This is a genomic window from Cobetia sp. MM1IDA2H-1 (assembly GCF_002916775.2).
GTDB classification, from domain to species: domain Bacteria; phylum Pseudomonadota; class Gammaproteobacteria; order Pseudomonadales; family Halomonadaceae; genus Cobetia; species Cobetia marina.
The window spans coordinates 1-56879 of the sequence record NZ_CM133225.1; the positions used below are offsets into that span (position 1 = coordinate 1).

The 56879-nt window shown below is 63.0% G+C and carries 49 protein-coding genes, 1 other RNA gene and 1 pseudogene (1 of these 51 running past the window's edge); 33 read left to right on the plus strand and 18 right to left on the minus strand.

The genetic code is table 11. The annotated features are described in order from the left end of the window. From dnaA to gyrB, 4 genes are all read left to right on the plus strand, one after another. Positions 1-1488 (plus strand): chromosomal replication initiator protein DnaA, encoded by a 1488-nt coding sequence (dnaA, locus tag BOH68_RS00005; RefSeq protein ID WP_077379738.1) that lies wholly within the window; start codon positions 1-3, stop codon positions 1486-1488. A 147-nt stretch (positions 1489-1635) separates the two neighbouring features. Beyond that, positions 1636-2739, plus strand: a complete 1104-nt coding sequence (gene dnaN / locus BOH68_RS00010) for a DNA polymerase III subunit beta (protein WP_077379736.1) — start codon at positions 1636-1638, stop codon at positions 2737-2739. Between the two features lie 224 nt (positions 2740-2963). After that, positions 2964-4049, plus strand: coding sequence for a DNA replication/repair protein RecF (gene recF / locus BOH68_RS00015; protein ID WP_077379734.1), 1086 nt, complete (start codon positions 2964-2966; stop codon positions 4047-4049). A gap of 19 nt (positions 4050-4068) precedes the next feature. Continuing rightward, positions 4069-6486 carry a DNA topoisomerase (ATP-hydrolyzing) subunit B gene (gene gyrB / locus BOH68_RS00020; protein WP_077379732.1) on the plus strand — a complete coding sequence of 806 codons (2418 nt, stop codon included), beginning with the start codon at positions 4069-4071 and terminating at the stop codon, positions 6484-6486. Between the two features lie 150 nt (positions 6487-6636). Here the strand turns inward: gyrB and BOH68_RS00025 are convergent, their stop codons facing one another. From BOH68_RS00025 to glyQ, 5 genes are all read right to left on the minus strand, one after another. Next, the gene (locus tag BOH68_RS00025) at positions 6637-7566 is read right to left on the minus strand and encodes an alpha/beta hydrolase (RefSeq protein ID WP_170877495.1); all 930 of its coding nucleotides are present in this window, start codon (positions 7564-7566) and stop codon (positions 6637-6639) included. Between the two features lie 156 nt (positions 7567-7722). Continuing rightward, positions 7723-8235 (minus strand): S-ribosylhomocysteine lyase, encoded by a 513-nt coding sequence (gene luxS, locus BOH68_RS00030; RefSeq protein WP_077379728.1) that lies wholly within the window; start codon positions 8233-8235, stop codon positions 7723-7725. 138 nt (positions 8236-8373) lie between these two features. After that, positions 8374-9003 carry a D-glycero-beta-D-manno-heptose 1,7-bisphosphate 7-phosphatase gene (gene gmhB, locus BOH68_RS00035; RefSeq protein WP_077379725.1) on the minus strand — a complete coding sequence of 210 codons (630 nt, stop codon included), beginning with the start codon at positions 9001-9003 and terminating at the stop codon, positions 8374-8376. A 377-nt stretch (positions 9004-9380) separates the two neighbouring features. Beyond that, a complete protein-coding gene (glyS, locus tag BOH68_RS00040) occupies positions 9381-11450 on the minus strand; it encodes a glycine--tRNA ligase subunit beta (RefSeq protein ID WP_077379723.1) in 2070 nt (689 codons plus the stop codon). After that, on the minus strand, positions 11447-12409 hold the full coding sequence (gene glyQ / locus BOH68_RS00045) for a glycine--tRNA ligase subunit alpha (RefSeq protein WP_103751491.1): 963 nt from the start codon (positions 12407-12409) through the stop codon (positions 11447-11449). Before glyQ ends, glyS begins: the two co-directional genes overlap by 4 nt. 170 nt (positions 12410-12579) lie before the next feature. Here glyQ and rfaD point away from each other — a divergent pair, with 170 nt between their 5' ends. The 3 genes from rfaD (at position 12580) to BOH68_RS00060 (ending at position 15587) form a co-directional block, all read left to right on the plus strand. Continuing rightward, the gene (gene rfaD, locus BOH68_RS00050; protein WP_077379721.1) at positions 12580-13536 is read left to right on the plus strand and encodes an ADP-glyceromanno-heptose 6-epimerase; all 957 of its coding nucleotides are present in this window, start codon (positions 12580-12582) and stop codon (positions 13534-13536) included. A gap of 123 nt (positions 13537-13659) precedes the next feature. Next, positions 13660-14679, plus strand: coding sequence for a lipopolysaccharide heptosyltransferase II (gene waaF, locus BOH68_RS00055; protein ID WP_077379719.1), 1020 nt, complete (start codon positions 13660-13662; stop codon positions 14677-14679). A 2-nt stretch (positions 14680-14681) separates the two neighbouring features. After that, entirely contained in the window at positions 14682-15587 is a 906-nt protein-coding gene (locus tag BOH68_RS00060; RefSeq protein ID WP_139345498.1) for a hypothetical protein, read from the plus strand. Between the two features lie 149 nt (positions 15588-15736). Here BOH68_RS00060 and BOH68_RS00065 read toward each other — a convergent pair whose 3' ends face one another. From BOH68_RS00065 to BOH68_RS00075, 3 genes are all read right to left on the minus strand, one after another. Next, on the minus strand, positions 15737-16870 hold the full coding sequence (locus tag BOH68_RS00065; protein ID WP_103751497.1) for a glycosyltransferase family 4 protein: 1134 nt from the start codon (positions 16868-16870) through the stop codon (positions 15737-15739). Between the two features lie 2 nt (positions 16871-16872). Continuing rightward, a complete protein-coding gene (locus tag BOH68_RS00070; RefSeq protein ID WP_077379712.1) occupies positions 16873-17730 on the minus strand; it encodes a glycosyltransferase family 2 protein in 858 nt (285 codons plus the stop codon). 156 nt (positions 17731-17886) lie between these two features. Beyond that, complete coding sequence (locus BOH68_RS00075) at positions 17887-18675, minus strand: 3-deoxy-D-manno-octulosonic acid kinase (protein WP_077379710.1); 789 nt, start codon at positions 18673-18675, stop codon at positions 17887-17889. On the opposite strand from BOH68_RS00075, the gene BOH68_RS00080 reads away from it, so the two are divergent. The 3 genes from BOH68_RS00080 to waaA are packed head-to-tail and all read left to right on the plus strand — an operon-like array spanning position 18674 to position 22592. After that, positions 18674-19837, plus strand: a complete 1164-nt coding sequence (locus BOH68_RS00080) for a glycosyltransferase family 9 protein (RefSeq protein WP_077379708.1) — start codon at positions 18674-18676, stop codon at positions 19835-19837. The genes BOH68_RS00075 and BOH68_RS00080 overlap by 2 nt on opposite strands. Next, positions 19837-21267 (plus strand): bifunctional D-glycero-beta-D-manno-heptose-7-phosphate kinase/D-glycero-beta-D-manno-heptose 1-phosphate adenylyltransferase HldE, encoded by a 1431-nt coding sequence (hldE, locus tag BOH68_RS00085; RefSeq protein ID WP_077379706.1) that lies wholly within the window; start codon positions 19837-19839, stop codon positions 21265-21267. Before BOH68_RS00080 ends, hldE begins: the two co-directional genes overlap by 1 nt. A 2-nt stretch (positions 21268-21269) precedes the next feature. Beyond that, positions 21270-22592: a lipid IV(A) 3-deoxy-D-manno-octulosonic acid transferase gene (gene waaA, locus BOH68_RS00090; RefSeq protein ID WP_077379704.1), complete on the plus strand. Its 1323-nt coding sequence runs from the start codon at positions 21270-21272 to the stop codon at positions 22590-22592. Positions 22593-22769: 177 nt separating this feature from the next. Here waaA and BOH68_RS00095 read toward each other — a convergent pair whose 3' ends face one another. Beyond that, positions 22770-23546, minus strand: coding sequence for a DeoR/GlpR family DNA-binding transcription regulator (locus BOH68_RS00095; protein ID WP_077379702.1), 777 nt, complete (start codon positions 23544-23546; stop codon positions 22770-22772). Positions 23547-23853: 307 nt separating this feature from the next. Here BOH68_RS00095 and BOH68_RS00100 point away from each other — a divergent pair, with 307 nt between their 5' ends. Together BOH68_RS00100 and BOH68_RS00105 are read left to right on the plus strand one after the other, a co-directional pair. Next, positions 23854-25122 carry a NupC/NupG family nucleoside CNT transporter gene (locus BOH68_RS00100; RefSeq protein ID WP_077379699.1) on the plus strand — a complete coding sequence of 423 codons (1269 nt, stop codon included), beginning with the start codon at positions 23854-23856 and terminating at the stop codon, positions 25120-25122. Between the two features lie 279 nt (positions 25123-25401). Beyond that, positions 25402-26256, plus strand: coding sequence for an outer membrane protein OmpK (locus tag BOH68_RS00105; protein WP_077379697.1), 855 nt, complete (start codon positions 25402-25404; stop codon positions 26254-26256). 119 nt (positions 26257-26375) lie between these two features. Here the strand turns inward: BOH68_RS00105 and BOH68_RS00110 are convergent, their stop codons facing one another. Together BOH68_RS00110 and rpiA are read right to left on the minus strand one after the other, a co-directional pair. Further along, positions 26376-27083, minus strand: coding sequence for a DUF3157 family protein (locus BOH68_RS00110; protein WP_170877494.1), 708 nt, complete (start codon positions 27081-27083; stop codon positions 26376-26378). 13 nt (positions 27084-27096) lie between these two features. Next, a complete protein-coding gene (rpiA, locus tag BOH68_RS00115) occupies positions 27097-27768 on the minus strand; it encodes a ribose-5-phosphate isomerase RpiA (RefSeq protein ID WP_077379692.1) in 672 nt (223 codons plus the stop codon). A gap of 256 nt (positions 27769-28024) precedes the next feature. Between rpiA and ilvA the strand changes: the two are divergent. Next, positions 28025-29560: pseudogene (ilvA, locus tag BOH68_RS00120) on the plus strand (threonine ammonia-lyase, biosynthetic); the annotation flags it as partial. 673 nt (positions 29561-30233) lie between these two features. On the opposite strand, the gene BOH68_RS00125 reads toward ilvA, so the two are convergent. The 3 genes from BOH68_RS00125 to BOH68_RS00135 all read right to left on the minus strand — a co-directional run bounded on the left by BOH68_RS00125 (position 30234) and on the right by BOH68_RS00135 (position 31618). After that, positions 30234-30962, minus strand: a complete 729-nt coding sequence (locus BOH68_RS00125; RefSeq protein ID WP_077379688.1) for a 5-formyltetrahydrofolate cyclo-ligase — start codon at positions 30960-30962, stop codon at positions 30234-30236. A gap of 22 nt (positions 30963-30984) precedes the next feature. Next, positions 30985-31167: non-coding RNA, 6S RNA (gene ssrS / locus BOH68_RS00130), on the minus strand. 88 nt (positions 31168-31255) lie between these two features. Then, positions 31256-31618, minus strand: a complete 363-nt coding sequence (locus BOH68_RS00135) for a cell division protein ZapA (RefSeq protein ID WP_077379686.1) — start codon at positions 31616-31618, stop codon at positions 31256-31258. 259 nt (positions 31619-31877) lie between these two features. Here BOH68_RS00135 and BOH68_RS00140 point away from each other — a divergent pair, with 259 nt between their 5' ends. From BOH68_RS00140 to BOH68_RS00155, 4 genes are all read left to right on the plus strand, one after another. Continuing rightward, positions 31878-32519, plus strand: a complete 642-nt coding sequence (locus BOH68_RS00140) for a UPF0149 family protein (RefSeq protein ID WP_077379685.1) — start codon at positions 31878-31880, stop codon at positions 32517-32519. A 152-nt stretch (positions 32520-32671) separates the two neighbouring features. Next, on the plus strand, positions 32672-34015 hold the full coding sequence (pepP, locus tag BOH68_RS00145; RefSeq protein WP_374700437.1) for a Xaa-Pro aminopeptidase: 1344 nt from the start codon (positions 32672-32674) through the stop codon (positions 34013-34015). A 4-nt stretch (positions 34016-34019) separates the two neighbouring features. After that, the gene (gene ubiH / locus BOH68_RS00150; protein ID WP_077379683.1) at positions 34020-35267 is read left to right on the plus strand and encodes a 2-octaprenyl-6-methoxyphenyl hydroxylase; all 1248 of its coding nucleotides are present in this window, start codon (positions 34020-34022) and stop codon (positions 35265-35267) included. A gap of 157 nt (positions 35268-35424) precedes the next feature. Then, on the plus strand, positions 35425-36753 hold the full coding sequence (locus BOH68_RS00155; RefSeq protein ID WP_077379681.1) for a UbiH/UbiF/VisC/COQ6 family ubiquinone biosynthesis hydroxylase: 1329 nt from the start codon (positions 35425-35427) through the stop codon (positions 36751-36753). Positions 36754-36892: 139 nt separating this feature from the next. On the opposite strand, the gene BOH68_RS00160 is transcribed toward BOH68_RS00155, so the two are convergent. The 3 genes from BOH68_RS00160 to gpmI form a co-directional block, all read right to left on the minus strand. After that, entirely contained in the window at positions 36893-38290 is a 1398-nt protein-coding gene (locus BOH68_RS00160) for a S41 family peptidase (RefSeq protein WP_077379679.1), read from the minus strand. Positions 38291-38459: 169 nt separating this feature from the next. Continuing rightward, positions 38460-39749 (minus strand): murein hydrolase activator EnvC family protein, encoded by a 1290-nt coding sequence (locus tag BOH68_RS00165; protein ID WP_170877493.1) that lies wholly within the window; start codon positions 39747-39749, stop codon positions 38460-38462. Beyond that, complete coding sequence (gpmI, locus tag BOH68_RS00170) at positions 39742-41304, minus strand: 2,3-bisphosphoglycerate-independent phosphoglycerate mutase (protein ID WP_077379675.1); 1563 nt, start codon at positions 41302-41304, stop codon at positions 39742-39744. Before gpmI ends, BOH68_RS00165 begins: the two co-directional genes overlap by 8 nt. A 456-nt stretch (positions 41305-41760) precedes the next feature. On the opposite strand from gpmI, the gene BOH68_RS00175 reads away from it, so the two are divergent. The 11 genes from BOH68_RS00175 to BOH68_RS00225 all read left to right on the plus strand — a co-directional run bounded on the left by BOH68_RS00175 (position 41761) and on the right by BOH68_RS00225 (position 50327). Then, the gene (locus BOH68_RS00175; RefSeq protein WP_077379673.1) at positions 41761-42180 is read left to right on the plus strand and encodes a rhodanese-like domain-containing protein; all 420 of its coding nucleotides are present in this window, start codon (positions 41761-41763) and stop codon (positions 42178-42180) included. Between the two features lie 64 nt (positions 42181-42244). Then, positions 42245-42748, plus strand: coding sequence for a protein-export chaperone SecB (gene secB / locus BOH68_RS00180; RefSeq protein WP_077379671.1), 504 nt, complete (start codon positions 42245-42247; stop codon positions 42746-42748). 194 nt (positions 42749-42942) lie between these two features. After that, positions 42943-43689 carry a 16S rRNA (uracil(1498)-N(3))-methyltransferase gene (locus BOH68_RS00185; RefSeq protein ID WP_077379668.1) on the plus strand — a complete coding sequence of 249 codons (747 nt, stop codon included), beginning with the start codon at positions 42943-42945 and terminating at the stop codon, positions 43687-43689. Positions 43690-43892: 203 nt separating this feature from the next. Continuing rightward, positions 43893-44864, plus strand: a complete 972-nt coding sequence (gshB, locus tag BOH68_RS00190) for a glutathione synthase (protein ID WP_077379666.1) — start codon at positions 43893-43895, stop codon at positions 44862-44864. 111 nt (positions 44865-44975) lie between these two features. Further along, positions 44976-45881: a TonB family protein gene (locus BOH68_RS00195; RefSeq protein ID WP_077379664.1), complete on the plus strand. Its 906-nt coding sequence runs from the start codon at positions 44976-44978 to the stop codon at positions 45879-45881. Between the two features lie 15 nt (positions 45882-45896). Beyond that, positions 45897-46454, plus strand: a complete 558-nt coding sequence (locus BOH68_RS00200) for a YqgE/AlgH family protein (RefSeq protein ID WP_077379662.1) — start codon at positions 45897-45899, stop codon at positions 46452-46454. Then, positions 46447-46902, plus strand: a complete 456-nt coding sequence (gene ruvX / locus BOH68_RS00205; protein WP_077379660.1) for a Holliday junction resolvase RuvX — start codon at positions 46447-46449, stop codon at positions 46900-46902. Before BOH68_RS00200 ends, ruvX begins: the two co-directional genes overlap by 8 nt. Before the next feature lie 82 nt (positions 46903-46984). After that, complete coding sequence (gene pyrR / locus BOH68_RS00210; protein WP_170877492.1) at positions 46985-47533, plus strand: bifunctional pyr operon transcriptional regulator/uracil phosphoribosyltransferase PyrR; 549 nt, start codon at positions 46985-46987, stop codon at positions 47531-47533. Beyond that, positions 47530-48582 (plus strand): aspartate carbamoyltransferase catalytic subunit, encoded by a 1053-nt coding sequence (locus BOH68_RS00215; protein ID WP_077379658.1) that lies wholly within the window; start codon positions 47530-47532, stop codon positions 48580-48582. The genes pyrR and BOH68_RS00215 overlap by 4 nt, the downstream gene beginning before the upstream one ends. Next, a complete protein-coding gene (locus BOH68_RS00220; RefSeq protein WP_077379656.1) occupies positions 48579-49844 on the plus strand; it encodes a dihydroorotase in 1266 nt (421 codons plus the stop codon). The genes BOH68_RS00215 and BOH68_RS00220 overlap by 4 nt, the downstream gene beginning before the upstream one ends. Before the next feature lie 303 nt (positions 49845-50147). Then, complete coding sequence (locus BOH68_RS00225) at positions 50148-50327, plus strand: tautomerase family protein (protein WP_258038371.1); 180 nt, start codon at positions 50148-50150, stop codon at positions 50325-50327. A 236-nt stretch (positions 50328-50563) separates the two neighbouring features. Here the strand turns inward: BOH68_RS00225 and serA are convergent, their stop codons facing one another. Then, positions 50564-51814 carry a phosphoglycerate dehydrogenase gene (gene serA, locus BOH68_RS00230; protein ID WP_077379652.1) on the minus strand — a complete coding sequence of 417 codons (1251 nt, stop codon included), beginning with the start codon at positions 51812-51814 and terminating at the stop codon, positions 50564-50566. 312 nt (positions 51815-52126) lie between these two features. On the opposite strand from serA, the gene xseB reads away from it, so the two are divergent. The 5 genes from xseB to BOH68_RS00255 form a co-directional block, all read left to right on the plus strand. Beyond that, positions 52127-52411, plus strand: coding sequence for an exodeoxyribonuclease VII small subunit (gene xseB, locus BOH68_RS00235; protein WP_077379650.1), 285 nt, complete (start codon positions 52127-52129; stop codon positions 52409-52411). Between the two features lie 26 nt (positions 52412-52437). Further along, positions 52438-53337 (plus strand): polyprenyl synthetase family protein, encoded by a 900-nt coding sequence (locus BOH68_RS00240; RefSeq protein WP_077380002.1) that lies wholly within the window; start codon positions 52438-52440, stop codon positions 53335-53337. Between the two features lie 12 nt (positions 53338-53349). After that, positions 53350-55272, plus strand: a complete 1923-nt coding sequence (dxs, locus tag BOH68_RS00245) for a 1-deoxy-D-xylulose-5-phosphate synthase (protein ID WP_077379648.1) — start codon at positions 53350-53352, stop codon at positions 55270-55272. 188 nt (positions 55273-55460) lie between these two features. Further along, positions 55461-56084: a glutathione S-transferase family protein gene (locus BOH68_RS00250; protein WP_077379646.1), complete on the plus strand. Its 624-nt coding sequence runs from the start codon at positions 55461-55463 to the stop codon at positions 56082-56084. 608 nt (positions 56085-56692) lie between these two features. Beyond that, positions 56693-56879, plus strand: partial view of a Fic family protein gene (locus tag BOH68_RS00255; RefSeq protein WP_077379644.1) — the beginning only. 1118 nt of this gene lie beyond the right edge of the window; 187 of the gene's 1305 nt are visible here — the first part of the coding sequence; the start codon lies at positions 56693-56695; the stop codon falls past the right edge of the window.

Genomic DNA, 56879 nt, shown 5'->3' on the forward strand with positions numbered 1-56879 from the left:
GTGTCGCTCGCACTTTGGCAACAATGTCTTGACGCCCTGCAAGACGAGCTGAATTCACAGCAGTTCAACACCTGGGTTCGTCCCTTGCAGGCTGAGGAAGGTGACGGCGGAGAGCTGTGCCTGCTCGCCCCCAATCGCTTCGTACGCGACTGGGTCAATGACAAGTACCTCAAGCGGATTCATGAGCTTCTGCGTGAGCTTGCTCCGGGCAAACCGCCCAAGGTCGAGCTCAGCGTGGGAAGCCGCCGCACGGTCTCCAATCCGCGGCCAGAGGGGGCATCGACTTCATCGGTGTCCGCTCAGGCCCCTGCGCCCGGCCAGATGCCGAGCCCGCGTGCGCCGTCAGTGCATACGCCCCCGCGTGGCAATTACGCAGAAGAGCGTGAGATGGCGGGTGACGGTGCGCAGGAGGCGGCACCGCGTCGCAATGCGCGGCAGGTGCAGGTAGAAGGCAGCCTCAAGCATTCCAGTGGCTTGAATCCGAATTTCACCTTCGAAACCTTCGTCGAAGGCAAGTCCAACCAGCTGGCACGTGCCGCCTCCCGTCAGGTCTCCGAGAACCCGGGTGGCGCCTACAACCCGCTGTTCCTCTATGGTGGCGTCGGTCTGGGCAAGACCCACCTGATGCATGCGGTGGGCAACCATCTGGCCAAGCAGGGGGGCGAGAATGCCAAGGTGGTCTATCTGCACTCCGAGCGCTTCGTGGCTGACATGGTCAAGGCGCTGCAGCTCAATGCCATCAATGACTTCAAGCGTTTCTACCGCTCGGTGGATGCGCTGTTGATCGATGACATCCAGTTCTTTGCCGGCAAGGAGCGTTCTCAGGAAGAGTTCTTCCATACCTTCAATGCCTTGCTGGAAGGGGGACAGCAGATGATCCTGACCTCGGATCGCTATCCGAAGGAGATCAATGGTGTCGAAGAGCGCCTGAAGTCCCGCTTCGGTTGGGGGCTGACAGTGGCCATCGAGCCGCCGGAGCTTGAGACTCGTGTCGCGATCCTGATGAAGAAGGCGGACCAGGCGAAGGTCGACCTGCCTCATGATGCCGCCTTCTTCATTGCCCAGAAGATCCGTTCCAACGTGCGTGAGCTCGAGGGTGCCCTGAAAAAGGTCATCGCGGACTCCCATTTCATGGGGCGTGCGATCAACCAGGACTTCATCCGTGAATCCCTGAAGGATCTGCTGGCATTGCAGGACAAGCAGGTGGGTGTGGACAATATCCAGCGCACCGTGGCCGAGTATTACAAGATCAAGATTTCCGATCTGCATTCCAAGCGTCGCTCGCGCTCGGTGGCACGTCCGCGTCAGGTAGCCATGGCACTTGCCAAGGAGCTGACCAATCACAGCTTGCCGGAAATCGGCGATGCCTTCGGTGGACGCGACCACACGACAGTGCTGCATGCCTGCCGCAAGGTGGCCTCACTGCGCGAAGAGAACGCCGACATTCGCGAAGACTACAAGAATCTGCTGCGTCTTCTGACCAGCTGATTCGTTGCCACGCAGCGCCGAGAGGGTGAGGTCAACCTGTCCGGCGCTTAGTGCACCGGGCCTTGTCGTGCGACGGCCCGGAATATTTGATGAGTGTGTGCTGGTCACCGGCAAGCACTTCTCCCGTTTCCAGAGAGTGGAGTCTCCATGAAATTTGCCATTTCGCGTGAAGCCCTGCTGCGCCCGCTGTCCCTGGTGGCGGGTGTGGTCGAGCGTCGTCAAACCCTGCCGGTGCTGTCCAACGTGTTGCTGGAGGTGTCTGATCAGCAACTGTCATTGACGGGGACCGACCTGGAGGTCGAGCTGATCGGGCGTGTCGAGCCCAGCCGTGTCGATGAGCCGGGTTCCGCGACGGTACCAGCGCGCAAGTTGATGGATATCTGCAAGTCGCTGCCGGAAGGCAGCGAGATCATCCTGGCGCTCGAGGAAGGCCGTGCCATCCTGCGCAGTGGTCGTTCGCGCTTCACGCTCTCGACGCTGCCGGTCGCGGAATTCCCCAACATCGATGATGGTCAGGGTGATATCACCATCAGCCTGCCGCGCGGCACGCTCAAGCATCTGATCGATGCCACTTCCTTTGCCATGGCGCAGCAGGATGTCCGTTATTATCTCAACGGCATGCTGCTGGAACTGACCAGCAATCTGGTGCGCACCGTGGCCACTGATGGACACCGCCTGGCGGTATGTGAGCAGGCCGCTGACATCAGTGTTGCCGAGTCCCAGAAGCTGATCATTCCCCGCAAGGGCATTCTGGAACTGACGCGTCTGCTGGACGGCAGCAATGAGCCGCTGACGCTCACCGTCAGCGGGACTCACGTCCGGGCGCAGACCGGCGACTTCACCTTCACTTCCAAGCTGGTGGACGGCAAGTTCCCGGATTACGAGCGTGTCGTGCCGCGTGGCGGTGACAAGGTCATCGTGGCGGAGCGTGCCGAGCTGCGACAGGTGCTGTCACGTACCGCGATTCTTTCCAACGAGAAGTATCGTGGTGTACGCCTGTACCTGGAGGCCGGCAATCTGCGCGTGCTGGCCAACAACCCGGAGCAGGAAGAAGCCGAAGAGAACATCGCACTGGATTATCAAGGCGGTGGTCTGGAGATCGGCTTCAATGTCGGCTACCTGATCGACGTTCTGGGCGTGCTGGATTCGGATCGTGTCCAGTTGACGCTTTCCGATGCCAACAGCTCTGCACTGCTGGAAGAGCCGGGCGGCGGTGATGCGCGTTACGTAGTCATGCCGATGCGTCTGTAATAGTGTAAAATCGTTAAAAATCATGTGCTTGATTCGTAATTATCGCAAAGTCTTCGCGAGTTTCTTCAACACATGACCGACGACACCCGCCATCCTCTCCCGTGAGGTGGCGGGTGTCGTCACATTCAGGGCCAAGAGATGATGGCACGGCAAACATCGTGTCGATCACAGGCTGAACGTGCATATCGTCTTCGTTTTCTTCATTTGTCCTGACTGAGGTCGCCATGGCGCTTGAACGTCTGCAATTCCAGAACCTGCGTAACCTTGCGCCTGTCGATATCGCGCCGGGTCCGAGGGTCAACCTGGTGAGCGGCGCCAACGGCAGCGGGAAATCGAGCCTGCTGGAAGGTGTGCATGTGCTGGGACTGGCACGTTCCTTCCGCACCCACAAGCTGAAGCATGCCATCGCGCACGATACGCCCGGCATGACGCTGTTCGGTCGGTTGGCAGGGGATCCCCCTCGCCCGCTGGGAGTGCGCCGTGAGCAGGCTGCAGATGGCCTCGAGATGCGACTGGATGGAGAGAAGGTCGAGCGTGTGGCGCAGCTGGCGCAGGCGCTTCCCTTGCAGCTGATCAATCCGGATGCATTCCGGCTGCTGGAAGGCTCGCCATCGGCACGCCGCGAGTTTCTCGATTGGGGCGTGTTTCACGTGAAACATGATTTCTTCGATGTCTGGCAGCGGGTTCGCCGTGCGCTCAAACATCGGAACGCGTTACTCAGACATGGTAAGATGGACGTTCAGGCATTGAACGTCTGGGATCGTGAGTTTGCTCATTGGAGTGAGCGTCTCGATGCCCTGCGCATGGAATATATGCAAGCGTTGGCCCCCCTGTTTCAGGCAACTCTCGCTGAGCTGATCGAGCTGCCGGATCTCAGTCTGCGTTATCAACGTGGCTGGGATGCGAAGCGCTCTCTAGGAGAGGTGCTGGCAGCAGGGCGTGACAGCGATAGCCACATGGGGTTTACCCAGACCGGACCGCAGCGCGCTGATCTACGCATTCGTCTCGGGCGCCGCCCTGCGGTAGAGGTGCTGTCCCGTGGCCAGCAGAAATTGGTCGTCAGCGCACTCAAGCTGGCCCAGGGGCGGTTGCTTGAGGAAATGAACGGACGTACCTGTGTTTATCTGATCGACGACCTGCCGGCAGAACTGGATGGCGAACATCGCCGACTCTTCTGCCAGTTGCTGGCCAGCCTCGAGTGTCAGGTCTTCGTGACCTGTGTCGAACCCGAAGCATTGGATCGGGTCTGGCTGCCGGGCACGGATGTCAGAATGTTTCACGTGGAACACGGGCGACTGCACACGGAATGACTTCACGACGGAGAAGCCAATGAGCGAACAGGCTTACGACTCATCGAGCATCAAGGTCCTCAAGGGCCTGGATGCCGTACGCAAGCGCCCCGGGATGTACATCGGCGATACCGATGATGGCACGGGGCTGCATCACATGGTGTTCGAGCTGGTGGATAATTCCATCGACGAGGCGCTGGCAGGGCACTGTAGCGAAGTCCGCGTGGTCATCCACGCCGATGAGTCGGTCTCCGTCAGCGACAACGGCCGTGGCGTGCCGACCGAGATTCATGAGGAAGAGGGCGTCAGCGCAGCTGAGGTCATCATGACGGTGCTGCATGCTGGTGGTAAGTTCGATGACAACTCCTACAAGGTCTCCGGCGGCCTGCATGGCGTTGGCGTATCCGTCGTCAACGCGCTGTCCGAAGAGCTGAAGCTGACCATCTGGCGTCAGGGCAAGGTCCATGAGCAGATCTATCGTCACGGCGTGCCAGAGGCCCCGTTGGCAGTGGTCGGCAACACCGAGAAGTCCGGCACCCTGGTGCGCTTCAAGCCCTCACCGCTGACGTTCGGCAACATCGCGTTTCACTACGAGTTTCTGGCCAAGCGTCTGCGGGAACTCTCCTTCCTGAATTCAGGTGTGGCGATTCGTCTGATCGACGAGCGTAGCGGCAAGGAAGAGCTCTTCCACTATGAGGGGGGGCTCAAGGCGTTCGTGGATCACCTCAACACCAACAAGGCAGCCTTGAATCCGGTGTTCCATTTTGAAATGGAGCGCGAGGACGGTATCGGTGTCGAGGTGGCGATGCAGTGGAATGATGCTTTCTCCGAGAACATCTTCTGCTACACCAACAATATCCCTCAGCGGGATGGCGGAACTCACCTGGCGGGCTTCCGTGCAGCCTTGACCCGTACCCTCAACAGCTACATCGAGGCGGAAGGGCTGCTCAAGAAGTCCAAGGTAGGCACCACCGGGGATGATGCCCGTGAAGGCCTGACCGCGATCATCTCGGTCAAGGTGCCGGATCCGAAGTTCTCCTCGCAGACCAAGGACAAGCTGGTGTCCTCCGAGGTCAAGACAGCGGTCGAGCAGGAAATGGGCCGTCTGTTCTCCGAGTACCTGATCGAGAAGCCCAACGAAGCCAAGGCCATCGTCAACAAGATGCTGGATGCGGCACGTGCGCGTGAAGCGGCGCGCAAGGCGCGTGACATGACGCGTCGCAAGGGTGCACTGGATATCGCGGGGCTGCCGGGCAAGCTGGCTGATTGCCAGGAGAAGGACCCGAGTCTTTCCGAACTGTATCTGGTCGAGGGTGATTCTGCCGGCGGTTCCGCCAAGCAGGGGCGTGATCGTCGTACCCAGGCGATCCTGCCGCTGAAGGGCAAGATCCTCAACGTCGAGAAGGCGCGCTTCGACAAGATGCTGTCATCTGCAGAAGTCGGCACGCTGATCACGGCGCTGGGCTGCGGTATTGGTCGGGAGGAGTTCAATCCTGACAAGCTGCGTTACCACTCCGTGATCATCATGACGGATGCTGACGTCGATGGTTCGCACATTCGTACGCTGCTGTTGACCTTCTTCTTCCGTCAGATGCCGGAGCTGATCGAGCGTGGTCATATCTTCATCGCGCAGCCACCGCTCTACAAGATCAAGCGTGGCAAGCACGAGCAGTATCTGAAGGATGAGCAGGCGCTTCAGGATTACCTGACAGCCACGGCGCTGGACGGCGGCAAGCTGCACGTCAATGCCGATGCGCCGGGTATCGCTGGCGCTCAGCTCGAAGCACTGGTCAATCAGTATCGCGGCGTGATGAAGCGTATCGATCGTCTGGCGCGCGTCTATCCGTCTGCCGTGCTGCGCAAGATCGTGCATGCCCCGCATCTGGATGAGTCGGCACTGAAGGATGAAGCCATGGTGCAGGGCTGGATCGATGGTCTCCAGAAGGAAATGGATGACCTGATCGCCTATGAGGGCGGCCCGCACTACAGCTTCAGCCTCAGCCATGACAGTGAGCGCAACCTCTATCTGCCGGCAGTCACACTGACGGCGCACGGTGTCAGCAGTGACTATCTGTGGGACGTCGATTTCTTCAAGTCCGCGGACTACCGTGAGATCAGCGAGCTGGGCTCCATGCTGGAAGGCTTGCTGGAGGCGGGCAGCTATGTCTCACGCGGTGAGCGCAAGAAGGAGGTCGTCACCTTCTACGAGGCACTTGACTGGCTGATGAAGGAAGCGGCGCGTGGCTTCAGCATCCAGCGCTACAAGGGGCTGGGAGAAATGAATCCGGATCAGTTGTGGGAAACCACCATGGATCCGGAATCACGCCGCATGCTGCGTGTGACGGTCGAAGACGCGATCGGTGCCGATCAGATGTTCAACACCCTGATGGGAGATGAGGTCGAGCCGCGTCGTGACTTCATCGAGCGCTTCGCCCTGGTGGCCAATCTCGACGTCTGATGTCGTGATCGTCGTCAGCTGAAAAAAAGCCCTGATCCTTGATCAGGGCTTTTTTATGCCTTGCTGCCAGAGCTGGAGCGTGCAGAAGGCGGCACAAAGGAGAAATGAGAAAGGGAAGAGGGGGATGACAGAATGAGGCACGGGGCCATCTCAAGCTGCCGGACCGCTTGTCAGCCATTCAGCGATACGCTCTGCCGTGACGGTTGCCGTCGCCAACCCCAGATGATCCACGTCCTCGAGTATCGTGACGTGCGCAGCGGGATGTTGCGGCTGCAGGCATTCCTCGAGTCGGTCGGCGCGAAACGCCTCATCCTGATCACCGATCAATGCCAGCAAGGGCACGTGATGCCGTGACAGAGTCTCGAGGTCTCGTTGGTAATGGCGAGGATTGAGGCCTGTCATCAAGCGCCAGGAGTAAGCGCTCGTGGTGTTGGCATCGCGATATTCAGCGGGAATGTTGAAGGTGAGTACCTCGAGATGATCCAGGCGATGGATGGACAGCTTGTTCAAGAGCATGCATGTCAGCATGCGTGCTATCCGCGGTTGTGCCCAGCGGGAATCGCGACGCATGTTGGGGGCGAGGTGATCCAGATAGGGAGCCAGCAGAATGAGGCCAGCCAGCGGGATGCCGGCAAGCCCGTTTTCCAGAGCGGATGCCGCGAACCGCAGTGCCAGGCCGCCTCCCGCAGAGTGCCCGGCGATCCACAAGCTGACGTCAGCGGGGAGGTCCAGTGAGCGGATCAGATCTTCAAGATCCTCCTCGAGCTGCAGCGGGTGATCGATATCGCCGCGCCGGGCAGGCGTCGGGCCATGGCCACGCAAGTCAGGCGTGTGGACGTGATACCCCTCAGTGGCCAGATGCGTTGCCAGTGAGGCGAGGTAGCGACTGTCAGCACTGGAACCATGCAGCAGGATGAGGTGTGTCGTGATCGGTGGAATGCGCGTCGGGTGGTAGTGACGACAGCCCAGGCTGCTGCCATCGCGACAGCGGTAGGGGACGAGTTCATTCGGTGCTGACCACGCTTCCTTGTCTGCCAGGAAAGTCGTGAAATCAAAGGCATGGCTGTTGGAATCGGGCATTCGCGTCACTCGCTCGGGATGTTGTGGCATGAAAAAAGCCCGCTATCTGATCAGGTCAGATAGCGGGCTTTTTCGTTCAAGGACCCGGCGCACTCGACAGGCTGATCAAGTCCGGTGCCTCAAGGCTTGGTATCTCAAGACTTGGTGTCTCAAGACTCAATGCGCCTGATTGAGGAAGCCTTCGTCCAGCTTCAGCTCATCATTGCGATTGATGCCGATATCGCGTGACAGGATGTTGCTGGCGATCTGCTTGGCTTCTTCCAGAGAATGCATCTGTGCAGTACCGCACTGATAGACGTTGAGCTCCGGAATCTCTTCCTGGCGTGCGACGTTCAACACGTCCTGCATGGCGGCAGACCAGGCAGCGGCAACCCGGGCTTCGTCCGGCTCGCCGATCAGGCTCATGTAGAAGCCGGTACGGCAACCCATCGGCGAGATGTCGATGATCTCGACGCCATCACCATTGAGGTGCTCGCGCATGAAGCCAGCGAACAGATGTTCCAGCGTGTGAATGCCCTTCTCGGAGAGAATCTCTTCATTCGGCACGCAGAAACGCAGATCAAAGACGGTGATGTTGTCGCCCTTGGGGGTTCCCATCTTCTTGGCCACGCGCACGGCAGGGGCTTTCATGATGGTGTGGTCGACTGTGAAGCTATCCAGCAGTGGCATACGAGGCCTCCAGCATGAGGGAGTGAGATGGGCAGGCCGTTGCCTGCCCGGATTCATGTCTGAAGGGTAGCATATCGCCGCTATTGAATAGAGGGGCAAGCACATGCCGGCGCAGGGAGTGCGCGCGGCATGTGTGTCTCACAGATAGCTCTCGGCAGCGGCTTCACAGCTCACGCAGCGGCGCTGGGACTTTCCCGGCTCACCATCCGACATGGCATGGTTGAGCTCGCCATCCAGCAGGCGGTTGGTGAAGTCGGCCAGGTTGGCGACCACCAGCACGTCCTTGAGGCCCTCGCCATCGGCCAGTGTCTTCTGGCCCTTGCCGGTCATCACCAGCGCGGCGCGACAGCCGGCCTTCTGGCCAGCGACCAGATCGCGCAGACTGTCGCCCAGCATCCAGGCGCCTTCGAAGTCCGGAATCTGCAGGGCGTCCTGAATCTGGTGCAGCAGGCCGGGTTCCGGTTTGCGGCAATCACAGCCATCATCCGGGCCATGCGGGCAGTAGGCGATGTGGGCGATATCGCCACCGGCTTCCTTCACCAGCTGCATCATCTTGGCGTGCATCTGGTCGAGTTCCCGGTGACCGAAGTGGCCGCGAGCGATGCCGGACTGATTGGTCGCGACGGCTACGGTATAGCCCGCTCGCGTCAGGCGAGCGATGGCCTGAATGGAGGTGGGGTATTCGATCCACTCCTCGGCATTCTTGACGAAGGCATCGGAGTCTTCATTGATGACACCATCACGGTCGAGCACGATCAGTTTTTGCATGGTCAACTCTTCACCTCAGGGCAGTCAGGGGCGTCAGCCGGGCTGCTTGTCAGGGGGTCGCCGCTTTGCCTGGGAAATTGTGAGCCAAGTCACAAGATGACGCTCGCACGGGGATTGGGCAAATGGCGCCGAGTGACCGAATAGCGTGGGTGCGACAGGCTGTCACGCTTTTCGAACACTGTTTCTATACTGGATTCTAGTGCGACCTAGGTAGGGGATCAAGGCAGAATTTGTGACATCGCGGCCACATTGCGTGTAATCCTGTCACGCAATACGTCATTTCGAGGAGGCTGGATGCAAAAGAACCCCGCCGTGGCGGGGTTCTTTTGCAGAGACTGCCATTTACCGATGTCGGGGACACCGTGGGCCGGCAGCCCTTATTGGGTCAGCAGGCTGATGTCGGCCACACCCATGAACAGGCCTTGCAGACTGGCCAGCATCGCCAGGCGATTGGCGCGCACGGCGGCATCGTCGGCGTTGACCATGACCTGATCGAAGAAGGCATCGACCGGCTCGCGCAGGCTGGCCAGCGTATCGAGGGCTTCCTGGTAGCGTGCCGCCGCGAACAGCGGTGCCACTTCCGCGCCACGTGCCTTGAGGGCTTCTGCCAGTGCCTGCTCGGCCGGCTCACTCAACAGGCTCGTGTCCACCTCGGTGCGGCCATCGTGCTCGGCCTTGGCGAGGATGTTGGAGACGCGCTTGTTGGCGGCTGCCAGAGCGGCGGCTTCCGGGCGTTCGCCGAAGGCGTGCACGGCACGCAGACGACGCGCGAAGTCCAGCGGGTTGCTGATCTTCAGGGTACGCACGGCCAGGTACAGTTCGGCACCCATGCCCTCGTCATTGGCCCAGGCGCGGAAGCGATCGAGCATGTACTCGAGCACGTCCTCGACCAGTCCTTCGGCCTTGGGCAGGTCACGATGCTGCTCGGCGCTGACGGTCAGCAGCTCGCGCAGGTCGAGGTCCAGTTCGCCCTTGATCAGGATGTTGAGCACCCCGATGGTGGCACGACGCAGCGCGAACGGGTCCTTGGCGCCGGTCGGACGCTGACCGATGCCGAAGATGCCGGTCAGGGTGTCGAGACGGTCTGCCAGGGCGATCGCCATGCCGGCCTTGGTCGCGGGAATCGCATCGCCGGCGAAGCGCGGCAGATACTGTTCTTCCAGCGCACGCGCGACGGTGGCATCTTCGCCATCGTGACGGGCGTAGTAGTGGCCCATGATGCCCTGCAGTTCCGGGAACTCCAGCACCATCTCGGTGACCAGGTCGGTCTTGGCCAGCTGTGCGGCGCGTGCGGCGTGCTCGACATCGGCACCGATGCGTTCCGCGATGTGGCGGGCCACGGCTTCGCTGCGACGGGCCTTGTCGGCCATGCTGCCCAGCTTCTGCTGGAAGACGACGCTCTCGAGCTTCTCGCGACGCGATTCCAGCGTGCTGCGCAGGTCGGTCTCGTAGAAGAAGGCGGCATCGCCCAGACGCGGACGAATCACCTTCTCGTTACCGGAGATGACCTGTTGCGGGTCCTTGCTCTCGATATTGGAGATGGTGATGAAGGCCGGCTTGAGCTTGCCGTCGTTGTCCAGCAGGTGGAAGTACTTCTGGTTGGCCTTCATGGAGGAGATCAGACACTCCGCCGGCACTTCCAGGAAGCGCTCATCGAAGGTGCCCGTCAGTGCGACCGGCCATTCCACGAGACCGTTGACCTCGTTGAGGAGGGCTTCCTCGATGACGGCATTGGCGCCATAGACTTCCGCCTCGGCCTGGACCTGTTCGCGGATGCGCTCACGGCGTACTTCACGGTTGGCCAGCACGCGGGCATCTTCCAGCGCGTCGAGGTAGTCCTCGGCGTGCGCCAGCGTGATGGCCTGCGGGGCATGGAAGCGATGACCGAAGGTGGTGCGGCCTGCCTCGAGGCCCAGCACGCTGGCCTCGATCACTTCGCTGCCGTAGAGCGCGACCAGCCAATGCACCGGACGAGAGAATTCGATGCGTGAGGCACCCCAGCGCATGTTCTTCGGCACCGGCAGGCGGGCGACGACCTGTTCCAGCATGGCCGGCAGCAGGGCGGAAAGATGCTCACCCGGCTGGGTATGACGATAGCCGAGCCAGGTGCCCTTGTCGGTTTCCAGCTCGATCAGATCACTGACCTCGACACCGCAGGAGCGAGCGAAGCCCTGCACGGCGCGGGTCGGCTCACCATCCTTGAAGGCCGCAGCCTTGGCCGGGCCACGCTTCTCGATCTCGCGGTCCGGTTGACGCTCGGCCAGCGACTCGATCATCACCGCCAGGCGACGTGGTGTGGCGTAGGCGCGGACCTGACCGAAGGCGACTTCGGCCTCACGCAGGCCATCGGCCAGGCCATTGGCCAGGCCGTCGGCGAGGGCATCGATGGCACCCGGCGGCAGTTCTTCGCAGCCCAGTTCGATCAGCAGGGTATTCACGGAGGTCATGCTGACGCGTCTCCCTCGGTAGTGGTGTCATCGGCGGCGAGCAGCTCGTCACGCAGTGCCTGTGGTGCCAGCGGGAAGCCAGCGGCCTTGCGCGAGTCGTAATAGGCGTGGGCCACGTCGCGGGCGAGGGTGCGCACGCGCAGGATGTAACGCTGACGCTCGGTGACGGAGATGGCGTGACGCGCATCCAGCAGGTTGAAGGTGTGGGAGGCCTTCAGCACCTGCTCATAGGCCGGCAGCGGCAGGTTGGCCGCCAGCAGCTTCTGACATTCGCTCTCGCAGTGATCGAAGGCAGCGAACAGCTCCGGCACGGCAGCGTGCTCGAAGTTGTAGGCGGACTGCTCCTTCTCGTTCTGCAGGAAGACATCGCCGTAGGTGACCACGGAGCCGTCCGGTGCGGTGGTCCAGATCAGGTCGTAGACGCTGTCCACGTCCTGCAGGTACATCGCGATGCGCTCGAGACCGTAGGTCAGCTCGCCGGTGACCGGGAAGCACTCGATGCCGCCTGCCTGCTGGAAGTAGGTGAACTGGGTCACTTCCATGCCGTTGAGCCACATTTCCCAGCCAAGTCCCCAGGCGCCCAGCGTCGGGGATTCCCAGTTGTCCTCGACGAAGCGGATGTCGTGGACCAGCGGGTCAATGCCCAGACGCTCCAGCGAGCCCAGATAGAGCTCCTGCAGGTTGGCCGGTGACGGCTTCATCACCACCTGGAACTGGTAGTAGTGCTGCAGGCGATTGGGATTTTCGCCGTAGCGGCCGTCGGTGGGACGGCGGGAAGGCTGCACATAGGCAGCGTTCCAGGTTTCAGGACCGATGGAGCGCAGGAAGGTCGCCGGGTGGAAAGTCCCCGCGCCAACCTCCATATCCAATGGCTGCAGGATGATGCAACCCTGTTCGGCCCAGTATTGCTGCAGGGCCAGAATCAGGCCCTGGAAGGTTTTCACGTCTGGCTGTGTCATTGGTGAAGCCCGTTGGCCCATGAATTCGAGAACTGCCAAGTATACAATCCCCGCTTATCGGGTTATAGGCCGCAGACGTAACCGAGTGCGTGCCATTTCCAAATTCTGATGCGTCGCGTCCCTGCACGCGCGTATTGCCTACAAGCCTCTGAGAGGCTCTGGGAGCTCAAATGATCGTCGTTACCGGAGGCGCCGGCTTCATCGGTGCCAATATCGTCAAGGCACTCAATGATCGCGGCCGTACCGATATCCTGGTGGTGGATGACCTGAGTGACGGCACCAAGTTCGTCAATCTGGCGGATCTGACCATTGCCGACTATCTCGACAAGGACGATTTCCTGATTCGCGTCCAATCGAGCCTGATGGGTGAGTATGCCGAGCTGCCGAAGATCGAGGCGATCTTCCACGAGGGCGCCTGCTCCGATACCACCGAGTGGGACGGCCAGTTCATGCTCGAGAACAACTTCGAGTACTCCAAGGTGCTGCTCAACTTCTGTGAGGCGAATCAGATTCCCTTCCTCTACGCGAGCTCCGCGGCGACCTATGGCGACAGCCAGGTCTTCAAGGAAACACCGGAGTTCGAAGGGCCGCTCAACGTCTACGGCTACTCCAAGCTGCTGTTTGATCAGCACGTGCGCCAGCGTTGGGACAGCCTGACCACCCAGGTGGTCGGCTTCCGCTATTTCAATGTCTATGGCCCGCGTGAGCAGCACAAGGGCAAGATGGCCAGCGTCGCCTACCACCATCACACCCAGGTGAAGGCGGGCGAGAACCCGAAGCTGTTCGGCGCCTACGATGGCTATGAAGCCGGCATGCAGAGCCGTGACTTCGTCTACGTCGGTGATGTGGTCGACGTCAATCTGTGGTTCCTCGATCACCCGGAAGCCTCCGGCATCTTCAACCTGGGCACCGGCCGTGCCGAGCCGTTCAAGGCGATCGCCGAGACCGTCATCGAGTACTACGAGAAGGGCGAGATCGAGTACATCGACTTCCCGGAAAACCTCAAGGGCCGCTACCAGAGCTTCACGCGTGCCGACATCGGCAAGCTGCGCAAGGCCGGCTGCAACGTCGAGTTCAAGACCGTTGCCCAGGGCACTCGCGCCTATCTCGAATGGCTGAATCGCTGAGTCTGAGCACGTGTGGACTGAGGGTGAGCGCGTGTGGAATGAGCATGGGCGCCTGCATCGCAAGTGCGATGGGGCAGGGCAAGCGCATCCGCAAAGAGGGTTGGCCGTGAAGAGGAGCAAGGCATGAGTGAGCGCATTCTGGTGGTCGGGCCCAGCTGGGTCGGCGACATGGTGATGGCGCAGAGCCTGTTCATGACGTTGAAGCAGCGCTCGCCCGGCTGCCGGATCAGTGTGCTGGCGCCCGCCTGGTCGCAACCGATCATCGAGCGCATGCCCGAGGTCGAGGAAGCGCTGGCACTGCCGGCGGGGCATGGCGACTTCGCCCTCAAGGCGCGCTGGCGACTGGGGCGCTCGCTGCGCGGGCGTTTCGATCGCGCCATCGTGCTGCCGCGCTCCTGGAAGTCGGCGCTGGTGCCATTCTTCGCGCGTATTCCAGTGCGGGTCGGCTTCACCGGTGAGCAGCGCCACGGCCTGCTCACCGAGTGCCGCAAGCTCGACAAGTCGATCCTCGATCAGACCGTCAAGCGCTTCACCTCACTGGGCCTGCCGCTGGACGAGGCCAACCCGCCGCAGCGCATCCCCGAACCCTGTCTCGTCACCGACAGCGCCAATCAGCTGCGCTTGCGCGAGGAGCTGGGCCTGAGTGCGCCACCGGCCCCCATCATCGGCATGATGCCGGGCGCGGAATACGGGCCGGCCAAGCAGTGGCCACTGGCGCACTTTCGCGAGCTTGCCGAGTCACTGACGCAGGCCGGGGCGGAGGTGCGTATCTTTGGCGGTCCCAAGGATGTGGCGGCCGGTGAGGAGATTGCCCAGGGGCTGGCCGGCGTCCACAACCTGTGTGGCAAGACGCGACTGGCGGATGCGGTGGATCTGATCGCCGAGTGTCGGGAAGTGGTCAGCAATGATTCCGGCCTGATGCATGTGGCGGCTGCGGTAGGGGCCCGTATCCAGGGCATCTACGGCTCCTCGTCACCACATTACACGCCACCGCTGACGGCCAATCGCGAGATTCACTGGCTGGCGCTGGAGTGCTCACCGTGTTTCAAGCGCGTCTGTCCGTTGGGGCATACCAACTGCCTGAATCACATCGCGCCTGAGCGATTGCTGACGGCGATCGCGCTGGATGAGGATGAGCGGTGAGCTTGCCGAAGAATCGTACGACGGATGATCTGATCCATCCGCGGATGCGTGGGGCGATGACGCGTGCACAGCGTATCGAGGCGTGGCGTGCCTGGTGTGAGCAGCACCTGGTACTGCCGTTCAGCCGGGCATGGCTGGTGCGCTGGTGCCGGCATCGCTCGCGCCATCAGGGGCTTGAGCAGCGTGGCTTGCCGCGACATGCCGTGGAAGACGTGATGGGACCAGAGGCGCTGACACTGTGGATCAATCCGCGTGAACTGGTGCGCGACGTCAACTTCGGGCGTGACAAGCGCAAGCGGCCTTCCTCGAATGCCTTCATCTGGGAGGGTGACTGGGACCTGCGGCGTGGCGCCTTCCGCTTCGGCTCTCGCTCGCGCCTGATGCGTGACCTGATCGAGCATGGTGATGATCTGACGGTGACCGAGCGTTATCAGCAGCTCAAGGCCTTGCTGGAGGCGGGCAAGCCCTGGGCATCGCCGCGTGATGGCCTGCTGATGGACAGTGAGGAACAGATTCTCGGTTACCTGCGCTGTTATCGCGGTTATCTGCAGGACATGGCCGCCAATGGCTTCCGCCAGGGCATCACCAAGGATGAGATGGGCGTCGCGGTGACGCGTGATGGCCGTCTGCTCAAGATCAATCGTGGCCTGCATCGCCTGGCGATGGCGCAGCAGGTGGGAGTGCCCCGCGTGCCTGTCGTCATCAAGGCGGTACATCGTGAGTTCTGGGACAAGGTGACCGCCGGTGCCGAAGGTGATGAGGCTCTGCGGCGTCTGCAGGCTGCGCTGCAAGAGTGTCGTCCCGAAAGCGAACCCGGCCCGCTGGACTCCAAGACCTATCCCGTGCTGGGAGTGGATGAGGGGTGGCCGGATCTGCGTGGACTCGAGGATGCAAATTCCGGCAGTTGAGCCGATAACCTGTTGTTTATAAAAACGAAAAAGCCCTGTTTCATCGTGATGTTTCACATGAAACAGGGCTTTTTCGTTCTCTCTGTTCGAGCGACAGCAGGTACTTGGGCGACAGGCGCCAGGGATAGATGCCTGAGGCGAAAGGCGGTCTAGCGTGCCAGCCGCTGATAAAGCCCCAGATAGGCCTCGCCCATGGCGCTGGGGGTGAAGCGTGCCAGATGCGCCCGCGCGCCCGCGACCAGCCGCTCTCGACGTGGTGCGTCATCGCCGAGTGCCACGATGGCGCTGGCCAGCGCCTGTGCATTGCCGGTGGGCACCAGCACGCCGGTGGCATCGTCATGCACGATATCGGGGATGCCATCCACCTCGCTTGCGATGATCGGGACGCCGTGGTCCATCACGTCGAGCAGGATCGAGCCAAGTCCTTCATTGCGTGACGGGAAGGCAAACAGATCGAAGGCCTCCAGGTAGTCGCCGACATTGGTGTGGAAACCCTCCCAGACAAGATTGTCCAGATCGGCGCTCTCCGCCTTGAAGGCGGCTTCATCCTCTCCCGCGCCCAGGCAGACGAACAGCAGCTGCGGGTGACTGTCGCGCAGCTGACGGGCCGCCTCGATCAGCACTCGCTGGCCCTTGTGGCGGTCCACCAGCGCGCCGACATGCCCGACGACGAAGCGACCCCCGGCGGGCGTATTGCCGAAGCGCTCCCGCAGTCTGCCCACGGCTGTCTCATCGCTGGGCAGGTGGGCGAGGGTGCTGGGAATCAGCGCCGTCTCCCCCCACTGGCGCTCACGCAGGTGTGACTCGATCACCGAGGAAATCGCCACCCGGCAGGCGGCGGCGCGATAGGTCAGACGATTGAACCACTTGTCCTTCACCGGCTGAGGCACCCGGCGGGTCAGCAGATAAGGCGTGCCGGTGAGGCGCTGATGCAGCCACGCCCAGTGCACGGCCTTGGCTTCGTGAGCATGCACGATATCGGCGCGAGGCTGACCGAGATGGCCCCTGAAGCGCCCGTGGATCTCGATCACGTCCACCGTGACGGGCAACTTGAGCGCCACCAGTTCGGTGATCAATGGCGAGCCTTGCAGGCACACCAGCGACTGACGGATCGGCGTACCAGGCTCGCCGTTCTCTCCCGGGCTGGCGCGTCGCGCCAGGTCCGCGATCAGGTTGAGCGTCTGGCGTTCACCACCGCGAAAGCCGCGGGCCAGATTGACGTGGCGCACGTGCAGCGGCCGAGACGGAGCTTGCGACGCCGCCTGCTCACAAGCAGAGGTCATGGTCACCATACCTTGTTGAAGTCTTCCGCCTCACGCACCTTGGCGTCGCGCTGGAATTCCAGCAGCTTGGCGTATTTCAGGTAGGCATTGACGCTGGCGGACAGCGCCACCGAGAAGCCATCGACGCCATCGCGGAAGCCGGCCTGGAAGACGAACTTGCGCATGAAGGCATTGCTGGCATGCAGGAAGGGCGTGAAGGCGTTGGCGCGTTTTCCCTTCTGATACATGATCTTGGCGGCGCGATTCGAGAAGCGGCCACTGGCCTTGACGAACAGCTCACCCAGATTGGCGAAGCTGTAATGCTCGAGGTCCGCATCCAGCTCGCAGGGGTGGCTGGCCTGGACGGAGCTGTGCTGGCGCGAATCGCGGAAGGCGAGCTTCTCGCGGTCATACAGGCGCAGGCAGTAGTCGGGATACCAGCCGGCATGGCGCACCCAGCGCGAGCCGATGAAGTTGCGACGCCGCAGGGCGAAGCCATCATGTGGCGTGCTGTCGAGTGCCAGTTCACGGATGGCGCTGACGGCCCCGTCGGTCAGGCGTTCATCGGCGTCCAGTGACAGCACCCAGCGGTGGCTGGCATGGCTCGGTCCGACATTCTTCTGCGGCCCGTCGCCCAGGTAGGGCTGGTCGATCACCACGGCGCCCATGGCGCGCGCCAGCTCGCAGGTGGCATCCGTGGAGCCGGAATCGACCACGATCAGCTCATCGCAGACCTGGGCCAGCGAGCGCAGGCAGTCCTCGATGTTGTGGGCTTCATTGAGAGTGATGACGCAGCCGGTGATGGGCACGGCGGTGCGCAGCTTGCCATCGGAAGGAGGGGCGGTCGGGGTGACGGCCGGGACCTCGTCGCTCGGATTCATGACGGTCTCTGTCTTGAGAGCGCCTGGCTCACGTGTGTGACAGGCGCCGATGGGACGCAGTGGCAGGCGGGAATCGGATGATGCGCCTGCCGACGATTCATGTCGCTATCGTACACTGCATGGGCACCGATGCCTGCAGGGCGATACGCTGAAGCGTCAGGCGTGATAGGCGCTGCGAATGGCGGCCAGGCACGCCGCATGATGTGTCGGCGTGAAGCGCGCCAGCGAGCGCCCCAGGCGTGAGAGGTTGTTCTCGCGCCAGCGTGCGTCGGCGGGAGCCTCGTCATGCAGCTGGCAGCGATCGAGATCGATCACGTAGACGCGTCCGCCTTCATTGACCAGCAGGTTGCGTGCGTTGAGATCGACATGCTCGAGCCCGGCGTCATGTACGGCGCGAATGGCGCGGCCTGTCGTCTCCAGCACTGTCAGCAGGGAATCGGGCAGGTCGGCCCCGGCAGGAAGACGCTGTGCTTCGAGGGCGATCAGATCATCGGCGAAGGCGCGCGCGCCGGGAATCAGTACCGTGATCAGGGCGGCCTCGTAGCTCAGGCCATGCCGCCATACGCAGGCGCCGACCGGCTCTGGCACCGGCAGCCCCTGGCGATGTAGCATTTCCGTCAGGCGCAGCTCGGCGAAGGCGCGGGTGCGCTCAAGGCCGGTGTAGAGGTAGCGCTGACGAGCGATCTTCGCGATCAGCCCCCCGCGTCGATAGGGGCGCAGCGCCCAGCGTTGAGCCGGGGCGCCAGTGGCATGGACGGGGTGCAGCTCAGCGGGCAAACGACAGACATCGAGGAACAGACTCGCCCCGCGCCCCGGTGCTTCGCCGGTCACGGCGCCGTGTTCGCGCCAGAACGATGGCATGAACCAGTCCGGCGTCATTTGTGGCGCTGTTTCGCCATCATATAGAATGTGGGCATTCTCATTTCGGAAAACTGCCATCCGCATGAAGCATCCTCTCCCTGCCCAGCCCGCACATATCTGCGTGCTCCGGCTCTCCGCTCTCGGCGATGTCTGCAATCTTGTGCCAACGGTACGCGCCTTGCAGCGTCAGTGGCCTGAGGCCCGCATTACCTGGATCGTCGGCAAGGGGGAGCACAGTCTACTGTCCGGCCTGACCGGGGTCGAGTTCGTGGTCTACGACAAGTCCACCGGCCTTGCGGGCATGCGCGCCATCTGGCGTCAGCTCAAGGACACGCACTTCGATGTGCTGTTGCACATGCAGCAGGCGCTGCGGGCCAGCGCTCTGTCGTTGGGCCTCAAGGCCCGAGTGCGCATCGGTTACGACCGTGCGCGCGCCAAGGACTGGCAGTACCTCTTTACCTCCCATCAGCTGGCCCCGCGCGAGCGCGCTCACGTGCTGGAGTCGTTCATGGACTTCGCACGTGCCCTGGGTGTCGAGGACTGCCGGCTCGACTGGCGTCTCGATGTGCCGCCCGAGGCCTATGGTGAGGCGGCGCGCGTGACCGGTGAAGCGCCCTATCTGGTCATCAGTCCGTGTGCCAATCCGCGCCTGCGCAACTTCCGCAACTGGTCGGCCGAGGGCTATGCGGCGGTCGTCGATCATGCCTGGCAGCAATACGGCATCCGCAGCGTGATGACCGGCGGCGGCAGCCCGCAGGAACGCGAGATGGGCGCGCGCATCAAGGCGCTGGTCAGTGAAGGCGCGGTCATCGATGCCATCGGTGGTACCTCGCTCAAGGGCCTGCTGGCGCTGATCGATCGCGCCGTCGCGGTGATCGCGCCGGACTCCGGCCCCGTGCATATGGGCAATGCGCTCAATACACCGGTGATCGGCCTGTACGCCACCACCAACCCCGAGCGTGCGGCGCCCTATTGCTGGCAGCATCTGGTGGTCAATCGCTATCCGGATGCGGTGGAAACCTATCTGCACAAGCAGATGGACGAGATCCACTGGGGCCAGCGCGTACGCCATCAGGACGCCATGAGCCTGATCCGCGCCGAGGATGTCATCGCGCGCCTCGCTGAGCTGCTGGCGGACACCGATGGCGTCATTCGCGGCCAGAGTTGCGAACGTCTGCCGGTCGCGGCTGTCTCGTCTACTGACACCTCTTCTTCTGAATTTCCCTCTGCACGCGGAGACGCCTGATGAAGCTTGATCTGACTGCGCTTGAACAGGCTCGCCTGCTGGTCGTGGGTGATGTGATGCTCGACCGCTACTGGCACGGTGGCACCTCACGCATCTCGCCGGAAGCCCCGGTGCCGGTGGTGCGCGTCGGCGAGAGTGAAGACCGCCCGGGCGGTGCCGCCAACGTCGCGCTCAACATCGCGTCGCTCGGTGCGCATGCCACTCTCGCCGGTGTGGTCGGTCAGGATGACAACGCCGCCATCCTGACCCGCGCACTGGAAAACGCCAATGTCATCACGCGCTTCCAGGCCAGTGACAGCGTGCCGACCATCACCAAGCTGCGCGTGATGAGCCGCAATCAGCAGCTGCTGCGCCTTGATTTCGAGGAGCCGCTGCACGAGGTGGATACCAGCGCGCTGGTGCGCCATGTCGAGGCCGAGCTGGGGGCCAGCGGCGTGATGATTCTCTCCGACTACGGCAAGGGCTCGCTGAATCAGGTCGAGGTGCTGATCGCCGCGGCGCGCGCGGCGGGCAAGCGCGTGCTGGTCGACCCCAAGGGCAGTGATTTCTCGCGCTATCGTGGCGCCAGCATCATCACGCCCAATCTGACCGAATTCGAGACCATCGTCGGGCCATGCCGCAGCGATGAGGAACTGGCCGAGAAGGGTGAGGCGCTGCGTGCCGAGCTCGAGCTGGAAGCTCTGCTGGTGACGCGTAGCGAGAAGGGCATGACCCTGATCCGCGAGGGCCATCAGCCGCTGCATCTGCCGACGCATGCGCGTGAGGTCTATGACGTCACCGGTGCCGGTGACACCGTGATCGGCGTGCTGGGTCTGGCGCTGGCGGCTGGCCATGCCTTCCCGGAGGCCGTGATGCTGGCCAATCTGGCCGCAGGCCTCGTCGTCGCCAAGCCGGGCACCGCGACCCTGTCGGTCGCGGAGCTCTACACCGCACTGCATGGTGACAAGCTGGCGGAATTCGGCGTGATCCAGGAGTCCGCGCTCATCCCGGCAGTGAAGGCCGCTCAGGCACGCGGCGAGCGCGTGGTGATGACCAATGGCTGCTTCGACATCCTGCATGCCGGTCATGTGGCCTACCTGCAGGAGGCGGCACGTCAGGGCGACCGTCTGATCGTGGCGGTCAATGACGATGCCTCGGTGGCACGCCTCAAGGGGCCGACGCGTCCGATCAACCCGGTACTGCGTCGCATGCAGGTGCTGGCGGGCCTCGGCGCGGTCGCCTGGGTCGTGCCCTTCAGCGAAGACACCCCGGCACGCCTGATTGAGGCCGTGCTGCCGGATGTGCTGGTCAAGGGCGGTGACTATCGTCCCGAAGAGATCGCCGGGGGCGAGGCGGTGATCGCCAACGGTGGCGAGGTGCGTGTGCTCGGTTTCGAGGATGGCGTCTCCACCACGGCGATGATCGCCACCATTCTTGATCGCGAGGACTAGGCGTGAGCCTTGCCCGTGGCCTCTACAGCACCGCACTGACCCTGCTGTCTCCCCTCATCTGGCAGCGGGTCTGGCGCGAGCACGATGATCGGCACTCGCGCCTGGAGCGGCTGGGCATCCTCCCTGCCACGCCTGCCGCCGTGCCGGACCGCGAGCGTCCCATCTGGCTGCATGCGGCCTCGTTGGGCGAGATGGTCATGATGGCCAGCGCCATCGAGGCGCTGCGGCGCCGCTATCCCCTCCGCCCGCTGATCGTGACCACCATGACCGCGACGGGGGCTGCCCAGGCGGCGCGTCTGCTGCATACCCCGGAAGGCTCGTCAGAACTTGCCCCTGCGCGGCATCATTATCTGCCACTGGACTTTCCCTGCAGCGCACGTCGCTTCGTGTCTCGCCTGCGGCCGGCCCTGGTCGTGCTGGTGGAAACCGAGCTGTGGCCGAATCTGATCGCAAGCTGTGCGCGCCAGAGGATACCCGTGAGCGTGGTCAATGCGCGGCTGTCACCGCGCGCCTTCACACGCTACCGCAAGGTCGGGGCCTTGATGCGCGAGACGTTGTCGCAGGTGAGCGCGCTGACGGCCAAGGCGCCGGAAGATCTCGAGCGTTTCATCGCGCTTGGGCTTCCTGCGGCTCGGGGGAAGACGGTCGGTTCACTCAAGTTCGAGCTCGAGATATCGCCACAGGCCGTCGCGGCAGGCAAGGGACTGCGCGAGCAGTTCCAGGGGCGGCGGGTGTGGATCGCCGCCTCGACACACGAGGGGGAAGATGCCCTGATGCTGGACGCCCACGCAGCCGTGCGTGCTCGGCATCCTGATGCCTTGCTGCTGCTGGTGCCGCGCCATCCGCAACGCTTCGAGACGGTCGCCGCACAGAGTGCGAGCTGGTGTGAGTCACGCGGGGAAACCTGCCTGCGTCGCAGCCACATGCATGCGGAAAGCCGCCTCGAGCAGAGCCGTCTGTCGGTGCTGGTCGGCGATAGCCTGGGCGAGCTGCTCGCCCTGTATGCGGCGAGCGATGTCGCCTTCATCGGCGGCAGCCTGGTGCCCATCGGCGGGCATAATCTGCTCGAACCGGCCGCGCTTGGGCTGCCACTGTTGAGTGGCCCATCGCTTGAGAACTTCAGTGAGATCGCCGAGGTGATGACGGCGGAAGGAGCTCTGCAGGTCGTCGATGATGCCGAGGCGCTGGCCGAGGCCGTCAACACCCTGCTGGAAGATGAATCGCAGCGCCAACGGGCAGGGCAGGCGGCGCGTGAACGGGTAGCCCGCAATCGCGGGGCGCTGGCAGGGACACTGCAGCAGCTGGAAGACCTGTTGCCGAGCTGAGCCGACGAGAGACGGAGGTGATCTCGCCATGCCGATTTCGGTCGTGGGGGATGCACGCCACTGGGGCATCAATGGGAAGATCATGCGCAGAAACGCCGCACCATCGTGCGGCGTTTCTGCGTATGGACCTCGCGTGGGGCGAGGTCAGTGCTCACTCACCGAAGCGCAGGCCCTGTCTCAGCACTCGATGAGTTGCGCCGTCACGCCCATGTCGGCATCCAGACCCTCCAGGCAATCGCGCGCTGCGGCGCTGGCATTGCTGATTACCACATCGAAGCTTTCCAGTGGCGCGATGAAGGCCGGGCGTACCATCTCGAACTTGCGGGCATCGATGATCAGGAAGCGCTGCATGGCGCTTTCCAGCGCGGCCTGCTTGGCCGCCACCTCATGGAAGTGGAAGCAGCTGACGCCGCGCTCGGCGTGCACGCCACCGGCCGAGAGAAATGCCTTGTTGATGCCCAGACGGCGAATGGCTTCCGGCATGTCGGTGGCGGTAAAGGACTGGGTGGCCGGATGAAACAGTCCGCCCAGCATGACCAGTCGCACGCCGGGCAGGTGGCCGACGGCATTGGCGACATTCAGGGCGCAGGTCACCAGGGTCAGTGTCATCTGACGATCCAGTGCCGCGGCCAGGTGGACCAGGGTCGTCCCGCAATCCACGTACAGGGTATCGCCGTCCTCGATGTGACTGGCCAGTCGCTGGCACAACGCTTGCTTGATAGGAGCGCTGGCATCGATCTCGCGGTCGAGGCGATAGACGCTGCTGGCGGAAGATTCCGCCAGCAGCAGGCGTCCCCCCAGTATCTCCAACAGCCCGTTGCTGTGAGTGACATCACGGCGAATCGTCATCTCGGACACGCCGCAGAGCTGCGCGGCGTCGCTGAGCTGCAGTGGGCTGCCCTCGCGCAGGATGGCCTGCAAGCGGTCAAGGCGTGCAGCGCTTTGGTTGTTCATGCGGCAGGGTCCTTTTTTGCCGATGGCGGTGAGAAAGCGTTGGAGAAGCCAACATGCCCTCGGGTCATGGTGTGATGATAACTCACTGACTGGCAGGGATAACTTTTCTCGCGCGAGAGATCCGCGCGGGCGTTGCAGGAAAGCAAGGCCCGAATCGCTCAAGCGTTTGCATTGACTCCTTGGTCAGTTTGTGACTCTTTTAACATGCTGAGAAAAAATCATAACACCGTGTCCCGTTGAGAATCGCGGTGACATCGCGCACAAGCGCATTCCATAACAAGCACAAGAACACATCAGGACCTTCCCAATGAATCCCCTCATGAGTCTGGTCGGGATGGCATCGCTCATCCTCATCGCCGTGGCGTTGTCATCGAATCGACGCGCCATCCGCCTGCGCACCGTCGGGGGCGCCTTTGCCATCCAGTTGGCCATCGGTGCCTTCGTGCTCTACACCTCCTTCGGCCAGGGTGTGCTGGCCGGTGTCTCAGGCGCCGTCAGTCAGGTCGTCAATTATGCCGATCAAGGCATCAGCTTCCTGTTCGGCAGTCTGGCCAATCCGGGCAGCGGTGTCGGCTTCATCTTCGCCATCAAGGTGCTGCCGATCATCATCTTCTTCTCGTCGCTGATCGCGGTGCTCTACTACCTCGGCATCATGCAGTGGGTGATTCGCCTGCTGGGGGGCGGCCTGCAGCGCGTGCTGGGAACGTCGCGCACGGAATCCCTCTCCGCGACCGCCAACATCTTCGTCGGACAGACGGAGGCACCGCTGGTGGTCAAGCCCTATCTGGCGAGCATGACGCGTTCCGAGCTGTTCGCCGTGATGTGTGGTGGTCTGGCATCCGTCGCCGGCTCCGTACTGGGTGGCTACGCGGCGCTGGGCATCCCGATGGAGTATCTGGTGGCGGCGTCCTTCATGGCAGCGCCCGGCGGCTTGCTGTTTGCCAAGCTTCTGTTCCCGGAGACTGACAAGCCGGATGACTCGATCGCCGTGGCGGATGCCTCGCTCAAGGATGACGACGCACCGTCCAACGTACTGGACGCTGCGGCATCCGGTGCGTCTTCCGGCCTGAAACTGGCCGCCAATGTCGGCGCGATGCTGCTGGCCTTCATCGCCTTGATCGGGCTGATCAACGGCATTCTCGGTGGCGTCGGCGGCTGGTTCGGCATGGACACCCTGAGTCTCGACATGATTCTCGGCTGGCTCTTCGCGCCGTTGGCCTTCCTGCTGGGCGTGCCATGGAGCGAGGCGACGCTGGCGGGGTCCTTCATCGGTCAGAAGCTGGTGGTGAACGAGTTCGTCGCCTACATCAATCTGGCGCCCTACCTGAGTGGCGACAGTCTCGTGGCTGCCACGGGTGCGGTGATGACGCCCTACACCATGGCCGTGCTGTCCTTCGCGCTGTGCGGCTTCGCCAACCTGTCGTCCATCGCCATCCTGCTCGGCGGGTTGGGCAGCCTGGCCCCGACGCGCCGGCATGAGATCGCCAGCCTGGGTCTCAAGGCGGTACTGGCCGGTACGCTTTCCAATCTGATGTCGGCAGCGATCGCCGGCTTCTTCCTGGCGCTGGCGGCCTGATCGGGATGTCGCCCATCTCACAGTGGATGGGCGATTCGAAGAGGTGTCGCCTTCGGTGTGTAAATGTTCACAAACCGGCCGTTGGTGACAGGGAAATCCGCCAAACGTCGCCCTATCGTTTTTGCGAGGAAGTGCTAACATCGCGCCCTTTGCAAATCCGGCGCAGCCCGACGACGAAGCGGGCGGCATGGGGCGACGCTGATGGCAGACGTCGTTCATGACGGGCAATAACCACAACAATTCAGAACAGTTGATTACTCAAGACAGGATCATTTCGCGATGACTATGCTCAAGACCGTCGCGGCCAGTGCACTGGCCGCCACTACCCTCCTGACGGCTGCCGCGCCAGCCCAGGCCACCGATTTCAATGGCGACATCCACGCCAATGACTACAAGTGGCTGACCTTCAATCTGATGCGCAGCGAGGACAACCGTCTGCCGTTCCGCAACAGTGAAGATACCTATCTGGAAATGGAATTCGGTGGCCGTTCGGGCATCGTCGATCTCTACGGCTATGTCGATTTCTTCGACATCTTCGATGACAGCTCGGATGACCTCAATGGCGGCGACAACTTCTTCGCCAAGCTGGCCCCGCGCTTCTCGCTGGACGCCATGACCGGTCACGACCTGTCCTTCGGCCCGGTGGACGAGCTTTACATCGCCACCGTCACCAACATCGGTGACAACGGCGCATTCGGCGGTCTGTGGGAGCACTATGTCGGTCTGGGCAGCGATGTGCAGGTGCCATGGTTCGGCAAGATGGGCTTCAACCTCTACGCCCGCTACGTGCGTGAGAACTACGGCGGTGAAGACGAGAGCAAGTGGGACGGCTACATGGCGTCCACCAACTGGTTCAAGCCGTTCGTCAACTTCGAGGACGGTAGCTTCATCGCCTATCAGGGCTATCTGGACTACAAGTTCGATGCCGATGAAGTGGGCAGCCAGGACGGTCGCAGCATCAACAGCATGGAGTGGTTCAACGGCATCTACTACCACACCCAGCGTTTCGCGGTGGGTTACGGCCTGAAGTACTACAACAACATGGCGTTCTTCACCGATGGCTCCACCGCCACCGGCGTGCGTCAGGACACCACCGGCTTCGGCAACTACTTCAGCATCAACTACAAGTTCTGATCACCGCTTCGCTCTCGATGAGCGACCGGCGCGCAAACAGAAACGGGAAGCCCCTCAGGGCTTCCCGTTTTTCGTCTGGCTGCTCTGGCATCTGACACCTGGAAGCTGACACCTGGTGATCAGCGGAACTCGACCTCGCTGACTTCTACGCGCACCAGCTGGCGGGACCAGCTGCCGTCCGGCAGGGCGATGCGCACGCTGCGTCCCTCACGGGTCTGGCCGGGGCGCAGGTAGGTCTCGGGCAGCCGATACTCGCCGACCCACAGCGGCGCCTCGCGCGTCGCCAGCAGACGGCCATCGTCGCCATATAGACGCAGTCTTGCCCGGGTGGCGATGACGTTCTGCCCGGCGGTGTTCTGGATCTCGAAGCGCAGCACGGCGTCGCCATCGTCGATGTCCACGGCGGTCAGTCGTGCGACGACCCCATCACGATGTCCCTCGCTCAGCAGCGTCGGATTGGCCAGTGCGCTGGCATTGAGGCGTGCCTGGGCCGGAGCCGGAGCCGGGGCAGAGACGTTGGCGCGGGCCGGCACTGGTTGCCCTGCATCGCCAGCGGCAGGCGTATTCGCGGGTACCACCGGCAGGGCGGACGAGGTGGGTATCGTCGCGCTGCCGAGCGTCGAGCGTGGGCTCTGCTCGTCGGAGACTTCCAGCAGATACTCCCAGCTGTGGTCCGGCTTGAGCAGCACCTTGACGCCATTATCCAGCGTGATGGTCGTCGGAGAGCTGATCGGCAGGCTGTCTGCCATCAGCACCGGGCTGAGCAGTGCAGCGGCCAGAAGCGACAGGCCTCGGGTGCCAAGGTGGCGCGTGATTTTCCATGTCATCAGGCGAGCCTCCTCAGGCAGTGATGCGCTCGACACCTGTCTCGCGACCGACCAGCAGCACATCGGCGCCACGGGCGGCGAACAGACCATTGGTGACGACGCCGACGATGGCATTGATGCGGGCTTCCATGGTGATCGGGTCTTCGATCAGGAAGTTGTAGCAATCGAGGATGCGGTTGCCGTTGTCCGTCAGAACGCCTTCACGATAGACCGGGTCCGCGCCCAGCTTGACCAGTTCGCGCGCGACGTAGGAACGTGCCATCGGAATGACTTCCACCGGCAGCGGGAAGCCACCGAGGATGTCGACCTGCTTCGAGCCATCGGCGATGCACACGAAACGCTCAGCGCAGGCCGCGACGATCTTCTCGCGGGTCAGCGCCGCACCACCGCCCTTGATCATCGCCAGACGCGGGTCGATCTCGTCGGCACCATCCACGTACACCGGCACGGTGCCCACATGGTTGAGCTCGTAGACGTCGATGCCGTGGCCCTTGAGGCGCTGGGCAGTGGCTTCGGAGCTGGCGACGGCGCCGGCAAAGTCGTGGCGAACCTCCGCCAGAGCATCGATGAACAGGTTGGCGGTGGAGCCGGTGCCGACGCCGATGATGGTGTCGCGGTTCAGCAGCGGGCGGATCTCATCAAGGGCAGCGCGGGCCACGGCTTGCTTCAGCTCATCCTGGGTCATGTCATACCTCGGGTCGGTGGGGCAGGGGTGGAGAGTGGCGGTCATCGCGTCGGCAAGGGTGCCTGGCGCGTATCCCGATGTGTCTGTGCCTCATGCTGCTGCACGGCAACCAGAAGCGCAGACAGGAAGCGAGTCGGGCGACGCAACGCGAGAAAACGCCACATTATAACGGCAAACGTCGCGATGGCGCTGGACGCTCTCGCCGGCGGTCTGATAACAATGGGGGTTCGGTCGCACCCATGCGGCCCGCGCTGCGACACATCAGGACATTCCTATAATGCTCGAACACTACGTCAAGAAAATCCTGTCGGCTCGTGTCTATGAAGCCGCCCATGAAACCCCGCTCTCGTCAGCCCCGATGCTGTCACGTCGTTTCAGCAACCAGATCTTCATCAAGCGGGAAGACCTGCAGCCCGTCTACTCCTTCAAGATTCGCGGCGCCTACAACAAGATGGCGCAGCTGAGCGATGAGCAGAAGGCCTGTGGCGTGATTGCCGCCTCGGCGGGCAACCATGCCCAGGGGCTGGCGATGGCAGCCAAGCTGATGGGCGTGAAGGCCGTCATCGTCATGCCGCGCATCACGCCGGAGATCAAGGTGCAGGCGGTGCGTGAACGCGGCGCACGCGTGGTGCTCAAGGGCGATGCCTTTCCCGAGGCGCTCGCGCATGCCCAGGCATTGATGCAAGAGCATGGCTACACCTTCATTCCGCCCTTCGATGACCCGGACGTGATCGCCGGGCAGGGGACGGTGGGCATGGAGATCCTGCGTCAGCACCCGGGCAAGATCGATGCGATCTTCGTGCCGGTGGGCGGCGGTGGCCTGATTGCCGGTGTCGCGGCCTACGTGAAGTATCTGCGCCCGGACATTCGTGTCATCGGTGTCGAGGCTGAGGATGCGGCCTGCCTCAAGGCGGCCATGGAGGCCGGCGAGCGTGTGGTGCTGGACCAGGTCGGCGTGTTCGCCGAGGGAGTGGCCGTGGCGCAGATCGGCGAGGCGCCGTTCGAGATCATCCGCCATACCGTCGATGAAGTGATCACCGTCAATACCGATGAGATGTGCGCGGCGGTCAAGGATATCTTCGAGGACACGCGCGCCGTGTCAGAGACCAGCGGCGCTCTGTCGCTGGCGGGCCTCAAGAAGTACATCCAGCAGACTGGCGCGGAAGGGCAGACGCTGGTCTGCATCAACTCCGGGGCCAATACCAACTTCGATCGCCTGCAGCATATCGCCGAGCGCACCGAGCTCGGCGAGCAGCGGGAAGCCATTCTGGCGGTCACCTTGCCGGAGCGCCCCGGGGCCTACAAGCAGTTCTGCAAGGTGATCGGCAAGCGCATGGTCACCGAGTTCAACTACCGCTATGCCAATCCGGAGGAGGCGCACGTCTTCGTCGGTGTCCAGGTCAAGCCGGGCGGGGAAGACCGCGCAGCGGTGGTCGAGAAGCTGCGTGAGGCGGGCTACGCGGTGGAGGATCTCACCGACAACGAGCTGGCCAAGCTGCACACGCGTCATCTGGTCGGGGGGCGCACCAGCAGCGACCTCGAGGAGGAGGTCTATCGCTTCGAGTTCCCGGAACGTCCTGGTGCCCTGATGAACTTCCTGACCCATCTGCCTGCGGACTGGAACATCTCGCTGTTCCACTATCGCAATCACGGCGCGTCCCATGGGCGAGTCCTGATCGGCATGCAGGTGCCCAATGGGGATCGCGCCGAGGTCGAGAAGTATTTCGCGGAGATCGGCTATCGCTTCTGGAAGGAAAGCGACAATCCGGCCTATCGCCTTTTCCTGTCATGATGTCGGCCATGCCTCGCCTACCTGGATGAGGTCGCTCTGAATCAAGTGGGCATCAGGCGGATGGCATTCATGATTGGCAGTATGAAAAAGCCCCTGTTCTCGTCTGAGAGCAGGGGCTTTTCTCGTCATGATGGTGAATGGCATGACTGATGACTTGTACTCAGGTGGGGCGTCAGAGATATCGAACGTTGTTTTCCCTCCAGGCCTTGCCAGCCCTCGCCTGCAGCGCGAAATGCAAGCGTGGAAAAACGTTCATTCATACGGCTGCATGGTGATTGTCATACGCAGGTCAGATGCCTATCATCGTGGGCACTGTCAGGAAGACAGTCATCGACAACCGTCACGCGAAAGCCACTGACGATATAAGAAGAAGCCCGCTCTCATGAAACGCAAGCCCGATCTGGTCATGGCCCTGGTATTCATTTTCGGGATTGGTGTCGTCGCCACCGGCTACGCCCAGACCGTCATGGGTTCCTGAATCGTGCACTGCCGCCTTCGGGCGGCAGTGGCGTTTTCAGAGGGAGAGTCGTTCTCGCGCTCTGCCTTTCTGCCCCCCTTTCCCTCCCGCTCTTCTCCTTGATCTCCAGGCACGTCTGCTCCCCCTCAAGTCCGAGCACGCCCGCGACATGCTGGCGCCGTTGACCGCCCGTGCGTGACTGCCCCTGCGTGAGCATCATGACGATGCGTTCCCATGCCTGCGGCCTGGACGCACGATCTCGCGATCACTGACGATGGCATCCAGCGGTATGTCCCAGGCTTGTACCGGCAAGGCCGGCACCTTCTGACAGTGATGGGCGAGGCCGATCAACCTCGGTCTTGGCCCGGCGCGACGGGTGAAGGCGAAGCTGCGGTCATAGAAACCGCCCCCCATGCCGATCCGTGCGCCAGCCTCATCGAACCCCACCAGCGGCATCAGCACGATATCCAATGCCCAGGCCGGCAGGCGTCGGCCCTTGTGGGCTCCGAAGCGCGTGTCAGGTTCGGCGATGCCGAAGCGATTGCTCACCAGTGGGGTATGGTCGTCGTAGCGGACGAACCAGAGTGAGTTGACCGCGAAGGGTCGCAGGACCGGTAGATAGACGCGTGCTCCCCGACGTTGCAGCCATCGGCACAGACGGGTGGCGTCGATCTCGCCATCATTGGGCAGGTACAGGGCGATGTCCCGGGCACGCAGCAGTTCCGGCAGACGCTTCAGTCGTCGCAACAGGGCCTGCTCGGCATTACGGCGCTCGGGGGCCGTCAACTGGCGTCGCCGTTGGCGTAGCAAGCGCCTCAGGGCGCGGCGATCCGCAGCGGGGTGATCAAGCTCGCTGGACAATGGCCAGAGCGTGACATCACGTGAAAGCGAGGGAGGCGAATAGTGATTCGCGAGGGCGGCGCGAGCCGCAGGGGGTTTGAGCATGCCTGACATTCTCCGTCAGACAGGGTTCTCCAAGGTGCCGGTGTTACCGGGGGCCCTTGAACCCAGCGGTTCAAGGTGGGTAGTCCCGCGCAGCGCATCAGGCTTTCCGACGCACGGACATGCACACAGCACTGCGCAGTGGACTCCCTGGGAATAGCTTATAAGCTCGAGGGACATCGGCAACTGTCGTACACCCCAGAGAACTCCTTCAGTCTACCAAACCCCGTCTGCCGGCCCAAGGCTTAATCCTGTCGGGAACAGACTGTTGCTGAAATTTATCAGTTGTTTGATTCTCAAGCGTTTTTTGCTTCGTCAGCACGCGCCTTCGCACGTTGGACAGACTCGGCTGGTACCTGCTTGAGGGCCGCATCCAGCTGACGATCCAGCGCCGTGAGGCGTGTCTCGAAATCCTGCTGCATGGCGCGTTCGCTGTCGCGGCTGTTGATCAGTTCGTGAGAGATGTTGAGCGCGGCCATCAGGGCGACCTTGTCGGCACTGATGGTATTGCCACGTTGCTGGATGCCTTGCATGGCGAGATCCAGGTAGGCCGCCGCACGGGTCAAACCATCTTCCTCGCCGGGTTGGCAGCTGACGGTATAGCTGCGGCCGAGCAGGCTGATCTCGGTGGTATTGCGGGGAGTCGTGGAGTCGCTCATGTCAGTCCTCTCGGGCCATGTCCGGCGTCGTCCTGATTGACGGCGGCGTCCTTGACTGGGCGTCACCTCGCAGTGAGGACGGCAAGCCAGAAGGAGGGCCAGTGCGGTAAGATGGGGGCATTCTCGAGCCACTATAGAGAGCCGCTTCTGGAGGGTCAACGCGCTGCGCAGTGCGGCTGTCACCCAGCATGGCGCTCAGGGTTCGAGCGGTAATCGTCGATTGCCGATGCCTTTCTCACCGACTCAATGGACCCGCACCATGGCCATCATCAACGATACCTTCGACTTCTCTCTCGTCGCGGACCAGTTCCTGGTTCACGGCAGCCTGAACAACCCTTCCTTCCTTGATGGACAGCTGGTCGCTGCCCTGGCGATGGATGACATCAGCGCGGAAGACTGGTTGAGCCGCGTCTGTGCCGCATTGGGAGTGGAGCAACCGGCCACCCGTGAAGCGGGCGAGGTGTTTCTCAGCTGGCGCACGCGCAACCAGGAGCGCCTGGCGGCCAGCGAGATGAGCTTCGAGCCGCTGTTGCCGGACGACATGTTCTCCCTGGCCGAGCGTGGCCAGAGCCTGCGTGAGTGGACGCTGGGCTTCCAGGAAGAGCTGGCAGGCGTCGATGGCGAGGTCCGCAAGGGCTGGAGCCAGGCATTGCGTGATGCGCTGAGCGATGTCGAGGCCATCTCGAGCGGTCTGGCCAACGCCGAGGACCTGGATGACGACAATGCCGAGGACGAGGCGGATCTGTTCGCGCTGGCCGACCACGTGCGCATGGCGGCCCTGCTGCTGTATACCGAGCAGCACCCGGGCAACCCGGACGTCGAGAAGCCCAGTGACGATCAGTTGCCGGAAGGCGGACTTGAAGGCAGTCTCGGGGTCAGCTCGCGCAACGACACTCACTGAGTGAGGCAGTTTGCCGCTCGCAATACCCGGCGGCCGACCCCATTTCGGGAAGGATTGTCCCTTCGGGAGCCTCGTCCTTTCCCGCCACATTCTGATTCGTGTCGGGCAGGCCATGACTTGCCTGCCCGACACGGACCCCGACGGAGAACGCCATGATCGTCCCTGAAATCCTGCCTGCGCCGGCGGCGCTGACTGCTGATGACTTCTCGGCGCGTCGCCAGCGTCTGATGACGCAGCTGCCTCGTGATGCCGCGGTACTGGTGTTGTCGTCCGGCCTGGCACAGCGCAATCGTGACAGTGAGTTCACCTTCCGTCAGAACAGTGACTTTCATTACCTGACCGGCTGGCCGGAACCGGAAGCGGCATTGTTGCTGTTGCCGGGGCGCGCGGAAGGCGAGAGCGTACTGTTCTGTCAGGAAAAGGATCCGCTGGCGGAAGCCTGGACCGGTATCCGTATCGGTGCCGAAGGGGCCGTGACGCAGGCGGGATTCGACCAGGCCTTCACCAATGATCAGCGTGAGGATGTCATGGCCGGTCTGCTGGATGGCCGTGGGCGTCTCTTCGTGCTGTTCGAGGACGACGAAGCCTTGGCGCTGGCGCAATCGCTGCGCGAGGAGCTGGCCGCGGCCGTGCGTCGTGGTGCCCGCCCGCCGGTCGCCTTTGAAGACCTCGCCCCGCTGTTGCATGAGCAGCGCCTGATCAAGGATGAGCGTGAGCTGGCGCTGATGCGTCACGCGGCGGAGATTTCCGCTCGCGCCCACATCCGTGCCATGCGGGCCAGCCGCCCCGGGCTGCACGAGTATCATCTGCAGGCCGAGATCGAGCATGAATTCCAGTGGCAGGGCGCTCCGGCACCCGCGTATACCAGCATCGTCGGTGGTGGCGTGAATGCCTGCGTGCTCCATTACATCGAGAACCGTGCTCCGCTGATCGATGGCGAGTTGGTGCTGATCGATGCTGGCGCGGAGTACGCACTCTATGCCGGCGACATCACCCGTACCTTCCCCATCAATGGTCGCTTCAGTGAGCCCCAGACGCGTCTCTACGAGATCGTGCTCAAGGCCCAGGAGCGTGCAGTGGCCGCCGTGGTGCCGGGTGCGACGTTGGTGGGCATTCACCAACAGGTGGTGCATGACCTGACCGCCGGCCTCGTCGAACTGGGCCTGCTGCAAGGTGAAGTGGAGGCGTTGATCGCCGATGAGGCTTATCGCCGCTTCTATCTGCATTCCACCTCGCACTGGCTGGGACTGGATGTGCACGATGTCGGCAGTTACCGCGAGAACGGTGAGCCGCGTCCGTTGCTGCCCGGCATGGTGCTGACGGTCGAGCCGGGGCTTTATGTGCCGGACGCCAGTGACATTCCAGCCGAGTATCGGGGGATCGGGATTCGCATCGAGGACGATGTGGTGGTCACCGCGGACGGGCACGAAGTGCTGAGCGCCACGGTTCCCAAATCCGTCGAGGCCATCGAGGCACTGATGCGCGAAGGAGCCTGACATCATGAGTGAGCCAGCGGCAGCATCCCCGGTAACGTCTGCGCCGGAGCGATTCGATGTCGTCATCATCGGTGGTGGCCTGGTGGGCGCGAGCCTGGCCTGTGCCCTTGCACCCTTGATGAACGGGCAGCAGGAGGATGGGCTGCGCGTGGCGGTGGTCGAGGCCAACCCCTTGCCTCCCGCGGAGGATACCGGGCGTTTCCAGCCCAGTTTCGATGCGCGCGCCAGTGCCATCGCTGCCGGTTCACGCCAGCGCTTCATCGCCTTCGGGCTGTGGGAGGCGATGCGTGAGCACGCCACGCCGATTCGTACCATCCATGTCAGCGAGCGCGGCCATCTCGGGGCCACACGCATGCGGGCCGAGGAACTGGGGGTTCCCGCGCTGGGGCATGTGATCCCCAATGCCTGGATGGGGCGCGTGCTCCATCGGCGTCTGGCGGAACTGCCGCTGACCTGGTACTGCCCGGCACGCGTGGCGCAGATCAGCGTCAGCGCGCAGGGGCACCGCCTGCTGCTGGAGGATGGTCGCCTGATCGAGGCGGGACTGACCGTATTGGCAGATGGCGGGCGCTCGGGGCTCAAGGAGCGTCTCGGTATCCATAGCGAGACGCATGCCTACGAACAACAGGCGCTGATCGCCACCGTCGAGATGAGCCAGCCCCACGCGGGGGTGGCCTATGAGCGTTTCACCAGCGAAGGACCGATGGCGCTGCTGCCGCTGGGTGGCCGCCGAATGGAGTTGATCTGGACGCGTTCTCCCGACGAGACGGCTGCGCTGATGGACATGCCGGAGCCCGAGTTTCTCAAGGCGCTTCAGGCTGCCTTCGGCGAGCGGGCCGGCCGTTTCCGGCGGGTCGGGCAGCGCCATGCCTATCCCCTGTCGTTGATACGTGCCAGCGAGGGGACACGTCCCGGACTTGCGGTGCTCGGCAATGCCGCTCACTCGCTGCATCCGGTGGCAGGGCAGGGCTTCAATCTGGCGCTGCGTGGCGTGACGGATCTGGTGGCCGCCATCGCGGCGGGACAGGCACGTGGTGATGCCGCTGGCGATGTCAGCGTGCTGAGTGATTTCGAGTCGCGGCGCGGTGCGGACCGCGACAATGTCGTGCTGTTCAGTGATGGCTTGATCCGCCTGTTCGGCGTCGAAAGTCGTTGGCTGGGGCATGCTCGGGCGGCAGGGCTGATCGGTCTGAATCTGGTGTCACCGCTCAAGCGCCTGCTGGCAAGGCGCTCGATGGGCATTGAGCGCTAGGCGTAGCGAGTACTTGCCAACGGGTCAAGCGATGTCGTGAGTTGCATCTCAGGCTTGCGCCCCAGGGTGGTGTCGATGAGTGACCAAATCGCCGCCGGATTCACGAGACTCTCGCCAGGAGAGCGACGCGCGACAGGCGTCATACAAGGGAGCAGGCATGAACGAGCATCGGAGATTGGATGCACCGCATGAGGTGGATGTCGCCATCGTGGGCGCCGGTATCGTCGGCGCCACGCTGGCGCTGCTGTTGGGGCAGGGCGGCCTGCGCGTCCTTCTGATCGAGGGTCGCGAGGGCATCATCGACTGGCAGCCGGCGCTGGCACCGGAGCCGCGTGTCAGTGCGCTGACGCCGGTTTCGCGTCAATTGCTCAGCGGCCTGGGGGTCTGGAAGGACATCGCACAGAGTCGTCTGATGCCCTATACCGGCATGCAGGTCTGGGATGCCGAAGGCAATGGCGAGATAGGCTTCAGTGCCGAGCAAAGCGGCGTGTCGGAGCTTGGGCACATCGTCGAGAATCGGGTCACTCAGGCCGCGCTTGAGCAAGCGATTTCCCGGTGTCCCTCGATCACGCGCCGTTATGGTGTCCGGGTCAGCGGTCTGGGATTGCCCAGGACGGGGTCAGCCTCGGTGGTAAGTGCTTACCAACTTGAGGGGGCCGAGGCAGCAAGCCTGACACTGAGCGACGGTAGCAGCGTCGCGGCGGGGCTGGTGGTGGCGGCTGACGGGGCGCGTTCCCGTCTGCGCGAGCTGGCGGGCATCGAGACCCGTGAGCACGATACCGGCCAGGTGGCGTTGGTCACCACGGTGCGCACGGCGCATTCGCATCAGGGCGTCGCCCGCCAGCGTTTTCTGCCCACCGGGCCGCTGGCCTTCCTGCCGCTGGCGGTCAATTCCGCCCTGGCACATCCCGAGGGCGAGGCATCCGGCGCCCAGCGCCATTGCTCCATCGTCTGGTCCACCACTCCGCAGGAAGCCGAGCGCCTGCTGGCATTGCCCGAGACGGACTTCTGTCATGAGCTCGAAGCAGCCTTCGAGGGAAAGCTCGGCACGGTGGAATACAGTGCCGAACGCTTCAGCTTCCCGTTGCATCAACGCCATGCGCAGGAGTATGTGCTGCCGGGGCTGGCGCTGGTGGGGGATGCCGCGCATGCCATTCACCCGCTGGCGGGGCAGGGGGTCAATCTTGGCCTGATGGATGTCGCCGTGCTGGCGGAAGAGCTGCTGGCCGGGCACCGCCGCGGCGTGGCACTGGGCGATGAGCGCTGGTTGAAGCGCTATCGTCGACGCCGGCGCAGCGACAATGCCGTGATGCTGAAGATGATGGATGGCTTCCGCCTGCTGTTCGGCAGCCGGAAGCCAGGGGTACGCCTGGTGCGTAACCTGGGACTTGGCTGGGTGGATGGCAGCGTCGAGCTCAAGCGCCTGCTGATGCGCCAGGCGATGGGGGAGCGTGGGGAGTTGCCGGAGAGCTGCCGACCACGGTGACAGTGAGCGCTCACCTCTGGGCGTGACAGTTAGCACGACGACAGGCCAGGCGGGAGATGGCAGACCTGCCGATTGGCGCGCGAAAGACGACACGACCCCGCCAGCTGGCGGGGTCGTGTCGTTTACGGCGAAAGAGAGACTATTGCTCCGAGGTGGTGGGAAGCGTGGCCTTGAGAGCGGCGCTGCGACCCAGCACGTTCATGCCCTTGAGCAGGTTGAGTGCTTCCCCCAGCTGGTAATCACTTTCGGCGACCACCGGGCTGTCCGGTGCCTTGCTGGAAGGCGTCGATGAGTCGCCATTGGCATTGTCGAGACGTCCGTCGAGATCCGCCTCGCGCACGCTGAAATCACGCCGCGTGTCGCGCTCCAGTCGTCCGCGTACCACCTCGACATCCGGGCGGATGCCCTCTGCCTGGATCGAGCGCCCGTTGGGCGTGAAGTAGAGTGCCGTGGTCAACTTGAGGCCGTCGCCGTTGCCCAGTGGCATTACGTTCTGTACCGAGCCCTTGCCGAAGCTCTCGGTGCCCATGATGATGGCGCGGCGCTGGTCCTGCAGGGCACCTGAGACGATTTCCGCGGCAGAGGCCGTCCCGCCGTTGATCAATACCACCAGCGGCGTATCACCGGCCGGTGTCTCGGCTCTGGCCGAGAAGGACAGCTCGCTGTCCGGCAGGCGCCCCTCGGTATAGACGATGCGGCCGCTCGTGAGGAAGAGGTCGCTTATCTCGACGGCCGCTGACAGCAGCCCCCCGGGGTTGTTGCGCAGATCCAGCACCAGACCCTTCAGCGCGACATCGCCGCTTTCCTCGCGCAGCTCCGTAAGGGCGCGTTTCGCCTCATCGCCCGTCGCGCTCTGGAACTGGCTGACGCGCAGGTAGCCATATCCCGGCTCCAGCAGGCGCTGACTGACGCTGCTGCTCTTGATGATGGCCCGCTTGAGCACGACCTCGCGGGGCATGTCGGCGCCTTCCGAGAGTACCAGCAGGCGAATGGTCGATCCTTCCTCACCACGCATCAGCTTGACGGATTCCGTCATCGACAGACCCTCCATCGGCGTATCGTCGATCTTGAGGATCACGTCACGTGGTTGGAGGCCGGCACGTGAGGCCGGGGTGTCGTCGATGGGGGCGATGATGGTCAGCTGGCCGTCCTCCTCCATGCCGACCTCGATGCCGATACCGCCGAATTCCCCATCGGTGTTCTCGCGCAGGTCCTGCCAGTCATCCTGATCCAGATACGCCGAGTGCGGGTCCAGCCCTGCCAGCATGCCACGCATGGCATTCTTGAGCAGCGTGCGGTCATCCACTTCATCCACATAGGTGCGCTTGATGCGCTCGAAGACTTCGGCAAAGGTGCGCAGTTCCTCCAGCGGCAGGCCATTGGCCGATACGCTGGAGGAGGCAGGCGTGGCTCCCTGGCGCGCATCTTCAGCATGGGCCGGCACTCCGCCGCCCAGCAGAACAAGGCTCAGCGGCACGCTGACCGCCAGCTGACGCAGGCGACGCGGGGCAGGACGGAATGACGACGATGCGGACATGCGATTTCCTTCTCGACGGAGACTGGCTCGACTGATGCCGAAGCGCCTGGCAGTTCAGCCAGAGGGGAAGAGGCGACCCCGACGCTCGCAGTCACGGATGACTGCGAGCATATCCCGCCCGGGTACCTGCCGCCTAGCCTGTCGCCATGTTGCGCCATGGCTGACTGGCTCAGCGGCTCGACAGCCAGCGTTGCGGGTTGACGGGCTTGCCGGCGCGGCGTACTTCGAAATACAGCGCGGCACCGTCACGGCCACCACTGCTGCCGACACTGCCCAGCTGCTGGCCGCGTGACAGGCTGTCACCGGGGCCGACGCTGAAGCTTGCCAGATGTGCGTAGAGCGTCAGCACGTTGTCGCCGTGGTCGATGATCAACAGGTTGCCGTAGCCGCGCATCCAGTCCGCGAAGACGACACGACCGGCATGCGGCGCCGTCACAGGCGTGCCCTGGGACGCCTGGATCAGCACGCCATCACGATTGACGCCTTCTCCCCCGCCGTAGGCCGAGATGACCCGCCCGGGGGCCGGCCAGTCCATCTTGCCCATCGCACGCGTGATGCGTGTCCTGGGGGGCGGGGCACTCTTGATGGCCTTGAGGCGCTTCTCGAGCGTCTGGATCATCTGGTTGGCATGGGCGCGGTCCTGATCCAGCTCGGCGATCTTCGCCTCATGGCTGGCATAGCGGGCATCCAGGGTGCGCAGCAGGGCGGCGCGCTCATTCTGCTGGGCCATCAGTTTGCTGGCTTGCTGCTTGAGGCCTTGCTGCACCTCCTCCAGTCGTGTCTGGCGTGCCAGCAGACTGGCGCGGGTACTGGCCAGTGAGGCATCCAGTCTGGCGAGGCGCTCAAGCGCCTGCCGGCGCGAATCGCTCAAGTGATTCAGATAGACCTGCAGGCGTTCGAGACGCGCCGGATCATCCTGATTGAGCAGCAGCTTCAATTCGGGTTGGCGACCCAGCCGATACAGGGCGGCCATCTCCTCGGCCACGGCAGCCTTCTGCGCCGTCTGCTGCTGGATGAGGGCCTCACGCTGGCGCGTGAGCCTGGTCAGTTGCTGCGTGATGTCGTCGCGCTCATCCTCGAGTCTGCCGGTCTGCTGGCGAGTCTCGTTGAGCTGGCGCTCTATCTTCTCCAGGCCATTGCGCGTATCGCTGCGCCGCGCGGCAGTGGCCTTCAGCTCGCCCTGCATCGCCTGTATCTCGTGTTTGAGACGCTTGAGGTCGGCTTCGGAGGCTTGCTTCTTCTGGGTCAGGGTCGCGCTGCTGTCCGCGGCCAGTGCCGAGGAGGGGGCCAGCAGCGGAGTCATGAGCAGCAGGCAGGCAGACAGCACAACGCCGGAGACAGGGCTCCGGCGTTTGAAGAATCGGTAGCGCCTGCCCGGTCCGGATGCCAGACAGGCATCCGGACCGGGGGAGGCGCCGGGTACGCCACTCGGCGCGCCCTGCAAGGGGCTATCAGGCACCGGCATAATCGACCAGCACGTTGCCGTCCATTTCCTCGGGGACAGCCTGCCCCATCATGGTCAGCAGGGTCGGGGCGAGGTCACACAGGCGTCCTTCGGAGGCCAGCTTGACGTCACGCTGGGTGACGTAGATCAGCGGCACTTCAAAGGTGGTGTGTGCCGTCTGCGGGTTGCCGGTCTCCGGGTGCACCATCTGCTCGGCATTGCCGTGGTCCGCGGTGATCAGGCATTCGCCACCGACCTTCTCCAGCGCCTCGACCACGCGGCCGACGCAGCCATCCAGATATTCGATCGCCTTGACGGCCGCATCGAACTTGCCGGTGTGTCCGACCATGTCGCCATTGGCGTAATTGCAGACGATCAGATCATAGCGGCCGGATTCGATGGCCTCGACCAGCTTGTCGGTGACCTCCCCGGCGCTCATCTCCGGCTTCTCGTCGTAGGTCTTCACGTCCTGCGGCGAGGGCACGAGGATGCGGGTCTCGCCGTCGAATTCGTCTTCGCGGCCGCCGGAGAAGAAGAAGGTCACGTGGGCGTACTTCTCCGTCTCGGCGATACGCAGCTGAGTGAGGCCACGATTGGAGACCACTTCCCCCAGGGTATTGGGCAGGTCGGAGGGCGGGAAGGCAGCCGGCGCCGGAATGTCGGCGGCGTACTGGGTCAGCATCACCAGACCGTCATGGGCCAGCTTGGGCGGCGTGCGCTCGAAGCCGGAGAAGTCCGGCTCGACGAAGGCGCGGGTCAGCTCGCGGGCACGGTCGGCACGGAAGTTCAGGAACAGGGCAGCATCGCCTTCCTGCATGGGGACGGCGTCGCCGATACGCGTGGCGCTGACGAATTCGTCGGTCTCGTCACGCTCGTAGGCGGCGGCAAGTCCTTCCACGCCGCTGGCGGCTTCGTGGAGGCCCTGCCCTTCGGCGATCACGCGATATGCCTGTTCGACACGGTCCCAGCGGTTGTCACGGTCCATCGCGAAGTAGCGACCGACGAGGGTGGCGACACGGCCTTCCTCGAGTCCGAGACCTGCCAGGTGTTCATCGGCACGCGCGATGGATGCCTCGGCGCTCTTGGGCGCGGTGTCGCGGCCATCGAGAATCGCGTGGAGGTAGATGCGCTTGGCGCCCCGCTCGGCGGCCAGATCGGCCATGGCGAGGATGTGGTCTTCATGGGAGTGCACGCCCCCGGGAGACAGCAGGCCGATCAGGTGCACGGCACGGCCAGCCGCGATGGCGGCATCGAGAGGCGCGGTCAGGACGGTGTTGTCCTTGAGGGCATTCTCGCGCACGGCCTTGGTGATGCGGGTGAAGTCCTGGTAGACGATGCGCCCGGCCCCCAGGTTCATGTGCCCGACCTCGGAATTGCCCATCTGGCCATCCGGCAGGCCGACATGGCCACCGTCGGTATGGATCAGATCGCTGGGATACTGCTGGCGCAGGCGATCCATGACCGGCGTGTTGGCGGCAAGAATGGCGTTGTCCTTCTCTTCCTCGCTGTGGCCGTAGCCATCGAGAATGATGAGGGCGACGGGACGCGGACCTTGTGCTTGAGCTGCCATGACTTCCTCGCTGTGATGACGAATGAATCCTCTGGAGCAGGACGGCAGGGGCAATCGCGCAGGGTGGCTGTCAGGCGATCACGTGCCTGTCATGTCCTGCGGGCATCCTCTGCCGTCTTCCTCATCCGGTGCGTTCACCGCTTGCTGCACGGGTGAGGCAAGATGTAGTGATAAAACTACCTGCTCATTCTGACCTCTATTAGAGAGGCGGTAAGGTGCCGAGTGCAAGTGCTGGAAGCGTATCGGCAAGATTGGATTCCCCTATCGCGGGCAAGTTCAGTGCGTCCCGTGGCGCAGGCGAGGGCAGGGCGGCGTTACGCCTTTTTGATGCCATGTCGCGGGCATTCATGACAGGGGCTGTCATGTATAATGCTGGCTCCGTTACCTCGGGTAGCGGTCTATTTCCTTTGCCGCGTACGTACCGGCATGCACGTCACAGCGGAGTTAGCCCGTCTCATGATCGAACAGCTGCTTCAGTTCGCGCAGAATCATCCCTTGCTGGTGGGCGCCTTCGTCGCCCTGCTGGTCGCCCTCATCGTCATGGAAACCATGCGTGGCAACCACGGGGTCAGCGTCAGCGAGGCCACGCGACTGGTCAATCGCGAAGAGGGTGTCTTCATCGACATCCGCGACAGCAAGGAATACAAGGCCGGCCACATCGCCGGTGCCGTCAATGTTCCCAGCAGTCAGCTTGCCAGCGCGACCACGCCGCTGGACAAGTACAAGGACCGTCCGGTGATCATCGTCTGCAAGCATGGTCAGACCGCTGGACCGCTGGTGGCGCGCCTGGAGAAGGCCGGCTTCAAGCAGGCGGTCAAGCTCAAGGGTGGCATGGGTCAGTGGGAAGCCGACAGTCTGCCGGTCGTGACTCGCTGAGCGACCTGCGGGAAGCAGGCCGATGGCCCAACAATAATTCTCCGTACATTCAAGGATATGTCTCATGGCTGAAGAACAGAACGCACAGGCGGCACAGGGTGCCGAACAGGCTCAGGATCAGCTCCAGTTCGCCCTGCAGCGCATCTATGTGAAGGACGTGTCCTTCGAAGCGCCGAATTCTCCGGCGGTCTTCTCCCAGCCGTTCCAGCCGAAGGTCAGCCTGGAACTGGATACCGAGCACCAGCAGGTCGGTGAAGAGCTCTTCGAGGTGTCCATCAAGGTCACCGCCCAGGTCTCCAACGGTGAAGATCAGACCACCGCCTTCCTGGCCGAGGTCGAGCAGGCCGGTCTGTTCCGCATCGCCGGTCTGTCCGCCGAGCAGCTGGATCACACCCTGGGGGCCTTCTGCCCGAACGTGCTGTTCCCGTACGCGCGTGAAGCCGTCGACAATCTGGTCAATCGTGGCAGCTTCCCTCCGCTGATGCTGGCACCGGTCAACTTCGAGGCCATGTACGCTCAGCGCAAGCAGCGTGAAGCGCAACAGGCGGGTGAAGCCACCGCTCACTGATCCGTGAGACGGCCAGCAATGGCCGTGAGATGGCAATGACAGTGACGGGCCCCAGTGGCCCGTCACTGCGTTGGTGGCCACCATGATGGCCGTGCTTTCCTGAACCTATTTCTCTTTCCCTTTCATCTTCGTGTCGGCGTGCTGAGTGTCTCTCATGGCGCTGCCGCGCGGCGCATTGCTCGTGAGACTTTCCCATGGCCATTCGTCTGCACTGTCCCGATCTTGATCTCCATGTCAGCGCCGGGGCGACCTTTGCACTGCCCGAGGGGCCTGCACGCCATCTCGGTCTGGTGTTGCGGGCCCGGGTGGGCAGCGAAGCACAGCTGTTCGATGGACACGGGCAGGAAGTGCGCGTGTCGCTCGAGGAGGTGTCCCGCAAGGGGGTCAGCGTGCGGGTGATCGAGGCGGTCGCCAATGACAGCGAGTCGCCACTGGCAGTGCATCTGGGCCAGGCGATCTCCAAGGGTGATCGCATGGATTACGCCATCCAGAAGGCCTGTGAGCTCGGGGTCGCTGCCATCACCCCGCTTTACACCGCGCGTGGCGACGTCAAGCTCAAGGGCGAGCGCGCCGACAAGAAACTCGCGCATTGGCAGGGCGTGGCGGCAAGCGCCTGTGAGCAGTGCGGTCGCAGCGTGGTGCCGGTGGTGCATGCGCCGATTCCCATGGCCCAGTGGCTGGACGAGCGCGATGAGTCACTTCGCCTGATATTGCAGCCGGGCGGTGCCGAGGCGTTGAATGCCGCCGAGAGCGAGGGCGGCGTGACGCGTGCCAGCCTGCTGATCGGCCCTGAGGGCGGCTTCACGCCGGAAGAAGTCACCCAGGCGGCTGGCGCGGGGTGTGACGTCCTGGGGCTGGGCCCACGGATACTGCGTACCGAGACGGCGCCGGTGGTCGCGCTGACGCTGTTGCAGCAGCGCTTCGGCGATCTGCCGCGCTAGGCAGGATGACACCAGCATTGTTGAAGCCCCGGCAACACTGCGTGAGGCCTTGAGCGTCCTCATGTCAGTGGTGGGCAGCGTGGTGCTGCTGCATACTTGTCCCATCTTCCCGCGCAACCCGTTTCGGGGTATCGCGCCGGGTAACATCCGCTTTTCTCATTGCCGGCCGGCTGGGTCGGCAGTGTCGTCAGAAGGTTGCCTCGATGACTGCTCGCAAGCTCAAGATCGGCGTGGTGATGGACCCGATGTCCAGCGTCACCTACAAGAAGGACACCACCCTGGCCATGCTGTGGGCCGCCGCCCAGCGTGGCTGGTCGCTGCATTACCTGGAGCAGGAAGATCTCTATCTCGAGAATGGCCGTGCGATGGGACGGATGCGGGATCTCGAGGTCTATCGGGATCCTGATCACTTCTATCAGCTGGGCGAGGTCGTCGCGACGCCGCTGGCCGAGCTTGACGTGATTCTGATGCGCAAGGACCCGCCCGTCGACGAGCACTTCCTGAACGCGGTCCACCTGCTGGGCTTCGCCGAACGTGAAGGCGTGCTGGTCGTCAATCCGACGGCCGCGCTGTTGACCTGCAACGAGAAGCTGTTCGCGCAGCAGTTCACCCAGTGCATTCCGCCGACGACCGTCTCGGCCAATGACAAGGTGTTGCGCGCCTTCCACGCGGAGCATGGCAATGTCATCTTCAAGCCGCTCGATGGCATGGGCGGCAGCGGTATCTTCCACGTCGCCGAAGATGGTCGCAATCTGGGATCGGTAATCGAGCAGCTGACCCTGCGTGGCCAGCGTCAGATCATGGCACAGCGTTACGTGCCGGAGATCAGTGCCGGCGATACCCGCATCCTGCTGGTCGATGGTGAGCCGGTGCCGTTCGGTCTGGCGCGCATTCCCAGCGCCGGAGAAACGCGTGGCAATCTGGCGGCTGGAGGACGTGGTGAGTCGCGTGAGCTGACGGATCGCGATTACTGGCTGGTCGAGCAGGTCAAGCCGGTGGTGAAGTCGCTGGGACTGATGTTCGTCGGTCTGGACGTGATCGGGGATTACATCACCGAGATCAACGTCACCAGCCCGACCTGCGTGCGTGAAATCGATGACCAGCGCGGTACGGACATCGCCGGGCTGCTGATGGATGCCATCGAGGCACGCCTCACGGCGCAGCAGTCCGCTTGATTGCCGCCGTCAATGGCGTCGGTGGCGTCAGATGGCGGCCAGCAAGTTCGCAGTAAACGGCAGGGATGCCGAAGCTGACACGACAGCGGTTTCGCAGACAGGGAGTGGGGCATGGCAGCACCCGTCGAGTGGTGGGGAGTCAACCATAGCGTGACCGATCCGATCACCTACGTGCCGGTGACCCGGATGCATCGTCGCGTGGTGGCCTGGGGCGCGGCACTGGGGGTGCATGCGGTAGTCGGCTGGTGGCTGCTGGGGAGTGGCCTGATGGTGCCCCCTCAGGTGCCGCCATTGCCTGACCCGGTGATGCTCGACGTCACGCTGGTCAGCCAGGCCAGCTCACGTGCCGTCACATCGGATGTCGTCGCCGAGCAGGATCAGCAGGCCAGTGGTAGCGGGCGTGAGGCGGCGGTGCAAGCCGGGCCAGCCAGTCAGACGCCCCCCCGGGCGGGTGAGCAGAGAGCTCCCGTCAGCGGCGAGGCCCCGGTGCCCGAGGCAGCTGCCGTGCCCCTGGTGTTGCCGGAGCGCATCCCGGAGGTCATCGCGACCCGCAATGATTCGCCACAGCAGGTCTCGCATTCCGAGATCCTGCCGGATACGCCGGACAATGAGCAGGAAGCCATCGAGCAGGATGTCGGGGCGATCCAGGCCTCGGGCCAGACTCGCGAGGTGGCCGGTGATGTGGCCTCGCGCAAGGCGGCCCGCGCCTCGGCGCGGGCTCGCTACATCAATGACTGGACCGGCACGGTGCAGTCCTTCGGCAATCTCCACTATCCCGCGCCCGCCAATCTGAGCGGGGAGCTGCGCATTCGTGCCGTCGTGTTGCCCAGCGGTCAGCTTGAGTACGCGGAAGTGTTACAATCCTCGGGACATGCCGAGCTCGACCAGGCGGCTCTGGATACGGTCTATGGCGCGGCCCCCTATGCTCCCTTCGATGAGAGTCTCAGGGGCATGAGCCAACTGACCATCACCCGCATCTGGCGATTCGGCCCCGGCAACGATTCTGGCGCGCCCTGACGCCTCGGGAGGACCATGCAAAGTCTGCGAGACCATTTCCTGCTGGCGATGCCTCATCTCGATGATGACAACTTTTCCGGCTCGCTGAGTTACCTCTGTGATCACGATGAAAAGGGCACCTTGGGTGTCATCGTCAACAAGCCCATCAAGCTGACCATGCGTGGTCTGTTCGAGCAGCTCGAGATCGCGGCGGACAGCTGCGAGTGCCTGGAAGACGTCGTCTATTATGGCGGCCCCGTGCACAAGGACCGCGGCTTCATCCTGCACCGTGGCCAGGCCGCGGAATGGGATTCCAGCCTGCAGGTGACGGATGAGCTGGCCCTTACGACCTCGCTGGATATTCTCAAGGCGATCGCCGACAACAAGGGGCCGGAAGATTTCATGGTCTGCCTCGGCTGTGCTGGCTGGGAGCCTGACCAGCTGACGAATGAGCTCAAGGAGAACAGTTGGCTGATCGTCGAAGGCGACAGCGGCATTCTCTTTGATGCCGACAGCGAGTCGCGCCTTGATGCAGCGGCCCGCAAGCTGGGTGTCAACATGAGCCTGATGTCACGGGAGATCGGGCATGGCTGAGCGGGTCGTCAGCCGGACGGTACTGGCCTTCGATTTCGGTACGCGCCGTATCGGGGTGGCAGTGGGCACCGAGATGCTGGGCACGGCCTCACCGCTGGTGCCCCTGCACGTGCGTGACGGCATCCCGGACTGGAATGTGGTCACTCGTCTGATCGAGGAGTGGCAGCCGGATCTGTTCGTGGTGGGATTGCCACTGGAGCTGGACGGCACCGAAAGCCTGATGTGCAGCCGTGCCCGCAAGTTTGGCAAGCGTCTGTACGGCCGATATGGCAAGCCGCTGGAGATGTGGGATGAGCGTGGTTCTACCAAGGCGGCCAAGGGGCTGGCACGTGAACGCGGTCACCGCGGCAACTATCGTGATGATGGCGTGGATGGCCTCGCCGCTCAGCTGATCCTCGAGAGCTGGTTTGCAAGCCAGCGAGGCGAGGGCGACCTTGTCGGTTACTGAATACCCCACCCGCTTCCTTCACGGAAGCGGGTTTTTTTTGTCTGTCTGCCGCCGCTGGCGGAAGTATGAGGATGCGATACCCATGCAACATTCCGAGGTACACGACGACCACGAGACGCTGCCCGATGTGGAAGCGCTTCTCGAGGCGATGACCGAAGAGCTCGAGTTGTTGTTCGAGCGTCGTGAGATCGAGCGTGAGCGGCTGATTCCTGTCGGCATTCATACCGGCGGAGTATGGATTGCCCGGGCACTGCGTGAGCGTCTGGGGCTCAGCGAAGCGTTGGCGACGCTGGACATCGGTTTCTGGCGAGATGATTTCGGGCACAAGGGGTTGCCGGACGCCGGCAAGGGCTCACAGCTGCCGGATATCGAGAATCGCGATCTTCTGCTGGTCGACGATGTGTTGATGAGTGGTCGCACCGTGCGTGCTGCGCTCAATGAACTGTTCGATTACGGGCGTCCACGACGCGTATTGCTGGCCTGTCTGCTGGAGCTGCCGGGGCGTGAACTGCCGGTTCAGCCGGATGCGCTGGGCGCCAGTCCGGCCCTGGCGCCCGGCAAGCGCATCAAGCTGGAAGGGCCGGATGCCTTGCGTCTGACGTTGGTGGATACCGGGGAGAGTGCGGCATGAACCTGTTCGATCTCACCCAGGCCAGCGCAGAGGTGCGTGCGGCCTCCCCGTCCCAGGTCCAGCTTGACGAGCAGGGGCGTCTGCGCCACTTCCTGGATATCGAAGGCTTGCCGCGTGCAGTCCTGACCGAGATTCTCGACACGGCGGATCACTTCCGCGGCATCGGTGATGCCGAGGTCAAGAAGGTGCCTCTGCTGCGGGGGCGTACGGTGGCCAATCTGTTCTTCGAGAACTCCACGCGTACCCGGGCCACCTTCGAGCTCGCCGCCAAGCGCCTGTCGGCGGATGTGCTCAACCTGGACATCAAGACGTCTTCCGCAGCCAAGGGCGAGTCACTGATGGACACGCTGGTCAATCTCGAGGCCATGCAGGCGGATGCCTTCGTGGTGCGCCATGGTGACTCGGGCGCGGCGCACTTCATCGCCAGCCAGATCACGCCACATGTGGCGATCATCAATGCCGGTGACGGGCGTCATGCCCACCCGACCCAGGCGATGCTCGACATGCTGACCATTCGTCGCCACAAGGGCGATTTTGCCAACCTGCGCGTCGCCATCGTCGGTGACATCCTGCATTCGAGAGTCGCGCGCTCGCAGATTCTGGCACTCAACACCCTGGGGGCAGCCGAGGTGCGTGTCGTGGCCCCCAGGACACTGCTGCCCGTGGGCGTCGAGACATTGGGCTGCCAGGTGTTCACCGAGCTTGAAGCCGGGCTCAAGGATGTCGATGTCGTCATCATGTTGCGTCTGCAGAAGGAGCGCATGGATGGCGCGCTGCTGCCCTCGGAGTCGGAATACTATCGTCGCTACGGCCTGACCCGCGAAAGCCTCGCCCACGCGCATCCTGAGGCGGTAGTGATGCATCCGGGACCCATCAATCGAGGTGTCGAGATCGAGTCCGCCGTCGCGGATGGTCCGCGCTCGCTGATCCTCGATCAGGTCACCAATGGCATCGCCGTCCGGATGGCGGTGCTGTCGATGGCGGTATCAGGCCAGATGAAGGCGCGCGCTGAGCGCAGAAATGAACGTTCTCGAGGAGCTGGAGCATGAAACTCAGCCTCATCAATGCTCGGGTCATCGACCCCTCCAGTGGCCGCGATGGCCAGTATGACCTACACCTCGAAGAGGGACGTCTGGTCGCGATCGGTGCGCCACCGCGTGGCTTCGTCGCGGATGAGCAGCAGGATCTCTCGGGCAAGCTTGTCGTGCCGGCCTTCGCTGACCTGGGGGCCCATCTGCGTGATCCCGGACCGCGCTACAAGGGCAGTCTGGCCAGTGAATCGGCCGCGGCACTGGCAGGGGGATACAGCGTCATCCTGCCTCGTCCGGATACCAGTCCGGTGCTCGACAGTGCCTCTCACGTGCGCACCCTGCTCGATCGCGCTCGCGATGTGGCTGGTGTCAGGGTGGCCCCCCTGGGAGCGCTGACCCAAGGGCTGGAAGGGGAGCTGCTCGCCAACATGGCCGCACTCAAGTCCGCCGGTTGTGTCGCCTTGACCAACCTGCGCAGGCCGATCCGTGATCTTGGTGTGCTGCGACGTTGTCTGGAATATGCACGCACCTTCGATATCACGGTGGTCTTCCAGGCACAGGAAGCCACCTTGGCGGGTCAGGGATGCGCGCACGAGGGGGCCATCGCGTCACGCCTCGGATTGGCAGGAATTCCCGAATCGGCAGAGACCATCGCGCTGACCCAATGGCTGCTGCTGATCGAGCAGACCGGCGTGAGGGCGCATGTCTCGCTGCTTTCCAGTGCTCGCGCGGTGGAGCTGGTGCGTGATGCCAAGGCCCGAGGGCTGGATATCACCGCGGATGTCTCGATCGCCCAGTTGCATTGGACCGATGAGCAGCTGGAAGGCTTTGATGCCAACTTCCATCTTCAGCCGCCTCTGCGCAGTGCCGACGATCGTGAGGCACTTCGTGCCGCTGTCGCCGATGGCACCATCGATGCGATCGTCAGTGACCACCTGCCACATGAGGCGGCCGCGAAATGTGCGCCTTTCGCGGTCTCCGAGCCCGGCATGACCAGTCTGGAAACCGTGCTGCCGCTTGGGCTGGCGCTGGTCAAGGCCGAGATGATCAAGCTGCCGCGCCTGATCGAGACCCTGACGTTCAGCGCCCGGCGCTTCGGGCTCAAGGGGGGCATGCTGAAGGAAGGTGATTATTGTGATCTCGCGGTGATTGATATGGAGCAGAAATGGCGTGTCTCCAGCGAGACGCTGGCAAGTGCTGGACATAATACGCCACTGCTCGGCATGCAGTTGACCGGGCGTGTCGAACGCGTGCTGTTGGGCGATACGCGCTACGCTTGAAAGATGTTTCACGTGGAACATCCATGCTTCACCAGGAGGCCGGTCTCTTGAGGTCAGTCTCCGGGTGGCTGGTTACAACTTGCTGATAAGCCTGTGATTTCATGGCTTGTGGTGCTTGGGAGCTGTTGGTTGCTTCGCAGAGAAGCCAGTGCCGACCTGGGCAACATGTCCGCCACGATCAGCAGATGTTTCACGTGGAACATCGATGCCCGGCATCACGGCACATGGCCAGCATGTCGTTGCGCGAGCCTCGAGTGCTGGGAAAGAGAATGTTGGAACACATAGGAAGTCGAAAGAATGCCCATGATTCGTGCGGAATTCATCAGTGGCAAGACAGAGGCACAGAAACGGGAACTGGTCGAAGCCTTGACCCGTGAGACAGCTCGCGTACTGGAGGTGCGCAAGGAGTCGGTATGGATCGTACTGCAGGAAGTCGAGCCGGAAAACTGGGCGGTTGCGGGTACGCCATTGTCAGACCGCTGAGTGCAATGGGCGCGATGGTCACTGCTGTTCACAAGCGTCGTGTCGTGACACAAGTGGTTGAATATATTTGGTTTTACCAAAAAATCGAAGATGTTCCACGTGAAACAGTCAGTGCGTCATCGCCTCTCTGTTCCGAGTCGTATTGAAAAAACGCCGCAGCCTGATGGCTGCGGCGTTCTTGTATCAGCGACATCCCCACGGCCATGGTTCCGTCACTGTGACGTGCACTGTCGGATTCACCCTTCGAAATCAGCTTCCGAGTAGAGAGTACGAATGCGCAGCGTATGGTCGACGGTCTTGAGGGCCTCGAGTGCCTTCTTGCCGTAGGCCTTGTCGACATCGATGACCACGTAACCGACGGTATTGTTGGTCTGCAGGTACTGGCCGGAAATGTTGATGCCTTCCTCGGACAGTACGCGGTTGATGTGAGACATCACGCCCGGCACGTTGTCGTGGATGTGCAGCAGACGGTGCTTCTCCGGGTGGGCCGGCAGCGCGACCTCCGGGAAGTTGACGGAGCCGATGGTGGTGCCGTTGTCGGAGTAGGTCACCAGCTTCTCCGCCACTTCCACGCCAATGTTTTCCTGAGCTTCCATGGTGGAACCACCCACGTGCGGCGTCAGAATGACATTGTCGAACTCGCGAAGCGGGGAGACGAACTCTTCACCATTGCCTTTCGGTTCGACCGGGAAGACGTCGATGGCCGCGCCCAGCAGCTTGCCGCTGGAGAGGGCTTCGGCGAGGTCCTCGATCACCACGGTGGTACCACGAGCGGCGTTGATGAAGACGCTGTTCTGCTTCATCAGCGCGAACTGCTGCTTGCCCATCATCCACTTGGTGGAGGGGATTTCCGGGACGTGCAGGGTGACGATGTCAGCGCGCGCCAGCAGTTCTTCCAGGCTTGCCACCTGGCGGGCATTGCCCATGCCCAGCTTGGTGACCGCATCGTAGTAGATGACATCCAGACCGAGAGATTCGCTCAGTACGGACAGCTGCGAGCCGATGCTGCCGTAGCCGACGATGCCCAGTGTCTTGCCCCGGACTTCATGGCTGTTCTTGGCAGTTTTCATCCACTGGCCACGGTGCGCCTTGGCGCTCTTTTCCGGCACGCCACGCATCAGCATGATCGCTTCTGCCAGTACCAGCTCAGCGACGGAGCGGGTATTGGAGTAGGGCGCATTGAAGACCGGAATGCCGCGCTTGAGTGCAGCTTCCAGATCGACCTGATTGGTGCCGATGCAGAAGCAGCCGATGGCGGTGAGCTTCTCGGCAGCGCTGATCACGCGCTCGTTGAGCTGGGTGCGGGAGCGGATGCCGATGAAGTGCACATCACGGATCTTCTCGATCAGTTCGTCCTCGGCGAGCGAGGTCTGAAGCAGCTCGATGTTGGTGTAACCCGCGTTGAGGAAGTTATCCACGGCGGATTGGTGGACACCCTCGAGCAATAGAATCTTGATCTTGCTCTTGTCCAGGGACGTCTTGGCCATTGTCGAATCAACCCTCTCGCCGGTCATGCCGACGTTTCTGTTCGTTTGGTCTTTTTCATGTCCTGCTGGCGTGTCACGCCTTTAGAAAATGCCAGAAAAACAGCGGGGCGTGCTGTCAACAGGGGGGCAAAGAATATCACAGCTGGTGCGGGCCCCGGTTGAAATGTCCAATCGGTCAGCATGAAAAATGCACAGCTTGAAACGAGTGGTCACGCCGGTGTCGGGTGGGCAGCGTCACAGGGCCCATCGGGTTATACTGGCATATCACATGGACATCCCGGGTTCAGCCCGGTCTGATCAGCGAGAGCACTCATGGCCGAACAGGAAGCGCCGCAGGATTTCGCCGCCACCCTTGCGCGTCTCGAGGGATTGGTGACGCAACTGGAAGCCGGCGACATGTCGCTGGAAGCGTCATTGGGCGCTTTCGAGGAGGGAGTGCGTCTGGCACGTGAAGCACAACGACGGCTCGACGACGCCGAGCTGCGTCTGCAGGCCTTGGTCGAAGGGCCTGATGGCACGCTGGTGTCCACTGCATTCGAAGCGCCCGAGATGCCCGGCAGTTCCGTCGGTGCAGGGGATGAGGAGAACGATTGGTGATGTCAGGTGCATCGACGACGCAAGCCATGCCGTCCGCGCAGGCAAGCGAATTGATTCGTGGTGGGCAGGCGCGTAGCGAGGCCGTGCTCGAGGCATTGCTCAGTCCGGCGGGGGCGGTCAGTGATCGGCTGGAAGAGGCCATGCGTTACAGCGTGCTGGGAGGTGGCAAGCGACTGCGGCCTGTCCTGCTGTACGCTGCCGGACGTGCGCTGGGAGGCGATGAGGACGAGGCAGGGCGTACAGCGCTGGATGCCACTGCGGCCGCTCTGGAGCTTGTCCATGCCTATTCACTGGTTCACGATGACCTGCCGGCGATGGATGACGACGACCTGCGCCGTGGCCAGCCCACCGTCCATCGCGCCTTCGATGAGGCGACCGCGATTCTGGCGGGCGATGCCCTGCTGAGCCTGGCCTTCGAGGTCATTGCCGATACCGCACATGCGAGAACGCCAGCCCTGATACGCACCCTCGCGGAGGCATCCGGTCGACGTGGCATGGTGGCGGGGCAGGCGCTGGATCTCGAAGCGGTGGGGCAGTTCCGAGAGGTCGAGGCACTGTCACGCATGCACGCCTACAAGACTGGCGCGCTGATTCGCTCGGCTGTTCGTCTTGGCGGGCTGGTGGCGGTCGAGGAATCGGATTCGCGTCTTGAGGCTCTCGAGCGCTACGCTTCTGCCATCGGCCTGGCTTTCCAGATTCAGGATGACATCCTGGATGTGACCGGCGATACCGCCACGCTGGGCAAGACCGCCGGTGCGGATGCTGCACGCGACAAGCCGACCTACCCGTCATTGCTTGGCCTGGAAGGAGCCCGAACCCGGGCAGGTCAGTTATTGGACGAGGCCCTGGATGCCCTGGCACCGCTGGGAGAGGCCGCAGAGCCTCTCGCGGTGCTGGCGCGCTACATGATCGAGCGAGACCACTGATTCCTGACGCCTATGAAGCTGTTTGACGAGATACCTGAGGCGCGCCCCGCGACGCCATTGCTCGATGCGGTCGAGACACCAGACGCACTGCGGGCCATGAGTCCGGCACAGCTGCGCCAGCTGGCCGATGAATTGCGCGCCTTCCTGCTTTACAGCGTCGGCTGCACCGGGGGGCACTTCGGTGCCGGCCTCGGTGTCGTCGAGCTGACGGTTGCCCTGCATCATGCGCTGGAAACCCCGCGTGATCGCCTGGTGTGGGATGTCGGTCATCAGGCCTATCCCCACAAGATCCTGACCGGCCGGCGCGACGCCATGCACAGCATGCGTCAATACAACGGCCTGTCTGCCTTCCCCAAGCGCGCCGAGAGTGACTACGACACCTTCGGGGTGGGACATTCCAGCACCTCGATCAGCGCCGCGCTGGGCATGGCACTGGGCGCGCGTACCGCGGGAGAATCCCGTCGCGCCTGTGCGGTGATCGGTGATGGCGCCCTGACGGCCGGCATGGCCTTCGAGGCGCTGGCGCATGCCGGGCACGTCAAGGCCAACCTGCTGGTCGTGCTCAACGACAACGAGATGTCGATCTCGGAAAATGTCGGCGGTCTGGCGAGCTATCTGGCGCGTATCCTGGCCAGCAAGCCCTATACCCAGATGCGCGCCAACGGCAAGAAGCTGCTGTCGCCGCTCCCGGGGGCGCTGGAGCTTGCCAAGCGTACCGAAGAGCACATGAAGGGCTTCATCAGTCCGGCGACGTTGTTCGAGGAGATGGGCTTCAATTACATCGGTCCCATCGATGGGCATGATCTGCCGGCGCTGGTCCAGACACTGCGCAACATGCGCGATCTCGAGGGTCCGCAGTTCCTGCATGTGGTGACGCGCAAGGGCAAGGGCTTCCTGCCGGCCGAGCGCGACCCCATCGGCTACCACGCGATCACCAAGCTGGAGAAGGCCTCGTCGGAGCAGGCGCGGCAGGCGCCTTCCGTGACGGATGTACCGGCACCCAGGCCGCAGAAGTACTGCAGCGTCTTCGGCAACTGGATCTGTGATGCCGCCGCGGCTGACCCTCGTGTCATCGGTGTCACGCCTGCCATGCGGGAAGGCTCGGATCTGGTGCGTTTCTCGAAGGAATATCCTGATCGCTACTACGATGTCGCCATCGCGGAGCAGCATGCCGTGACGGTGGCGGCCGGCATGGCCTGTGAAGGCATGAAGCCGGTGGTGGCGATCTATTCCACCTTCCTGCAGCGTGGCTATGATCAGTTGATCCATGATGTCGCGGTACAGAAGCTGGATGTCACCTTTGCCATCGATCGCGCGGGACTGGTGGGTGAGGATGGACCGACCCACCACGGCAGCCTCGACATGTCCTTCCTGCGTTGCGTGCCGGAGCTGGTGGTGATGGCGCCGGCGGACGAGAGCGAGTGTCGTGGCATGTTGAGTGCGGCGCTGGCACATCCCGGTCCGGCGGCCGTGCGTTATCCGCGTGGCACCGGACCCGGCGTCGCCACGGGGCATGACCTGACGCCATTGACGATCGGCAAGGGCGAATATCGTCGTCGCATCAGTGCCAGTCCCGACGTGCGCATTGCCATCGTTGCCGTAGGCAGCATGAACACGCCGGTGGCAGAGGTCGCCGAGGCACTGGACGCGACCCACTTCAATCTGCGCTCCATCAAGCCGCTGGATCGCGAGGCCCTGCTGGAGATTGCCGACGAGCATGATCTGGTCGTCACGGTGGAAGAGAATGCCGTGGCAGGCGGTGCGGGTGCCGGCGTGGCAGAGCTCTACCTGAATGCCGGTCTCGCGCAGCCGATGCTGCTGCTGGGACTGCCGGATGACTTCGTCGAGCATGGCAAGCCGGCAGAGCTGCTGCGTGATTGCGGGCTGGATGCGGCTGGCATTCGCGCCAGTATCGAAGGGCGTCTCGCACGCTGAAGTTGCCACCTGGCTCACAGGAACGCCTGTGGATGATTCGAACATTCGAGTTGTCCACAGGCGTTTTTTCTTGCGTGAAAAACGCGCCTGATGCGCCGCACTCTGCTGGCATGATCGACGCTGGCGCGCCATGCTGGGACGGACTGCCGATCCCCTTTTCGCAATGTTGCCAAGGAACGCCCGCCACGATGCTGACTCTCTACAGCTACCCCAATTCCCGCTCACTGCGCGTCGCCTGGACGCTGGAAGAGCTGGAACTCGACTATCGGATCCACAGCCTCGATCTCAAGGCGGGAGAAGGACGCAGCCCCGAGTATCTGGCCATTCATCCCGACGGCAAGGCGCCCGCCATCGTCGAGGGGGAGTTGGTACTGTTTGAATCCAGTGCCATCTGTCGCTATCTCGCCGCCCGTGAAGGCCGCCTGATACCGTCTTCGCTGGAAGGTCAGGCGCAGCTAGACCAGTGGCTTAGCTTTCTGACCACCGAACTTGAGCAGCCGCTGTGGACGCTGGCCAAGCACACCTTCGCATTGCCGGAAGAACGACGCTGTGAAGACGTGAAGCAGACCGCGCAGTGGGAATTCCAGCGTGCATTGGGAGCGCTCCAGCGCCGCTTCGAGGGACAGGGCTGGTTGTTGGGCGACGACTTCACCCTCGCTGATCTTTTCCTCGCTCAGGTATTGGGCTGGGCCCACAAGGCGCAGCAGCCGATCCCCTCGTCGCTTGCGCGCTGGATGCAGGAAGTTCTTGCGCGTCCGGCCTGCGCACGGGCGCGTGAGCGTGAGGCCCAGGCTGCCGCCAATCGCACCTGATACATATGAGACATCCACATCGAGAGATGCCTCTCGCTCTGTCACAGCCATGAAATGAGGCGCGTGAGACAAGGCCTCTGAAAGCTCGCACAAGCGCCAAGGCGCCACCCTGATATCAGGGTGGCGCCTTTTTTGTTTCCAGGCCTCAGGCGGGCTCTCCGGGCGTTCTGTCGCGTCCGAAATCGTGGGGGCCTGGCGAAGCCTCACGACAGCGGGGCGGGCCACGTGCCGCGGGTGGGGCTGCAGGCGAGGCCGCGGCATCCGAGACCTGTCAGGCGTCATCCGCACTGCCGGAATGGCGGTTGATCCGATCTTGAGCGCTTTTCGTATCTAAATGTGATGCGTAATCATCAATATAATATTGAGTTGATTGGTTGTTGATCTGTCGTGAGGTCTGAGAGGGCCAGGGAGTCCGGTGCAGCCGCTAAAACGCCATGTGAATCAGTCGCTTGCCTATGACGTGGCGATTGTCAGACATGGATTTGAGTAAAAGTTGATCGGATATCGCAAATTATGATTCTTTCGCATCATTTATTGATTCGATATATCGTTAATTGCGAATCCTCGTGGTATGATTTGCACAGAAACCTCAATGGGGATAACGACTTATGTGGATCTGGCAGCAGCCTGACTGGCCGCAGGGACGACTGGCGATCATGCCGCTGTTGAGCGAGATGAGCGCAACGCAGGCGGTGATGTCACCGTTGGTGGCGCAAGGGCAGCAATTGAAGGCTCGCCAACGTCTGCGCCTCGAAGCCACCTTGCTCAGTGAAGAGATGGAGGCCTGTGCCCGTC

Coding starts and splice junctions, on each gene's coding strand:
- dnaN (WP_077379736.1), top strand. CDS start 1,636: ATGAAATTTGCCATTTCGCGTGAAGCCCTGCTGCGCCCGCTGTCCCTG.
- recF (WP_077379734.1), top strand. CDS start 2,964: ATGGCGCTTGAACGTCTGCAATTCCAGAACCTGCGTAACCTTGCGCCT.
- gyrB (WP_077379732.1), top strand. CDS start 4,069: ATGAGCGAACAGGCTTACGACTCATCGAGCATCAAGGTCCTCAAGGGC.
- BOH68_RS00025 (WP_170877495.1), bottom strand. CDS start 7,566: ATGCCCGATTCCAACAGCCATGCCTTTGATTTCACGACTTTCCTGGCA.
- luxS (WP_077379728.1), bottom strand. CDS start 8,235: ATGCCACTGCTGGATAGCTTCACAGTCGACCACACCATCATGAAAGCC.
- gmhB (WP_077379725.1), bottom strand. CDS start 9,003: ATGCAAAAACTGATCGTGCTCGACCGTGATGGTGTCATCAATGAAGAC.
- glyS (WP_077379723.1), bottom strand. CDS start 11,450: ATGACCTCCGTGAATACCCTGCTGATCGAACTGGGCTGCGAAGAACTG.
- glyQ (WP_103751491.1), bottom strand. CDS start 12,409: ATGACACAGCCAGACGTGAAAACCTTCCAGGGCCTGATTCTGGCCCTG.
- rfaD (WP_077379721.1), top strand. CDS start 12,580: ATGATCGTCGTTACCGGAGGCGCCGGCTTCATCGGTGCCAATATCGTC.
- waaF (WP_077379719.1), top strand. CDS start 13,660: ATGAGTGAGCGCATTCTGGTGGTCGGGCCCAGCTGGGTCGGCGACATG.
- BOH68_RS00065 (WP_103751497.1), bottom strand. CDS start 16,870: ATGACCTCTGCTTGTGAGCAGGCGGCGTCGCAAGCTCCGTCTCGGCCG.
- BOH68_RS00070 (WP_077379712.1), bottom strand. CDS start 17,730: ATGAATCCGAGCGACGAGGTCCCGGCCGTCACCCCGACCGCCCCTCCT.
- BOH68_RS00080 (WP_077379708.1), top strand. CDS start 18,674: ATGAAGCATCCTCTCCCTGCCCAGCCCGCACATATCTGCGTGCTCCGG.
- BOH68_RS00075 (WP_077379710.1), bottom strand. CDS start 18,675: ATGCGGATGGCAGTTTTCCGAAATGAGAATGCCCACATTCTATATGAT.
- hldE (WP_077379706.1), top strand. CDS start 19,837: ATGAAGCTTGATCTGACTGCGCTTGAACAGGCTCGCCTGCTGGTCGTG.
- BOH68_RS00095 (WP_077379702.1), bottom strand. CDS start 23,546: ATGAACAACCAAAGCGCTGCACGCCTTGACCGCTTGCAGGCCATCCTG.
- BOH68_RS00100 (WP_077379699.1), top strand. CDS start 23,854: ATGAATCCCCTCATGAGTCTGGTCGGGATGGCATCGCTCATCCTCATC.
- BOH68_RS00105 (WP_077379697.1), top strand. CDS start 25,402: ATGACTATGCTCAAGACCGTCGCGGCCAGTGCACTGGCCGCCACTACC.
- BOH68_RS00110 (WP_170877494.1), bottom strand. CDS start 27,083: ATGACATGGAAAATCACGCGCCACCTTGGCACCCGAGGCCTGTCGCTT.
- rpiA (WP_077379692.1), bottom strand. CDS start 27,768: ATGACCCAGGATGAGCTGAAGCAAGCCGTGGCCCGCGCTGCCCTTGAT.
- BOH68_RS00125 (WP_077379688.1), bottom strand. CDS start 30,962: ATGCTCAAACCCCCTGCGGCTCGCGCCGCCCTCGCGAATCACTATTCG.
- BOH68_RS00135 (WP_077379686.1), bottom strand. CDS start 31,618: ATGAGCGACTCCACGACTCCCCGCAATACCACCGAGATCAGCCTGCTC.
- BOH68_RS00140 (WP_077379685.1), top strand. CDS start 31,878: ATGGCCATCATCAACGATACCTTCGACTTCTCTCTCGTCGCGGACCAG.
- pepP (WP_374700437.1), top strand. CDS start 32,672: ATGATCGTCCCTGAAATCCTGCCTGCGCCGGCGGCGCTGACTGCTGAT.
- ubiH (WP_077379683.1), top strand. CDS start 34,020: ATGAGTGAGCCAGCGGCAGCATCCCCGGTAACGTCTGCGCCGGAGCGA.
- BOH68_RS00155 (WP_077379681.1), top strand. CDS start 35,425: ATGAACGAGCATCGGAGATTGGATGCACCGCATGAGGTGGATGTCGCC.
- BOH68_RS00160 (WP_077379679.1), bottom strand. CDS start 38,290: ATGTCCGCATCGTCGTCATTCCGTCCTGCCCCGCGTCGCCTGCGTCAG.
- gpmI (WP_077379675.1), bottom strand. CDS start 41,304: ATGGCAGCTCAAGCACAAGGTCCGCGTCCCGTCGCCCTCATCATTCTC.
- BOH68_RS00175 (WP_077379673.1), top strand. CDS start 41,761: ATGATCGAACAGCTGCTTCAGTTCGCGCAGAATCATCCCTTGCTGGTG.
- secB (WP_077379671.1), top strand. CDS start 42,245: ATGGCTGAAGAACAGAACGCACAGGCGGCACAGGGTGCCGAACAGGCT.
- BOH68_RS00185 (WP_077379668.1), top strand. CDS start 42,943: ATGGCCATTCGTCTGCACTGTCCCGATCTTGATCTCCATGTCAGCGCC.
- gshB (WP_077379666.1), top strand. CDS start 43,893: ATGACTGCTCGCAAGCTCAAGATCGGCGTGGTGATGGACCCGATGTCC.
- BOH68_RS00195 (WP_077379664.1), top strand. CDS start 44,976: ATGGCAGCACCCGTCGAGTGGTGGGGAGTCAACCATAGCGTGACCGAT.
- BOH68_RS00200 (WP_077379662.1), top strand. CDS start 45,897: ATGCAAAGTCTGCGAGACCATTTCCTGCTGGCGATGCCTCATCTCGAT.
- ruvX (WP_077379660.1), top strand. CDS start 46,447: ATGGCTGAGCGGGTCGTCAGCCGGACGGTACTGGCCTTCGATTTCGGT.
- pyrR (WP_170877492.1), top strand. CDS start 46,985: ATGCAACATTCCGAGGTACACGACGACCACGAGACGCTGCCCGATGTG.
- BOH68_RS00215 (WP_077379658.1), top strand. CDS start 47,530: ATGAACCTGTTCGATCTCACCCAGGCCAGCGCAGAGGTGCGTGCGGCC.
- BOH68_RS00220 (WP_077379656.1), top strand. CDS start 48,579: ATGAAACTCAGCCTCATCAATGCTCGGGTCATCGACCCCTCCAGTGGC.
- BOH68_RS00225 (WP_258038371.1), top strand. CDS start 50,148: ATGATTCGTGCGGAATTCATCAGTGGCAAGACAGAGGCACAGAAACGG.
- serA (WP_077379652.1), bottom strand. CDS start 51,814: ATGGCCAAGACGTCCCTGGACAAGAGCAAGATCAAGATTCTATTGCTC.
- xseB (WP_077379650.1), top strand. CDS start 52,127: ATGGCCGAACAGGAAGCGCCGCAGGATTTCGCCGCCACCCTTGCGCGT.
- BOH68_RS00240 (WP_077380002.1), top strand. CDS start 52,438: ATGCCGTCCGCGCAGGCAAGCGAATTGATTCGTGGTGGGCAGGCGCGT.
- dxs (WP_077379648.1), top strand. CDS start 53,350: ATGAAGCTGTTTGACGAGATACCTGAGGCGCGCCCCGCGACGCCATTG.
- BOH68_RS00250 (WP_077379646.1), top strand. CDS start 55,461: ATGCTGACTCTCTACAGCTACCCCAATTCCCGCTCACTGCGCGTCGCC.